The organism is Microbulbifer maximicatervae (SeqCode), assembly GCF_052467815.1.
Window position 1 is genome coordinate 584,214 of sequence record NZ_CP174326.1, and the last position, 57,671, is coordinate 641,884.

At 51.3% G+C, this 57,671-nt stretch carries 47 protein-coding genes (2 of these 47 cut by a window edge); 19 read left to right on the plus strand and 28 right to left on the minus strand.

Annotated features, from left to right (window positions below):
- A protein-coding gene (locus ACJJIW_RS02435; protein WP_282934179.1) for a TonB-dependent receptor plug domain-containing protein crosses the window boundary here: on the plus strand, nucleotides 1-2,331 show its 3' portion. Its footprint begins 378 nt before the window's first position; 2,331 of the gene's 2,709 nt are visible here — the last part of the coding sequence; its start codon lies beyond the left edge, outside the window; its stop codon occupies nucleotides 2,329-2,331.
- 64 nt (nucleotides 2,332-2,395) lie between these two features.
- Here ACJJIW_RS02435 and ACJJIW_RS02440 read toward each other — a convergent pair whose 3' ends face one another.
- Nucleotides 2,396-3,532, minus strand: a complete 1,137-nt coding sequence (locus ACJJIW_RS02440; protein WP_282934180.1) for a tetratricopeptide repeat protein — start codon at nucleotides 3,530-3,532, stop codon at nucleotides 2,396-2,398.
- A 372-nt stretch (nucleotides 3,533-3,904) separates the two neighbouring features.
- On the opposite strand from ACJJIW_RS02440, the gene ACJJIW_RS02445 reads away from it, so the two are divergent.
- A complete protein-coding gene (locus tag ACJJIW_RS02445; protein ID WP_282934181.1) occupies nucleotides 3,905-5,437 on the plus strand; it encodes a peptide MFS transporter in 1,533 nt (510 codons plus the stop codon).
- A gap of 62 nt (nucleotides 5,438-5,499) precedes the next feature.
- Here the strand turns inward: ACJJIW_RS02445 and ACJJIW_RS02450 are convergent, their stop codons facing one another.
- The 8 genes from ACJJIW_RS02450 to fabV form a co-directional block, all read right to left on the minus strand.
- Nucleotides 5,500-6,330, minus strand: a complete 831-nt coding sequence (locus ACJJIW_RS02450; RefSeq protein WP_282934182.1) for a sulfite exporter TauE/SafE family protein — start codon at nucleotides 6,328-6,330, stop codon at nucleotides 5,500-5,502.
- A 74-nt stretch (nucleotides 6,331-6,404) separates the two neighbouring features.
- On the minus strand, nucleotides 6,405-7,178 hold the full coding sequence (locus ACJJIW_RS02455) for an MBL fold metallo-hydrolase (RefSeq protein ID WP_282934183.1): 774 nt from the start codon (nucleotides 7,176-7,178) through the stop codon (nucleotides 6,405-6,407).
- The gene (locus ACJJIW_RS02460) at nucleotides 7,178-8,374 is read right to left on the minus strand and encodes an NlpB/DapX family lipoprotein (RefSeq protein ID WP_444936620.1); all 1,197 of its coding nucleotides are present in this window, start codon (nucleotides 8,372-8,374) and stop codon (nucleotides 7,178-7,180) included. The genes ACJJIW_RS02455 and ACJJIW_RS02460 overlap by 1 nt, the downstream gene beginning before the upstream one ends.
- Nucleotides 8,375-8,408: 34 nt before the next feature.
- The gene (dapA, locus tag ACJJIW_RS02465; RefSeq protein WP_282934185.1) at nucleotides 8,409-9,284 is read right to left on the minus strand and encodes a 4-hydroxy-tetrahydrodipicolinate synthase; all 876 of its coding nucleotides are present in this window, start codon (nucleotides 9,282-9,284) and stop codon (nucleotides 8,409-8,411) included.
- Nucleotides 9,285-9,376: 92 nt separating this feature from the next.
- Nucleotides 9,377-10,342, minus strand: a complete 966-nt coding sequence (gene lpxL, locus ACJJIW_RS02470; RefSeq protein ID WP_444936621.1) for an LpxL/LpxP family Kdo(2)-lipid IV(A) lauroyl/palmitoleoyl acyltransferase — start codon at nucleotides 10,340-10,342, stop codon at nucleotides 9,377-9,379.
- Nucleotides 10,343-10,448: 106 nt separating this feature from the next.
- On the minus strand, nucleotides 10,449-10,682 hold the full coding sequence (locus tag ACJJIW_RS02475) for a DUF2789 family protein (protein WP_282934187.1): 234 nt from the start codon (nucleotides 10,680-10,682) through the stop codon (nucleotides 10,449-10,451).
- Between the two features lie 149 nt (nucleotides 10,683-10,831).
- Nucleotides 10,832-11,875: an NADP(H)-dependent aldo-keto reductase gene (locus ACJJIW_RS02480; RefSeq protein WP_444936622.1), complete on the minus strand. Its 1,044-nt coding sequence runs from the start codon at nucleotides 11,873-11,875 to the stop codon at nucleotides 10,832-10,834.
- Between the two features lie 111 nt (nucleotides 11,876-11,986).
- Nucleotides 11,987-13,165 (minus strand): enoyl-ACP reductase FabV, encoded by a 1,179-nt coding sequence (gene fabV, locus ACJJIW_RS02485; RefSeq protein WP_282934188.1) that lies wholly within the window; start codon nucleotides 13,163-13,165, stop codon nucleotides 11,987-11,989.
- 480 nt (nucleotides 13,166-13,645) lie between these two features.
- On the opposite strand from fabV, the gene ACJJIW_RS02490 reads away from it, so the two are divergent.
- From ACJJIW_RS02490 to ACJJIW_RS02500, 3 genes are all read left to right on the plus strand, one after another.
- The gene (locus ACJJIW_RS02490; RefSeq protein WP_108731868.1) at nucleotides 13,646-14,074 is read left to right on the plus strand and encodes an acyl-CoA thioesterase; all 429 of its coding nucleotides are present in this window, start codon (nucleotides 13,646-13,648) and stop codon (nucleotides 14,072-14,074) included.
- Between the two features lie 79 nt (nucleotides 14,075-14,153).
- Nucleotides 14,154-14,726 carry a tRNA-(ms[2]io[6]A)-hydroxylase gene (locus tag ACJJIW_RS02495; protein WP_444936623.1) on the plus strand — a complete coding sequence of 191 codons (573 nt, stop codon included), beginning with the start codon at nucleotides 14,154-14,156 and terminating at the stop codon, nucleotides 14,724-14,726.
- A gap of 86 nt (nucleotides 14,727-14,812) precedes the next feature.
- Nucleotides 14,813-15,523, plus strand: coding sequence for a DUF2238 domain-containing protein (locus tag ACJJIW_RS02500; protein WP_444936624.1), 711 nt, complete (start codon nucleotides 14,813-14,815; stop codon nucleotides 15,521-15,523).
- 9 nt (nucleotides 15,524-15,532) lie between these two features.
- Here the strand turns inward: ACJJIW_RS02500 and ACJJIW_RS02505 are convergent, their stop codons facing one another.
- Complete coding sequence (locus tag ACJJIW_RS02505; protein ID WP_444914710.1) at nucleotides 15,533-16,009, minus strand: Lrp/AsnC family transcriptional regulator; 477 nt, start codon at nucleotides 16,007-16,009, stop codon at nucleotides 15,533-15,535.
- A gap of 177 nt (nucleotides 16,010-16,186) precedes the next feature.
- Here ACJJIW_RS02505 and ACJJIW_RS02510 point away from each other — a divergent pair, with 177 nt between their 5' ends.
- Nucleotides 16,187-17,860, plus strand: a complete 1,674-nt coding sequence (locus ACJJIW_RS02510) for an aminotransferase class V-fold PLP-dependent enzyme (RefSeq protein WP_444936625.1) — start codon at nucleotides 16,187-16,189, stop codon at nucleotides 17,858-17,860.
- Nucleotides 17,861-17,879: 19 nt separating this feature from the next.
- On the opposite strand, the gene ACJJIW_RS02515 is transcribed toward ACJJIW_RS02510, so the two are convergent.
- Nucleotides 17,880-18,782, minus strand: coding sequence for a universal stress protein (locus ACJJIW_RS02515; protein WP_413664448.1), 903 nt, complete (start codon nucleotides 18,780-18,782; stop codon nucleotides 17,880-17,882).
- Entirely contained in the window at nucleotides 18,782-20,284 is a 1,503-nt protein-coding gene (locus tag ACJJIW_RS02520; RefSeq protein WP_444936626.1) for a SulP family inorganic anion transporter, read from the minus strand. Before ACJJIW_RS02520 ends, ACJJIW_RS02515 begins: the two co-directional genes overlap by 1 nt.
- A gap of 372 nt (nucleotides 20,285-20,656) precedes the next feature.
- On the opposite strand from ACJJIW_RS02520, the gene ACJJIW_RS02525 reads away from it, so the two are divergent.
- From ACJJIW_RS02525 to ACJJIW_RS02565, 9 genes are all read left to right on the plus strand, one after another.
- Nucleotides 20,657-21,937, plus strand: a complete 1,281-nt coding sequence (locus ACJJIW_RS02525) for an efflux RND transporter periplasmic adaptor subunit (RefSeq protein ID WP_282934194.1) — start codon at nucleotides 20,657-20,659, stop codon at nucleotides 21,935-21,937.
- Between the two features lie 82 nt (nucleotides 21,938-22,019).
- Nucleotides 22,020-22,721 (plus strand): ABC transporter ATP-binding protein, encoded by a 702-nt coding sequence (locus tag ACJJIW_RS02530; RefSeq protein WP_108731860.1) that lies wholly within the window; start codon nucleotides 22,020-22,022, stop codon nucleotides 22,719-22,721.
- 12 nt (nucleotides 22,722-22,733) lie between these two features.
- Nucleotides 22,734-24,047: an ABC transporter permease gene (locus ACJJIW_RS02535; protein ID WP_282934195.1), complete on the plus strand. Its 1,314-nt coding sequence runs from the start codon at nucleotides 22,734-22,736 to the stop codon at nucleotides 24,045-24,047.
- A 9-nt stretch (nucleotides 24,048-24,056) separates the two neighbouring features.
- Nucleotides 24,057-25,262 (plus strand): ABC transporter permease, encoded by a 1,206-nt coding sequence (locus ACJJIW_RS02540; RefSeq protein ID WP_282934196.1) that lies wholly within the window; start codon nucleotides 24,057-24,059, stop codon nucleotides 25,260-25,262.
- A 61-nt stretch (nucleotides 25,263-25,323) separates the two neighbouring features.
- Nucleotides 25,324-25,848: a nuclear transport factor 2 family protein gene (locus ACJJIW_RS02545; protein ID WP_282934197.1), complete on the plus strand. Its 525-nt coding sequence runs from the start codon at nucleotides 25,324-25,326 to the stop codon at nucleotides 25,846-25,848.
- A 117-nt stretch (nucleotides 25,849-25,965) separates the two neighbouring features.
- A complete protein-coding gene (locus ACJJIW_RS02550; RefSeq protein ID WP_444936627.1) occupies nucleotides 25,966-27,318 on the plus strand; it encodes a sigma-54-dependent transcriptional regulator in 1,353 nt (450 codons plus the stop codon).
- A 254-nt stretch (nucleotides 27,319-27,572) separates the two neighbouring features.
- A complete protein-coding gene (locus tag ACJJIW_RS02555) occupies nucleotides 27,573-28,643 on the plus strand; it encodes a sensor histidine kinase (RefSeq protein ID WP_444892832.1) in 1,071 nt (356 codons plus the stop codon).
- A 284-nt stretch (nucleotides 28,644-28,927) separates the two neighbouring features.
- Entirely contained in the window at nucleotides 28,928-31,240 is a 2,313-nt protein-coding gene (locus tag ACJJIW_RS02560; protein ID WP_282934200.1) for an immune inhibitor A domain-containing protein, read from the plus strand.
- Between the two features lie 156 nt (nucleotides 31,241-31,396).
- Nucleotides 31,397-31,681: a hypothetical protein gene (locus tag ACJJIW_RS02565; RefSeq protein ID WP_413664439.1), complete on the plus strand. Its 285-nt coding sequence runs from the start codon at nucleotides 31,397-31,399 to the stop codon at nucleotides 31,679-31,681.
- Here ACJJIW_RS02565 and ACJJIW_RS02570 read toward each other — a convergent pair.
- A complete protein-coding gene (locus ACJJIW_RS02570) occupies nucleotides 31,678-32,640 on the minus strand; it encodes an AraC family transcriptional regulator (protein WP_282934202.1) in 963 nt (320 codons plus the stop codon). The two genes, ACJJIW_RS02565 and ACJJIW_RS02570, sit on opposite strands and share 4 nt — an antisense overlap.
- Nucleotides 32,641-33,020: 380 nt before the next feature.
- Here ACJJIW_RS02570 and ACJJIW_RS02575 point away from each other — a divergent pair, with 380 nt between their 5' ends.
- Nucleotides 33,021-34,163 carry an efflux RND transporter periplasmic adaptor subunit gene (locus ACJJIW_RS02575; protein ID WP_282934203.1) on the plus strand — a complete coding sequence of 381 codons (1,143 nt, stop codon included), beginning with the start codon at nucleotides 33,021-33,023 and terminating at the stop codon, nucleotides 34,161-34,163.
- Nucleotides 34,164-34,262: 99 nt separating this feature from the next.
- Complete coding sequence (locus ACJJIW_RS02580; protein ID WP_444936628.1) at nucleotides 34,263-37,454, plus strand: efflux RND transporter permease subunit; 3,192 nt, start codon at nucleotides 34,263-34,265, stop codon at nucleotides 37,452-37,454.
- Nucleotides 37,455-37,500: 46 nt separating this feature from the next.
- On the opposite strand, the gene ACJJIW_RS02585 is transcribed toward ACJJIW_RS02580, so the two are convergent.
- From ACJJIW_RS02585 to ACJJIW_RS02635, 11 genes are all read right to left on the minus strand, one after another.
- Nucleotides 37,501-37,860, minus strand: coding sequence for a hypothetical protein (locus ACJJIW_RS02585; protein ID WP_444892827.1), 360 nt, complete (start codon nucleotides 37,858-37,860; stop codon nucleotides 37,501-37,503).
- Between the two features lie 180 nt (nucleotides 37,861-38,040).
- Nucleotides 38,041-38,334 carry a hypothetical protein gene (locus ACJJIW_RS02590; RefSeq protein WP_413664437.1) on the minus strand — a complete coding sequence of 98 codons (294 nt, stop codon included), beginning with the start codon at nucleotides 38,332-38,334 and terminating at the stop codon, nucleotides 38,041-38,043.
- Nucleotides 38,324-38,626 (minus strand): hypothetical protein, encoded by a 303-nt coding sequence (locus tag ACJJIW_RS02595; RefSeq protein WP_282934207.1) that lies wholly within the window; start codon nucleotides 38,624-38,626, stop codon nucleotides 38,324-38,326. The genes ACJJIW_RS02590 and ACJJIW_RS02595 overlap by 11 nt, the downstream gene beginning before the upstream one ends.
- A 95-nt stretch (nucleotides 38,627-38,721) precedes the next feature.
- Nucleotides 38,722-39,096, minus strand: a complete 375-nt coding sequence (locus ACJJIW_RS02600; RefSeq protein ID WP_444936629.1) for a hypothetical protein — start codon at nucleotides 39,094-39,096, stop codon at nucleotides 38,722-38,724.
- 162 nt (nucleotides 39,097-39,258) lie between these two features.
- Nucleotides 39,259-40,902 (minus strand): dihydrolipoyllysine-residue acetyltransferase, encoded by a 1,644-nt coding sequence (gene aceF / locus ACJJIW_RS02605; RefSeq protein WP_444936630.1) that lies wholly within the window; start codon nucleotides 40,900-40,902, stop codon nucleotides 39,259-39,261.
- Between the two features lie 17 nt (nucleotides 40,903-40,919).
- Complete coding sequence (gene aceE, locus ACJJIW_RS02610; protein WP_444934907.1) at nucleotides 40,920-43,589, minus strand: pyruvate dehydrogenase (acetyl-transferring), homodimeric type; 2,670 nt, start codon at nucleotides 43,587-43,589, stop codon at nucleotides 40,920-40,922.
- A 448-nt stretch (nucleotides 43,590-44,037) separates the two neighbouring features.
- Nucleotides 44,038-44,616, minus strand: a complete 579-nt coding sequence (locus tag ACJJIW_RS02615; RefSeq protein WP_444936631.1) for a class GN sortase — start codon at nucleotides 44,614-44,616, stop codon at nucleotides 44,038-44,040.
- Nucleotides 44,617-44,618: 2 nt separating this feature from the next.
- Nucleotides 44,619-46,979, minus strand: a complete 2,361-nt coding sequence (locus ACJJIW_RS02620) for a marine proteobacterial sortase target protein (RefSeq protein WP_444936632.1) — start codon at nucleotides 46,977-46,979, stop codon at nucleotides 44,619-44,621.
- Between the two features lie 161 nt (nucleotides 46,980-47,140).
- Nucleotides 47,141-48,244 carry a phosphoribosylaminoimidazolesuccinocarboxamide synthase gene (locus ACJJIW_RS02625; protein WP_444936633.1) on the minus strand — a complete coding sequence of 368 codons (1,104 nt, stop codon included), beginning with the start codon at nucleotides 48,242-48,244 and terminating at the stop codon, nucleotides 47,141-47,143.
- Nucleotides 48,245-48,335: 91 nt separating this feature from the next.
- Nucleotides 48,336-49,421 (minus strand): AI-2E family transporter, encoded by a 1,086-nt coding sequence (locus ACJJIW_RS02630; RefSeq protein ID WP_282934585.1) that lies wholly within the window; start codon nucleotides 49,419-49,421, stop codon nucleotides 48,336-48,338.
- A gap of 23 nt (nucleotides 49,422-49,444) precedes the next feature.
- Nucleotides 49,445-49,738: a sulfurtransferase TusA family protein gene (locus tag ACJJIW_RS02635; protein WP_444936634.1), complete on the minus strand. Its 294-nt coding sequence runs from the start codon at nucleotides 49,736-49,738 to the stop codon at nucleotides 49,445-49,447.
- A gap of 192 nt (nucleotides 49,739-49,930) precedes the next feature.
- Between ACJJIW_RS02635 and ACJJIW_RS02640 the strand changes: the two genes are divergently transcribed.
- Nucleotides 49,931-51,439, plus strand: a complete 1,509-nt coding sequence (locus ACJJIW_RS02640; protein WP_444895158.1) for a M48 family metalloprotease — start codon at nucleotides 49,931-49,933, stop codon at nucleotides 51,437-51,439.
- Nucleotides 51,440-51,506: 67 nt separating this feature from the next.
- On the opposite strand, the gene nadA is transcribed toward ACJJIW_RS02640, so the two are convergent.
- On the minus strand, nucleotides 51,507-52,559 hold the full coding sequence (nadA, locus tag ACJJIW_RS02645; protein WP_444936635.1) for a quinolinate synthase NadA: 1,053 nt from the start codon (nucleotides 52,557-52,559) through the stop codon (nucleotides 51,507-51,509).
- Nucleotides 52,560-52,721: 162 nt separating this feature from the next.
- Here nadA and ACJJIW_RS02650 point away from each other — a divergent pair, with 162 nt between their 5' ends.
- Nucleotides 52,722-53,819 carry an NAD(P)/FAD-dependent oxidoreductase gene (locus ACJJIW_RS02650; RefSeq protein ID WP_444936636.1) on the plus strand — a complete coding sequence of 366 codons (1,098 nt, stop codon included), beginning with the start codon at nucleotides 52,722-52,724 and terminating at the stop codon, nucleotides 53,817-53,819.
- A 171-nt stretch (nucleotides 53,820-53,990) separates the two neighbouring features.
- On the opposite strand, the gene ACJJIW_RS02655 is transcribed toward ACJJIW_RS02650, so the two are convergent.
- The 3 genes from ACJJIW_RS02655 to ACJJIW_RS02665 all read right to left on the minus strand — a co-directional run.
- Nucleotides 53,991-55,547 (minus strand): hypothetical protein, encoded by a 1,557-nt coding sequence (locus tag ACJJIW_RS02655; protein WP_444936637.1) that lies wholly within the window; start codon nucleotides 55,545-55,547, stop codon nucleotides 53,991-53,993.
- Between the two features lie 160 nt (nucleotides 55,548-55,707).
- Nucleotides 55,708-56,547, minus strand: a complete 840-nt coding sequence (locus tag ACJJIW_RS02660; protein WP_444936638.1) for a hypothetical protein — start codon at nucleotides 56,545-56,547, stop codon at nucleotides 55,708-55,710.
- Between the two features lie 270 nt (nucleotides 56,548-56,817).
- On the minus strand, nucleotides 56,818-57,671 hold the 3' portion of the coding sequence (locus ACJJIW_RS02665) for a hypothetical protein (RefSeq protein WP_444906386.1). 340 nt of this gene lie beyond the right edge of the window; the window shows 854 of its 1,194 coding nt (coding positions 341-1,194); its start codon lies beyond the right edge, outside the window; it ends in the stop codon at nucleotides 56,818-56,820.

Genomic DNA, 57,671 nt, shown 5'->3' on the forward strand with positions numbered 1-57,671 from the left:
GCAGTGGATATGAATAACATCCCTGTGGATATGATTGATCGAATTGAAGTTCTTACCGATGGCGCTTCAGCGGTATACGGCTCTGATGCGGTTGCTGGCGTTATTAATATCGTAATGAAGGACTCCTTTGAGGGAGTTCGCATCAATGCACGCGCAGGGGCCACCGAAGCTGGTGGCGGTGAAAATGGTGAAATTTCAATCACCTTTGGCGGCGAAAGCGATCGCGGTAAATTCATCGCTAACATCAGCCATAGCAAACGTGATGAGATTACCTACAACGATCGCGACTGGGCAGAGCTCTATAGCTCCATGTCACCTACCGGTAATATTTTCACTGATTACGGCTCTTTTAGTGTTGCTGATGATGGTGAGACCCTTACTGACTACTCCTCATACGATATCGGTCAATATATGTGGCTCTCAGGTTCCATGGAACGTACCAGCCTGACCGCTAACGGTAGCTACTCAATTACCGATGCCGTCGAGCTCTACGGTGAAGGCTCGTATACCGTAAAAACCACCAACCAGCAGTTGGCAGCCCAACCCATGTACAGTGGGAACGGCTTAAATCTAACCTCTGATAATGTATCAGATGAAATTGCCGCTCAGCTGGAAGAGGCCTGGCAAGAAGCGGAAGATCAGTATCAGATTGAACTAGCTGCTTATGAAGCCGCTTATGACGAGTGGGAATCTCAGGGCAGCCCTGACGGTTTGGAGCCCTCCGCCCCAGAAGCAACTCACGGCGACAGCTGGGAAGATGGCATCTCTGATATTCGTCTGCGCCCCGTTTCTGGCGGCACCCGTGACTACGAACAAAAAACAGAAACCTTCCGCCTTTTGGGTGGTGCCCGCGGTGACCTGGAGAATGGCTGGGGCTGGGACACCTTCTTGAGCTATGGCCGTAATGAAGGTGAAAACACCATCGGCAATTCTTACAACAAAACTCTACTGCAAGAAGTTATCGACGGAGACAGTGGCCTCGCTGATGAGGATATTTCCTTCCTCGGCGGAATGAGCGATGAAGTTATCGACTACATCAGCTACACAGATCGCGAAGATAACGAATACGATCTGATTAACTTTGGTGCGAGTTTAACCGGTGATATTGATGCTGTTCAGCTTCCCGGCGGTCCTCTCGGATTTGCAGCCGGCATTGAATACCGTAAAGAATCCGGAGAGTTTAACCCCAGTGAAGAAACCCAGAACGGCGATACATTTGGTAACCAGCAAGACGCTACTGCTGGCGACTACTCAGTAACTGAGTTGTTCACCGAGTTCAACTTGCCGATTCTCGCCGGCGAAAAGTACGCTGACGAATTATCTATGGATATCGCCCTGCGCTACTCCGATTTTGATACTTTTGGTGGCCAGAGTACGGGGAAGCTGGGTATTGTCTACGCCCCAACTGAAAACTTCCGTTTCCGTACTAGCTATTCAACCTCTTTCCGTGCACCGGGCATTTACGAACTCTATAGCGGTACCTCCCAGAGCTACGAGTACCTACTGGACCCCTGTGATACCAGCAGTTCAAATACTGCCGGGCAAGGCGCCTACTGTAGTGAAGTTGGGTCAAGCTTTACCCAAGCAGGCTCTCAAATTGCTACCAATGTTGGGGGTAACGAGGACCTAGAGGCTGAAGAAGCACGTACTTTTACCGCTGGTATCGTCTGGACACCTTCTTTTGCTGAAGACCTCTCCATCACTGTGGACTACTACGACGTTGAAATCACCAACGCAATCGATAGTGCGGATCTTCAGCAAATTCTGGACGACTGCTACCGTGATGGTATTGCCGATGCTTGCGCCCTGATCGAACGCGGCGACAGTGGTCAGATCACATACCTGGAAGGTTCTCTGCTCAATATCGGTGAGATTAGAACCAAGGGTATTGACCTCGACGTAGTTCAAAACCTGTACTTTGACACCGGAAAACTCGCTCTGCGTGCCCAGGCTACCCGCCTCCTTGAGTACGAAATTTACAATACCGAAACTGAAGCCACTTCTGACTACCTGGATTATGTTGGCACTAGTAGCGGCGTCTACGTGAAATGGCGTGGCCTTGCCAGTGCAACTTGGTATGCCGATAACTGGGACTTTGGTATTGACGCACAGTACTTAAGTGATGGCCAGAGTCCATATGTTGATGTTCCTTCCCACACCTACCTAAACTTAAAGGCAGGCTGGGATGTGAACGACAACATGCGTCTCACTGCAGGAATCGACAACATCGCTGATCGCGAGCCGTCGTACACCTCCAGCTGGTATGACGTGAACAGCAGCTACGACTACCAAGGTCGTTACGCGTGGGCTGGTGTTAGCTACCAGTTCTAAAGCCAAGTATCGAGAACCGATGTAAAAAGGGTGCTTATGGCACCCTTTTTACTAATGACTAAAGCTAATGATCACTATTCAATAAGCGATCCAGTTTTTGCTGGTATACACTTTTTACATCCGAGCTACTCACCAGCGAAAATGCTTTCTCAAAACTATTTCTGGAAGCTAGTAAATCACCGAGGTTATATTGCGCTAGTCCAAGTAAAAAATGGAATCGGTGATCATCATCATTGGTCTTTATAGCTCGCGTTAGACGTTTTTCTGCATCCTGGTAATTTTTGTTTTCATAGGATTCGCGAGCCTGGTAATACAGGTAGTAAGGATTGCGTTCCCTGTGAAATTTCACTCTATCGGCATAGACTCTGGCCAACTCATCACGCCCAGTGCCGCGATACAACCACTCCAAGTTGCTGCTGGCAACCAGGTTGTCCCCCTGTAAAACTAGGGATTGCAGGTAGCTTTGCTCAGCCTCATACAGGTGGTCAAAGCGACTGTAGAAAGCCCCCATGTTAGACCAAAAATCACTTCTCTCAGGACGTAATTGCAATGCTTTACGCAAATATAGAAACGCCTGCTCCTTATCTCCCTCACGAAGGAATTCCACACCTCGATTACTGTAATAAAGAGCGAATGCAGTAATATCATCCAGAGTTCTCTGCTGATAAATAGGATCGTAAACTTCGAGATTGAGATCGATAATTCGTTGACCGCTAGGGTGTTTAGATACCATATTCACATGGCGATAAATAACAAACGTTTCCGCCTCTTCCTGACTCCAGACAGGGGGAACATCCACTTCATTAAAGAAGGCCTCAACCCCTAACTCCCTCGCCATAGCAACCATCATCAGTGTAAAAGTTAAGCAATTACCCCGCTGCTGATAAAAGGCTTCCCTAGCAGAGAGAGTACTGTTCGCATCATACTCAAAGAAAAGCTCCCTCTTACTCACCGCGCTCGTCAGTGCCTGAAGGCGGCTATCAGGTATCGCATCAGGAGAAAGAGTGTTTAGGTATGAGCGAATTTCCGTATCAAGTTCCAAAAGCTGCTCATCTGGCAGCTCATTTGTTCGAACAGATCGGTTAAAAACAGCCTGTCCACTCAAAACAGAGTCGGTATCTACTTGTTTAGTGTGAATATTTGGATACCGGGAACAACCACCAATGACCAGTATCAAAGCAACTACTAATAGCACCTTCACAGCGTTTCCCTCCCCAAATTTTCAACTGTAACAGGATTTATCACCAATTTAGGGCCAAATAAAGTGCCCTGGTACCATTTGCTTAAAACGCCCCACAACAGTTCGCCTGTTAAATAGACAGCTGGTAAACTTTCCGGGTTACGCACGAGGTATGCACCCCGAATATTTGGGCCTTTAATCTGGCTGGAAGCAGCCACCCAAAACTCGGCTCGGCAGCGACCTCTTTAAACAAGAGCAATACTGGAAGAAAATAGTACTCTGTCACACGGATGAATTACCTGGCTGATCACAGGGCGAGTTCCTTAGCCAGGCTGCCTTCCTGATATGCACCAGCATATTGCACTAGAGCTATAACAACTGGAATTTCAGCTTATGTCGTCAAATACACATCAAAATGACGCTGGCTTTTTTGGCCACCCCAAAGGGCTCTCTACACTTTTCTTCACCGAAATGTGGGAGCGGATGAGTTACTACGGTATGCGAGCCCTGCTTGTGCTGTTTATGACAGCCAGTCTTCAGGAAGAGGGCTTGGCCTTTACCGTTGCAGCAGCGGGAGCTATTTATGGGCTCTACACTGGCGCCGTGTACTTCCTAGGCCTGCCCGGTGGCTGGATTGCAGACCGCCTACTAGGAGGGCAACGCACCATTTGGTACGGCGGCATCATCATTATGTGTGGCCATATTGTGCTCGCTATCCCAACCAGTTGGAGCTTCTTTATAGGCTTGATTCTTGTTGCTACCGGCACCGGCCTCCTCAAGCCCAATATCAGTGCAGCAGTTGGACATCTTTACCAACCAGATGATGTTCGCCGCGACAGCGGATACGCACTGTACTATATGGGCATCAACATGGGCTCAATCATCGGTTATGCCGTCTGCGGGTACTTTGGTGAAAATGTCGGCTGGCATTGGGGCTTTGGTGCCGCTGCTGTAGGGATGGCTATTGGCCTGATCCAGTATCGCCGCACTATTCACAACCTGGGGGACGCAAGCCTCAATCCCGAGAACCCACTTTCGCCAGAAAAGGCAAAACTGGCTTGGCGCATAATTGGTGCTGTCGTAGTCGGTGTTGCAGTGATTACTGGCTTGGTGATGAATGGCACTATCACCATCAACCCGGTAGAAATAGCCAAGTACGTAGCTGTAGCCTTCACCCTGACTTTCCTTGCCTACTTTGGCTTTATCTACTTTGGCGGCCAGCTGAGCGGATCAGAGAAAAAGAAAATGTGGGCGCTATTCCTAGTCTGTGTAGCCTCTACCTTTTTCTGGTCGGGCTTCGAGCAAGCGGGCTCCTCACTGAACCTGTTCGGCCGCGACTACACAGATCGCCTGATTGGCAGCTTTGAAATGCCAACCTCCTGGCTACAAAGCTTTAACTCCATCTTTATCATTACCCTGTCCCCGTTCTTTGCCGCGCTGTGGATTAACCTGGGCAAACGCATGATCACCCCATCCTATGGGCTGAAATGTGCACTTGGCCTGATCATCATGGCCAGTGGCTTCCTGGTAATGTTCTTTGCCGCTCAATACGCAGCAGCGGGCCTGAAAGTTGCTCCTTACTGGCTGGTAGCCACTTACTTCCTGCACACTGTCGGTGAACTCTGCCTGAGCCCGGTGGCCCTGAGTGCAGTAAGTAAACTTTCTCCTCGCCGCTTTGCTGGCCAGATGATGGGTGTCTTTGTTCTGACTTACTCTATCGGCAACCTCTTTGCCGGTCTTCTGTCAGGTAACTTTGATCCGAACAATGTTGCTGAGATGCCAAACCTGTTCCTGCAAATCAGCTTGTTCACAATCGGAGTGGGTATCATCCTGGCCCTGATCAGTCTCAAGTCCAAGTACTGGGAGACTGACTCAGAAGCACCCCAGAATACTGCGACAGCTGAAAGCTCTACTAAAACGGCCTAATACTTAGCTGTATTTCAAAAAAAGGCCACTGCTATGCAGTGGCCTTTTTTATTTTCCCTCGCCTAAAGCAAGCCTTGTAACAGACCGACATTCAGCCAGATAAACCGCGCCCCAATAATAAACAGCAAAATGGCAAAGCAATGCTTAAGCATTTTGGGAGAAAGGCGATGGGCAAGATTGGCACCAAAGCGGGCAAAAAACGTGCTGGTGACAACAATTCCAAAAAACGCAGGCCAGTACACATAGCCACTACTCCATTCTGGTAGAAGCTGATTGCCCCAGCCCTGGAAACCAAAGCTCAGCGCACCCGCAACCGCAATGGGAAGACCACAAGCCGCCGACGTAGCAACCGCACGTTGCATCTTCACCCGGCAACGGGATAAAAATGGAACGGTTAGTGAGCCCCCACCGATACCAAAAATCGCAGATACCCAGCCTATAACCCCTCCTGCAGATAGCAATAAAGACGACCCTGGTAAATTGCCATCCCCTTCCGTTAATTGATCGTGCCGGGCACCACTAAGCCACATCCTCACCGCAATCACGATCGCAAAGACGCCGATCAACAGCTGCAGCCAAGCACCGGGGAGTAATTCAGCAGTGGCGCCACCGGCCCAAGAACCGATTAAAATGCCTGGAGCCATAACCCCAAAGATCTTCCAGTCCACCGCCTTTTTCTTGTTGTGGGCGCGCACTGAACTGATTGAAGTGATAATGATTGTTGCTAGGGAAGTACCCACAGCCATGTGGGTGAGGATTTCAGGGGATATCCCCATAGCGGTGAAAACAAAAACCAAGGCAGGGACAATAATCAGGCCACCACCTACGCCAAATAGTCCGGCAATAGTTCCAGCAGCGGCACCGACCAACAAATAAACCAGCAGTATTTCCATAGCCCACCCCCTTTAAATACGACAAATAATTTTGTCGCATTTAAACAGATATAAGCTGGGAATAGATAGAGACCTTAGCTTCGGCTCTCCACTGTAAGCCAGTCAAACCCTTCCTGCTGACAGGCAAAAATACAGCTCTCCACTGCTTCGGCAACCTCTGCCAGGGCCTCCTTTGCCAGGGCAAGGCTGTTATTTTTTTCACTGATATGAGCTACTACCAAGTGCTGTAGTTGCTCATAGCCAACGCGCTGTAGAAAGCCAGCAGCCTGTTGATTACTCAGATGCCCATAGGCACCCCCAACGCGTCGCTTCAACGAAGGTGGATAGGGTCCTTTAGCGAGCATCAGAGGGTCGTGATTTGCCTCTAGAACCAAGGCATCACAATCTCCAAAGTGCGCTTCAACATGAGGGGTGATAGTCCCCAGGTCCGTCAACAAGCCCAGACTGCTACCGCGACAGCGAAACACAAACTGTGCCGCCTCTCGGGCATCGTGGGGAACCGCGACCGGGGTTACTTCAATATCGGCGACAACAAAAGGCTGATGCCCCTCAATTAAGTGCAACTTTGGTAACTTACCAATATCACGCGCCTTAAAAGTACCGGGCGTCAGGTAGACAGGCAGGCCATATCTGCGCGCAAGTGGACCTACACCAGAGAGGTGATCGCTGTGTTCGTGGGTAACCACAATTGCAGAGATATCAGCGGGAGACATACCGAGCCGCGCCATACGGCGCTCGGTTTCCTTGATGGTAAAACCGCAGTCAACCAAAAGACAGTGGTCGCCACTGGCGACCACTGTTCCATTGCCTTTACTGCCGCTTCCCAAAGAGGCGAAGCGCAGGCCCATTAAATAAGGTTCTGCTGGATAGATTGAAGCAGCTGGGAGGCTTCATTCTTTGAAAGCGGCTGTCCCCGAGTATCGCGCACCCGGACTTCAATCTCATCATCATTACCACGGATAACAATCAGGTAACCGGGATAAGCTTCATCAGTAGTAGCCCCTACTCCCAGCCCTTTGATTTCCTTGAATAGAGCGGGCTCAGCCCCCTCCGTCAGATCAATTCCAGCCAAAATCTGCTGCAGGCTTACCTGATCGGCACTCTCCGCCAGCTCATCTTCGTCGCTCTTGCTGCTGCCCCAGGAGAACCAACCTCCATCGCTGTCCTCTTCATCAGAAGCATGAGCACGATCTTCATCGTAAGTGACATAAAAAAGACCGATATCGGAATCTTCACGGTGCAAGCGATAGGCACCTGAATTAACGGCATGAGCGACAGTGGCCCAGGCCCGCTCCATTTCCAATCCCATCGCGATATAGGGCTCGTGACCAACGGGCTCTCTCAATTGGACCTTAAGGTCACTGTTACCAATAGCCTGGGCTACCAGAGATGCAGTCGCAGCTGCAGTTTCAGATGCCAGGGCTGTAGACATTTCATCGATCATCCAGCCTTCACGCTCAGGGCTGGAGGAACGCTCTGGCCAATTGACACTACCACCAACCGGGGCAGATGAAGGGACGGAAAGGTGGCGCACATGGACTTCTGTAGTATCCGGTTGAACACCAGTTTCCACCTGCAATCGATACTTGTCTTTAGTATCCGGGCTCTCCTTAAAGGCCATCCACGCAGTTTCCATAACCCCCGCGTTGGCATCTGACATTTCTATACGCAAGCCTGAGCTCCGAAGGAATTGGTGCAACTGGGGCCACACTTCTTCGGGAGGCTGGGATACCAGCACCCAGCGATTCGCGCCGAGTTTTTGAATTTTCACTCTTTCCAGACCCGCATTTACGGAAATCGCCAGTGGGCGCGGAACTTCAAAACTACCTTGGGCCAGCTGCTCCCCTGCAATCTGGGGAATCTCATAAAGCTCCTCCTGGTGCTTGGTATTAACACCTTCAGGTATCCTTAGAGGAGTCAGGCTATCGGCATGCTGGTAATCATTACTGCGATCGCGGAAATAGCCATCGTTGCCGAACACACCGCACCCTGCCAGCGTAATACTGGAGATAAAGAGCCCGGCTCCAACGGTCAATTTTTTCATTAAAGCTATCCTGGTTAATTCTCAGTTCGCGGATTTAGAGTACACCGGCACTACGCAGAGCTTCGCGCACTGTCCCGTGGTGCTCAGGGGATAGACTCGTCAACGGCAGGCGTATTCCACCGTCGACACGGCCCATCTCCCGCAGAGCCCATTTCACCGGTATCGGGTTGGACTCCAAAAACAGCACTTTGTGCAATATTTGTATTCGCTGGTCAATTGTCCGCGCAGTCACCGCATCACCGGCCAGCGCCGCTTCACACATTTGGGCCACTGCTGCGGGGGCCACATTAGCGGTTACACTAATATTTCCATGACCGCCCAGTAACATTAGTTCAACCGCAGTACTGTCGTCGCCAGAGTAAACGGCAAACCCTTCGGGCAGAGTATCTATTAAAACCTTAGCCCGCTCCAAGTCACCGGTGGCCTCCTTGATGCCTACGATATTGCCGACCAACGCCAGGCGCTGTACCGTTTCCGGCAGCATATCTACTGCTGTGCGGCCGGGAACATTGTAGAGAATTTGGGGAATGGAGACAGCCTTGGCCACCGCACGATAGTGCTGGTAGAGGCCTTCTTGGGTGGGCTTATTGTAATAAGGTGTAACCAGCAGGCAGGCATCTGCACCACATCGGGCGGCATTCTCTGTAAGGTCAATCGCTTCAGAAGTAGAGTTTGCGCCAGTTCCTGCAATCACTGGCACTCGGCCTGCCACTTGGTCCACAACACGTCGAATAACCTCAATGTGCTCATTGAAGTCCAAGGTTGCAGATTCACCGGTAGTCCCCACAGCAACCAGTGCTCGGGTCCCCTGCTCGATATGCCACTCAACGAGGTTGTGCAGACTGTCCCAATCCGGGCTTCCGTCTGCGTACATTGGGGTGGCCAGGGCCACCATACTACCGGTTAACATCCTCACTCCTTATTTTTTGCACTCCACCCGGAATACCACCGCCAGAGTCAGTTCAGTATGTTACTTAGGCCAGGGTATCTGCGCCAGTGCGACTAGCTCGCCACTCTTTTGCGTTTCTTTTTCTTTTTGCGTACCCCGTGATACACGTTTTCTGCCCCTTCAGGACGGGTCTTAAAACGGCGATGCACCCACATGTATTGTTCTGGGGCCTCGCGAATACGCGCTTCGATAAACTGGTTCACCAAAATGGCATCTTGCAGCTCATCTCCCGAAGGGATCTGATCAATAGGATCGTAAATCTTCAAACGGTAACCTGAGCCATCATCCAGTCGTGTCACCACATAGGGCACCACTTTGGCCTTGCCGACCCTGGCGAACCGTGAGGTTCCCGTAACAGTCGCCGCCGGAACATCGAAGAAAGGAGCAAAGATCCCCTGCTTAATCCCGTAATCCTGGTCCGGAGCATACCAGACCGCACGCCCGCGCTGCAGGGCTCGCAATACCCCGCGCACATCTTTACGCTGATAAACACTGCCATTCTCCGTATGGCGCTCTCGCCCTTTGCGCTGCATGTAGTCATAAACCGGATTTTTGTGCGGCCGATACATGCCATCGAGAGTAATACTCATCCCCATCATGGCGGCGCCGATTTCCAGGGTAGTGAAATGCATGGCCATCAGGAGAACGCCCTGGCCTTGGGCCTGGATGGCCTGCAGGGCTTCCAGCCCTTCAAAGGTAAAGCGTTTCCGTAGCCACGCTGCAGAGCGAAACCAGGCCATGCCGGTTTCCACCAAGGCGATACCGCTGGACTCAAAATTACGCCTAAGAAGCTCAGCTCGCTCATCTTCCCCCAGCTCGGGGAAGCACAGCGCGAGATTGCGTTCAGCAATCGTGCGCCGGCTGGTAGCTAGTCTGAGCATTAAGCGGCCAAACGCACGGCCCATGGCCAACTGCCAGCCGTAGGGCAATTGCGCAATCAAAAACCATAGCGCAAAAAGCAGCCAGGTCAGCCAGTAGCGAGGGTGCAGCAGCGCCGCGCGAAATCGGGGTTTTTCCATCAGATCTATATCAGGGTGTGGCGCCGCAGCGCAACCTAAGTCGGTTGAAAACGACGTAGTATACCCTATGCGAAGAGAGCGGGGACCGCGTAACTGCCACAGGAGGTCAGTGCCTTAACAGGGTGTCCAACTCATCCACTGCGACACACCAATCCGAATCATCCAAGATGGCATTCTCCAGGAACTCTCGCTGCCCATCACTCCAGAAGGAAGCGGCGGAAAGCTTCTCATGGCGGTGCAAATAGTGCGTGACCAGAAATTCATGGATCTGTGCATCTTCAGACGCCAGCCCCAACTGGGAAAACAGGTCCTTCAGTGTGTGATGTCCAGTAGTTTCCATAACGATTACCGCTATCTATTCTGGCAGCCATATTTTCATGGCGACTACCCCAATTATAGTTGGGCAGCCCCTGATTCATTCCGCATTATTCCTTCAGGATTTTCAGAGGCATCGCAGGCTTTCATCAATAGAATTCAGCCTTTGCCCATTTAGGGCGCCGGGTTGGGATTCCCCTGGTGTATAGCTTCGATAGCCGCTAATTGCTCACCATCCAGGGTAATTTCAACGCTGGAAATATTAGAACGCAATTGCTCGATAGTTGTGGCGCCAATGATATTTGAAGTGACAAATGGCTGCTGATTCACGAATGCCAGTGCCATCTGCGCCGGGTCCAGGCCAAACTCCCGGGCCAAATCCACATAGGCCTGGGTCGCAGCAAGGGTTCGCTCTCCACCGTAGCGCTGAAAGCGATCATAGCGGGTAAGTCGTGCACCCTCCGGCTTCCTTCCCCCCAGATACTTGCCCGAAAGAACCCCAAATGCGAGGGGGGAGTACGCCAATAGGCCACATCTCTCGCGAATAGCAATTTCAGCGCAACCAACTTCAAAAGCCCTGTTTAAAAGACTGTAGGGGTTTTGAATCGATACAACCCTTGGCTTTCCGTAGGCAATCGACTGCTGCAGGTAGTCAAACATACCCCAGGGGGTCTCATTGGAAACACCGATATGACGAACCTTACCTTGCTCAACCAACTCCTCAAGCGCGCCCAATGTTTCAGCTATAGACACACCATCGTCGCTGCCGTGAACATAGTCCAGGCGCCCGAAGAAATTAGTTTGCCTTTCAGGCCAGTGGACCTGGTAGAGGTCGATATAGTCAGTGCGCAAGCGTTTTAAGGAATCGTCACAGGCCTGCAAAATCTGCTCTCGACTCAGGCGGGGACCCGAGCGAATATGGCCAACACCTGAATTGGCGGCACTGCGGCCCGCCACTTTAGTTGCGACAACAACCTGGTGCCTGCCTCCTCGCGCAGCCAGCCAGTTGCCGATATATTCCTCGGTTCGGCCCTGTGTTTCTGGCCGTGGCGGTACGGGATACATTTCCGCACAATCAATAAAGTTAACCCCTTGAGATATTGCATAGTCGAGCTGCTCAGCGGATTCAGCTTCACTATTTTGTTCACCATAAGTCATGGTGCCCAGGCAGATCTGGCTGACCTTAAGGTTGGTGGTGCCGAGTTGGCGATACTCCATTGAAAAGCCCCCATAAGCCGAAAAACCGGATTATGCAGCTTTGCTAGGAAGAGTTGTAGGAGTGCGTTACGGAAGGGGAAACGGGACTCCCAAATGGAGTCCCGCATAAAATCAGCCGAATTTGGTATCTACCATGGGTGAGGTGTCTGCATCGTAATCAATGCCATCAACACCAAATCCAAACAGCTTGAGGAAATCCGCCTGATAGCCCTTGAAGTCAGTCAAGTCAAACAGGTTCTCAGCAGTTACCTCTGGCCACAACTTTTCGATCTTCGCCTGGGTCTCAGGGCGCAGCTCTTTCTCGTCCATACGTAAACGGTTCACATCATCGAGACGTGGAGTATCGGTATAGAGCCCCTCAGTGTAGAGGCGGTATAGCTGTTCGATACAGCCCTCATGAGTCCCCTCTTCTTTCATGATTTTGTACGCAAGAGAGATATAGAGTGGCATTACCGGAATAGCAGAGCTGGATTGGGTAACCAGCGCCTTCAAAACAGCAACGTTAGCCGCAGCCTTACCGTTATCGGTGATCGCTTTTGCCGCGCGATCAAGATCTTCTTTAGCTTTACCGATAGTCGCGTGACCATAAATCGGCCAGGTCAACTTTTCACCGATATAGGTATAAGCCACAGTTTTGCAGTTATCAGCCAATACCCCGGCATCACCGAGGGCCTGCATCCACAGTTCCCAGTCTTCACCACCCATAACCTTGACGGTATTTGCGATCTCTTCGTCGCTGGCCGGCTCCAAAGTAATATCGGAGATCTCCAGCTTGTCAGTGTTCAGATTCTTGGCAGTGTAAGATTTGTTAATAGGCTTGAGTACAGAGCTATACAGCTCACCGCTTTTCGGATCTGTGCGACGCGGGGATGCCAAGCTGTAAACCACGAGATCAACCTGACCTAGGTCTTCTTTGATCATCTCTACAGTCTGGGCTTTCACCTCATCAGAAAAAGCATCGCCATTGATACTCTTTGCGTAAAGCCCCGCTTTGTGGGCCTCCTGCTCAAAAGCTGCGGAATTGTAATAACCCGCAGAAGCCGTGCGCTTTTCAGTAGGCGGCTTCTCGAAGAAAACACCCAGGGTACTTGCGCCGCAACCAAAAGCAGCTGTAATTCGTGACGCCAGGCCGTAGCCTGTGGAGGCACCTATCACCAGTACCTTTTTGGGCCCTTTTTCAACCGCTGGCTGGGACTGAATATACTCAATCTGCTCGCGTACGTTAGCAGCGCAGCCCTGCGGGTGGGCATTGGTACAAATAAAACCGCGTACTTTCGGCTGGATGATCATCCTTACAGTCTCTCCCTTCGTCTTTTGGGAATCGTTGTTACCTGATTACAGATACGCTGGTGGCGCTCCGGAGAACTATCAACCCAAGGTCGAGAGTGCGACGCCTGGGTCAGGTTCGTGGGCCATTCTAATCTCTGTCGCCGAGGAGTCCCATAGCGGTATTTCCCACAATCGATAGATGACGTCCAAAATATCTACTATCCCGGCCAAAGCGCCACATCCTGCTCAAAACCCAAACAGGAAATCGATATTTCCTGACTTTCCTGCACATAAAAGGGGCTACAGTGATTAATGTCGCGCCAAGCCGGTGCCACAAAAGGGCTAATTGACATATTTCCACAGGAAAATTCATCAACCGCGATTTTTCTGGCTTGGCACGCTGTATGCAGTCTCACCAGTGGGGGCAGCTTTTCGCTGTCATAAAGCAAGCCAGGGATGGCTCGTGCGTTGTTAAACCTGAAGTAAGTTAGGAAGGTCAGAGTGAAATACTATTCACGACACTGTGTGAAACCCGGAGACCTCAATCCCGCCCAGCGCCTGTTTGGCGGACAGCTACTGTCCTGGATTGATGAGGAAGCGGCAATCTTTGCCGGCTGCCAGATGGGTACTCCAATGCTGGTCACCAAACTGATGTCGGAAATTGACTTCGTCAGCTCCGCTTGCTGCGGTGATGTGGTGGAGTTTGGATTCGAGGTGGTTGGTATCGGCCAAACCTCGCTCACAGTCCACTGCGAGGTTCGCAACAAACAGTCACAACAGCTGATTGTGCAAGTGGACCAAATTGTTTTTGTCGCGCTGGACGCAAATGGCAAGCCCACCCCTCACGCAAAGGCCGGCATGTCCCTGGAACAGGCCCGAATTGTTACTCAACAAGAGCGGGAGGTTCGCGAACGCAGAATTGCCAGCTGACTCTACCCCGGAGCAATAACGCTCTAGAGCAGTGAAACGGTGGCGGTATACTGACGCTTTGCACTAACCGCCATCGACTATGTTTGAACTGCGATTTCACACCCCCAAACCCTGGGCTCAAGTGGTGCTCGCCGACTTTGATCGATTCCTGCAGGACCATGCTGCCGCAGAGAAAAAGGCCTCCGGCATGGCGGTATCCATGTTCTCCCACTATCCCGACAAGCCCGTTTTAATGGAAGCCATGATCAACCTGGCACTGGAAGAAATGAACCACTTCCGCCAGGTTATCAAGATTATGCATGATCGAGGGATCTACCAGGCACCGGATGCGAAAGATCCGTATATCAACACCCTGCGCCAACTGATTCGCCAGGGGCCAGATGAATACTTGATGGACCGCCTGCTCACCGCAGCGATCATCGAAGCGCGGGGGTGCGAGCGCTTTGGACTGGTGGCTGAGGCACTGCCATCTGGCCCCCTGAAGACCTTCTACCAGGTCATCACCGATAGTGAAGCTCGCCACCACGAACTATTTGTCGAACTCGCCCTGGAGTACTTTCCCCGTGAAAAAGTGGAAGCGAGGCTATCTGAATTACTCGATGAGGAAGCCGCGATTACTGCCGCACTCCCACACCGCGCGGTATTGCATTAGCGGACCGTAATTCAACGCAATTCCTATTCCCCTCCAATGGTGTATCCTGGCGCCAATCTCTAGCCCGACGTAGAGGCGCCAAACATATGCAGACTTTCCTTCGCCAACACTGGTTCCACCTGTTCTTATTGACCACATTTGCCATTACCTGGGCCTGGTCTGCCTGGAACCCCTTGCACCCAGATGACTGGTTGCTTGAGAACTATCTGGTATTTGCCGCTCTACCGATCATTTTGATCAGTGCACGGAGTTTTCCCTTATCAAATATCTCCTATACATTGATCACCATCTTCATGTGCCTTCATGTGATCGGCTCTCACTACACCTATGCCGAAACGCCTTTTGGCTACACCTTGCAGGAATGGCTGGGCTCCGATCGCAATATGTACGACCGCCTGGTGCATTTCAGCTTTGGCCTTCTCCTGGCCTATCCGGTGCGAGAGATTCTTGTGCGCCTGGCTCAGCTGCGTGGATTCTGGGCCTATTTCTTCCCGGTAGACGTGACTTTTGCGCTCTCATCAATCTACGAAATCATTGAGTGGCAAGCGGCAAAAGCTGTCTCTCCAGAATTGGGCGCAGCCTTCCTCGGCTCTCAAGGAGATATTTGGGATGCGCAGAAAGACATGCTGCTGGCGGGGCTCGGCTCTATCACCACCATGGTGGTGGTACTCGCCCTGAACCTGTGGTTGAACTCCAACGCCTGGAGTGAGATTCGCAACAGCCTTAAGGCCCCCCCGGGTGACAGCGCCCTGGGAGAAACCCGCTTGCGCCACTGGTGGAGTAATCGACGCGGCTAGAGTCCAGCCCTATTTGGACAATGCATGATTTAGCGGTAAACGGGTTGTCTGCTTCATCGTCTCCATTACAAAACTGGAGCTGACATCAAACAGGTCGGCCTTGATCAGTTCCTTATAGAGACGATCGTAGCCAGGCATATCGGTGACTACCGCTTTTATCAGATAGTCCAAATCTCCACTCATACGATGGACCTCAAGAATTTCAGCCACCCCCTGTATCAATTCGCTAAAACGGGCGGCCCACTGATCATTGTGCTGGTTGGTACGAATTGAAATATAGACCGTCAGCGGCAAGTTCAGTTTTTGCTGATCAAGGAGGGTAACCCTGTCGCAAATCACCCCCTCATTCTCAAGACGGTGAATGCGGCGCCAGCACGCCGACTTGGACATCCCAACCCGCTCGGCAATGTCCCCCACTGACAGGGTCGCATCAGCCTGCAACAGCTCTAGTATTGCCCTATCCAATTTGCTTAATCCTTCAGTCATCACTCAGTCCCCGCCTCGCCCAATCACACAAAATGATGCCTTATGGCACAGTTTTACGATTTAAATCTTATTATCGGCACATTCATTCATAAATTACACAATAAAAGATACAAGTAGAGACATTGTTTCAAGCATTCGGGACTAAAGTGAGCCCCACAAAACAGGGGAAAGGAAATCATGACAGACCTGATAAAGCACATCCGCGACTCGGTAATCGGCGATATGCAAGCAATCGTAACGCCGTTTGGAAAACGTCCTCTGGTGTACGCCGACTACACAGCTTCCGGTCGTGCGCTGGCATTTATCGAAGAGACTATCCGCCAGCAGGTACTGCCCTTCTATGCCAATACCCACAGCGAGAGTTCCTATACCGGAGCCCATACCACCGCGCTACGGGAGCAGGCCCGTGAAGAAATTCGTCAGGCAGTCAACGCCAGCGATAACCATAAAGTGATTTTTTGTGGTTCTGGTGCAACAGCGGCGATCAACAAATTGATCGATATTCTCAACTTGCGCCTGCCCGCAGACCTGGATAGGCAACACCAGCTCTTAAGTAGAATTCCCGAACATGATCGCCCGGTTATTTTTATCGGCCCATACGAGCACCATTCCAATGAACTCCCCTGGCGAGAGAGCATTGCCGATTTGATCGCTATTCCACTAGATCAAAGTGGCAAACTTGACCTTGAAGCACTGGAATCAGAACTGCGCGCCCATGCCCATAGACCACACAAAATCGGCAGTTTTTCTGCGGCCTCTAACGTAACCGGAATCAAAACAGATGTAGAGGCAGTGACTGCACTCCTTAAAAAACACGGAGCTTTATCTTTTTGGGACTACGCCGCCGCAGCACCCTATGTGCAAATTAATATGCAAGGGCCAGCAACGCCGGATAGCCATTACCAAAAGGATGCCGTGTTTGTCTCCCCGCACAAATTCATCGGAGGACCCGGCACTCCAGGTATTCTGGTTGTACACGAAGACCTGCTGAAAAACTCGGTACCTGCTACACCAGGAGGCGGTACCGTCCTTTATGTCACACCGGAAGATCACCGCTATCTGGAAGACGCCGAGCGCAGTGAAGAGGGCGGCACTCCAGCCATTATCGAGTCGATCAGGGCCGGTATGGTTTTCAAACTTCAACAGACGGTGGGCGCAAAAGAGATTGGTCGACGCGAAACCCAATTTTTACAGCGGGCACTGCAACGCTGGTCGGAGGAGGAGGCCATTGAGATACTCGGCAATACTGACTCCGCACGACTATCCATCATCTCCCTGCGAATTAAATGGAACAATAAGGACCTTCACTACGGTTTTGTAGTGGCATTGCTCAATGACCTTTTTGGTATTCAGGTTCGCGGAGGCTGCTCCTGTGCCGGTCCCTATGGGCACGCTTTATTGGGCATCGATATGGCCCACAGTAAATCCCTGGAAGAACAAATCCTGCAAGGTCACAAGGTACTGAGACCCGGTTGGATAAGACTCAATTTTAACTATTTTATCAGCGAGGAGGTCTTGGAATACTTATTGGAGGCAGTGGCCCTGGTCGCCAACTACGGCTGGAGATTGTTGCCGTTTTACCGTTTTGACCCACTCACCGGCGTATGGCGATATCAGGATAAGAAAATGAAGACATCGCTTGATATTTCTCAGCTGACATTTACCGAGAAAGACACGCAACAAGAGCAGGAAAACCGTTGCAACTTAAATCTTAAGAGCTATTTAATGATGGGAGAAAAAGAGCTTCGCAAAGTTGGTCGCGAAGCCCTTTTCTACGATTTAAGACTGCCCGATGAGGCAGAACCCCTACGCTGGTTTGCCAGCCCCCGGGAAGCGGCACTGGCACTCTAAGTGGGAAGCGAAGAGGCTTCTACCGCAACAGCAACAGAGGCTGACGGGCTTTCAACAACATTTTTACGGTGATGCTTCCCATCAGAAGGTCGTGCAGGCGGTTGTGACTGAAAGCTCCCATTACGGTTAGATCAATCTGGTGCTCGGTTTGGTAGGCCACCAAAGCTTCAACGGTATTGCCGGTGAGATTACTGGCAGTGCAAGTGAGTCCTGCAGAATCCAGTTTGGCCGAGGCTTCAGCCAACAAATTCTCCGCAGTTTCAGCGGGCCCTACATAGACAAGGTGACAGGAGAGTTCGCGAAATAATGGGCTCTCTGCAACCATCGCCAATGCCTTGCACGAGGCCTCACTGCCATCGTAGGCAAGCATCACCCTACTGGGCTCTGTGAAGTCCCGATTGACCACCAAAATCGGCTTGTGCAGTGAGCGCACTACTGTCTCCAGGTGAGCGCCAAGTCCACGCTCAGAATCCCCGTGCTCTTCACCGCGAATTCCCAACACCAGCGCGCGAATGGAGTCTTCCATTTCCACCACTGATTCTGTCAGACTGTCGTGACGCTGGCAGGCTTTGATATTTTGCACACCGGCATCTTCGGCACGGCTGCGGGCGGCCTGTAGCATCAGCTTGCCCTGCTGCACCATTAACTGCGCCCGCTGCTGCTCCAGCGCAGTTAACTCCTCCAGCAACTCCTCCTGACTTCCCAGGCCGATACTGCCGGTAAAATCGGTTACCGCAGGGACACTGCTTCTTTCGATGTTGTGCAACAGCTTTAGCGGTGCTTGCAGGCTCCTGGCCAGCCAGGCCGAGTAATCACACACCGCTCCAGTGTAATGAGAGCCATCGATACAAGAGAGTATCAATGGCGCCTTGCCGCCATTACCTGTGTTCTCATTGTTATTTTCGCTGTTGCTTACGGCCATCAATGTCCTCCAAGAACCCGCTCAATTTCCTCGGGCTTATCGTGTACGCCAAAACGGTCGACGATCGTTTCACTGGCTTCATTCAATCCTACCAGCTCAACTTGTGCTCCCTCACGGCGGAACTTAAGCACCACCTTATCCAGCGCATTAACCCCGGAAACATCCCAGAAGTGCGCGCGGTTGAGGTCGATCACCACCGTATCCACCACCTCTTTGAAATCAAATGAAGCGGTAAACTTATCGGCTGAATTGAAAAATACCTGCCCAATGACCTTGTAAGTGCGGCGACTCTGCTTTTCATCCAGGGAGCTGCTCACATACATAAAGTGACTGACTTTGTTGGCAAAGAAGAGCGATGCCAATAGCACACCGACAAATACACCATAGGCCAGGTTGTGAGTCCACACTACCACAACCACAGTGGCCAGCATTACCAAATTTGTAGAGAGTGGGTAGTGCTTCAGGTTGCGGATGGAGCCCCAGTCAAAGGTCCCGATAGAAACCATAATCATGACTGCCACCAGCGCCGCCATGGGGATCACAGCAACCCAGTCACTGATAAACACTACCAGGGTCAGCAGACCGATACCGGCCACCAGAGTGGAAAGACGGCCGCGGCCACCGGATTTCACATTAATAACAGACTGGCCGATCATGGCACAGCCAGCCATACCACCCAGGGAACCCGCAGCAATATTGGCAATACCCTGACCTTTACACTCGCGGTTCTTGTCACTGGTAGTATCCGTCAGATCGTCGACAATCGTCGCCGTCATCAGGGATTCCAGCAAGCCCACAACGGCCAGACCTGCGGAGTAGGGAAAGATAATCTGTAAGGTTTCAAAGTTAAGTGGAACTTCAGGCCAGAGGAACACAGGCAGAGTATCCGGCAGCTCACCCATATCGCCGACAGTGCGAATATCCAACCCCATCGTTACTGCAACTGCGGTGAGCAGCAGAATACACACCAGCGGTGATGGCACAGCCTTGCCAATCACGGGGATATAAGGGAACAGGTAAATAATCCCCAGACCCGCCGCAGTCATTGCATAGACTTCCCAGGTGCCGCCGATTAATTCCGGCATTTGCGCCAGGAATATCAGTATCGCCAGGGCATTGACGAACCCTGTCACCACAGCCCGGGAGACAAAACTCATTAAGCTCCCCAGCTTCAGGTAACCCGCAATAATCTGCAGTACCCCCGTCAATAAGGTTGCCGCAAGCAGATATTGCAACCCGTGTTCCTTCACCAGGGTCACCATCAGTAGAGCCATGGCCCCGGTGGCAGCGGAGATCATTCCCGGGCGACCGCCAACAAATGCAATCACAACAGCAATACAGAAAGAGGCGTAGAGCCCGACCCTGGGGTCAACGCCCGCGATAATCGAGAAAGCGATGGCTTCGGGTATCAAAGCCAAGGCCACTACCAGGCCGGCGAGAACATCCCGACGTATGTTGCCGAACCAGTCGGCTTTGGTCGATGAGAGCAGCGAAGGAAACATAGGAGACAGCTAATTAAATTGAGATTGATCAAAAAAAGGCCGCGCACTCTACCATAAACGGCAGCAACCCCGCATGGCACAGCCCCCCTATCCCCACTTTTCCTCTGACAAATATCAGAGCTGTCCACTGCCGTCCGACTGCGGACAAGGCGGACACCGGACACTTTTTGCGGACACCCTCAAGAAAACAAAAAAACACAAAAATCTAAAAAATTCCTTTTATTTCAACAGGTTAAACAAAACTTAACTGTTGGCATGCTTATTGCGATACCCCTCCTAACAAGCAGATTCTTAACTCTGAATCCAAATTTCCAAAAGCCTGCATCCAAATACCAACGACAGGCAAAACAGTAAGAGAAACGGAAAGCCGCAATGATTAGAGATACTTCCAGACAAGATACCAAGATAGAAGCCGTGCCGGTTTGGAAGAACAAAAAGGTCGTCAAAGTCTCGGTATTTGCCAGTTTGACAGTGGCATTCCTGATCTGGGGTATCAGCTCCTGGCACAGCAATAGCTCCGTCGACAGCACCCTTTCCCTGTCCCAAATCAATATCGCCCAGGTCCAGCGAGGAGACCTGGTGCGGGACCTGGTGGTTCAGGGCCAAGTGGTCGCTGCAAACAGCCCCACGCTTTTCAGCCCTGCCCAGGGCATTGTGAAGTTTGCGGTGAAAGCTGGGGATACCGTTGACGAAGGGCAATTGCTGGCCACAGTCGACAGTCCGGAACTATCCAATCAGCTGGCCCAGGAAAACGCCCAACTCAACCAGCTGACGGTGAACCTACAGCGCCAAAAAATCCAGGCCAAACGCCAGCATATGGAAAACCAGCAAAAGGCCGACCTGGCCAAAGTCAACCTCACCGCTGCCAAGCGAGAGTTGAGACGTGCAGAGCTGTCTATGGAAAAGCAAATTATCTCGCGGCTGGATTTTGAAAAAACCAAGGACGATATGGCCCGCGCCCAGCTGGAGTACGAACAAGCCGTACAAAATGCGGGACTGGAAAAAGAATCACTGACCTTTGAAACCCAGAACCTGGAACTCCAGGTCTCACAACAACGTCTTCAGGTAGAAGAAACTGAGCGCCGTGTACGCGAGCTGAACATTATCTCACCGGTCAACGGCACCGTCGGTAGCTTGGCTGTGGCGCAGCGCAGCGCCGTAGGTGCCAATGCGCCACTTATTACAGTCGTCGATCTCACCAGTTTTGAACTCGAGGCCAAGGTGCCGGAAAACTATGCCGACGATCTGGGCATCAGCATGGCCGTGGCAATCAATCTCGGTGGAAAAGAATTATCCGGGGAAATTACCGCAATCTCCCCCGAAGTCATCAACGGTCAGGTGGTTGCACGGGTTCGCTTTACCGAGGGCCAGCCGAAAAAGCTGCGACAAAATCTCCGCCTTACCGCCCGCATACTGCTGGAAAACCGCAATAACGTACTACTGGTCAAACGCGGTGGCTTTCTCGATCAAAGCGGTGGCAATCATGCCTTTCGCTTGAACAGCGAACAACAGGCGGAGCGAGTTTCCATCCAGATAGGCGCCTTTGGCTTAAAACAGGTGGAAATTGTCTCAGGCCTGCAAGAGGGAGACAGAATCATTATCTCCTCTTCCGAGGAGCTCGAAAATGCCCAGCTGGTTGCGCTGACAGATTAACCCGGAATTCAAATTGGAGCTCGGTATAGCTCCTTAGTAAATCAATCAATAGTTTAAAGTTTAAGAAAAAGGGAATATCGCAATGTTGAAAATGAACAATATCCGTAAAAGTTTCCGTACCGATACTATAGAAACTCATGCGCTGCGCGATTTCAGCCTAGAGGTTAAAGAGGGCGAGTTTGTTTCGGTGACCGGCCCCAGTGGCTCCGGTAAAACCACCTTTCTCAACATCGCCGGTCTGCTGGAAACTCCCACCAGTGGAGAATACCTGCTCGACGGTGAGAATGTCAGTAATCTCAATGACCGCCAGCGTTCACATCTGCGCAACGAAAAGATAGGCTTTATTTTCCAGGGATTTAACCTGATTCCCGACCTGACCTTATTCGACAATATCGACGTTCCCCTGCGCTATCGTGGTTTCAATGCAAAAGAACGCCGCAAACGTATTGAAAAAGTACTCGAGCAGGTAGGTCTTTCTGCACGCGCCAAGCACCTGCCAGCACAGCTCTCCGGTGGACAGCAGCAACGTATCGCTATCGCTCGCGCTTTAGCCGGCGAGCCCCGTTTTTTACTCGCGGACGAGCCCACCGGCAACCTCGACTCCTTAATGGCCCGCCAGGTAATGGAGCTACTGGAGTTTATTAACGAGTGGGGAACCACCATTGTGATGGTTACCCACGATCCGGAACTCGCTCGCCGTGCCCATCGCAACATCCAGATCGTGGATGGACAGGTTTGTGATTTACGTGCGGTCCCCGAGCAGCCTGCTGCCGTTACTGCTTAAGGAGTCTGCACCATGTTTGGATACTATATTTCCCTGGCTTTGCGCAGCCTGCGCGGTACGCCAATTTTAAGCGGCTTGATGATCTCTGCTATTGCGGTGGGCGTCGGAGCCTCCATGACTGTTCTCACCCTCAACTATATGATGTCGCAAAATGCACTCCAGCATAAAGATGACGTTCTTTTCGCTGTGCAGCTGGATGGTTGGAACCCTAAGGAAGCTGCAAATACGGCCAATGAGATACCCTGGCAATTGACTTACCAGGATACACAAGCGCTTCTACGCTCAGATATTCCAACTCGCCAAGTTGCCATGCACCGCTTCGGGTTTACGGTTCAACTTGAAAACTCATCGATGCGCCCTTTTACCGCATCTACCCGCGTCACTACGCGCGATTTTTTCTCCCTTTTTGATGTGCCTTTTATTTACGGCGGTACCTGGGAAAATGAAGCAGACTCTTCTCATGTCGCGGTTGTTGTTCTATCCAAGTCGATGAATGACAAATTATTTTCTGGCGAAGACAGTGTAGGCAAATCCATCATCCTAAATGGCGAGCCCTTTACTGTTGTTGGCGTTATTGATCACTGGGAGCCTGCTCCTAAAGTTTATGACCTTAACAACAGTGCCTTTGGCAGCGCCGAAAAACTGTTTGTGCCCTTCGGGCTACATAGGAAACTGGAGATATACAGCTGGGGAAACACCAATGGGTGGAAAAATGGTGAAGGCCATGGCTACGAGGGATTCCTACAAAGTGAGGATATTTGGATACAGTATTGGGTCGAGATAAATAGTAGCGACCAAAAAGCTCAATATGAAGATTTCCTGACTGCATATATTAATGGTGAAAAAATACAAGGGCGCTTTGAACGACCATTAAAATTTGCCCTGAGCAAGCCCTCTGAATGGCTGGTTCTTAACGAAGTCCTCAGAGATGATAACCGTGTATTGGGCTGGATATCTCTGGCTTTCTTATTAGTTTGTATCATCAATGCTGTAGCTTTATTGCTCGCTAAGTTTTTGCGTAAAGCACCCGAGGCTGGTGTCCGACGTGCCCTGGGAGCGAGCAGAGGCGCTATATTTACCCAACACTTAATTGAAAGTTCTGCCATTGGATTAATCGGTGGTATCGCCGGAATATTCATTGCAGTCATGGGTATTAGTGGAATTCGCTACCTAGCCATGGGGCAAATGGATACTGTTGCTACGATGGATTGGATAATGATGATTGCAGCCATCGCTCTCGCTTTGATTGCAAGCCTACTCGCAGGAATCTATCCGGCTTGGCGTATCAGCCGTACCAACCCCTCCATTTATCTGAAAACCCAGTAAGGCCGAATCATGTTGGAATTGAAACCTATGTTGTCTGCCCTCTGGCGCAACAAAATATCAGCAATGTTAATCGCTATGCAGCTAGCATTAACATTGGCGATCATCAGTAACATTGTGGTTATTGTACAGGATCGCATTGGCAAGATAACACGACCGACAGGTATTGCCGTGGAAGAAATTATTGCTATAAACGTTATGGCAATCCCCCAAGATTACGACATGATCAGTGCAGCTTCTTCTGATTTAAAATTGCTACGCGAACTGTCCCACGTCAAGGACGCATCTGTTACACAGCAAGTACCCTTATCACAATCAGGATCTGCTGGCGTATTTTACACGCAGCCAAATCAGGAAATCGGTGGGGTCGTCTCCAACCGTTACAATACAGATCCACACTTCATTAATACTCTAGGTCTTAATTTAATTGCGGGCCGAAATTTTACAGATGTGGAAATGCAGTATTTTGACCCTAATGAAATCAGGGAAATGTCAGTTGCCATTATCACTAAGCAGTTCGCTGAAAAACTGTACCCTAACCAGGACCCTATAGGTAAACCTTTATATGATGGCAACAACCATCCAATAGAAATCATTGGTGTTGTCGAGAGACATCTGGGAGCCTGGGTAGGATGGTCAAACGCAGGTAATGTAGCCTTTTTTCCCGTCGTTAGAAACACGCAAGATATAAATTATTTAGTTCGGACTGAATCAGGAAAGCGCAATGACGTACTGAAGGTACTAGAGGAAAAATTATCTGAACGCGACCCTCAAAGAGTAATAAAAACAAAAGTACTTACAGAGTATGTCGCCCGAAGTTATGCCCGCGATAATTTAATGGTTAAAGTCCTATCTATTGTTGCTGCCATGTTGAGTTTTATTGTAGCTCTTGGCATTGTAGGCCTAACCATATTCTGGATTAATCAAAGGGCCAAACAAATTGGGGTTAGACGTGCATTAGGAGCCACCCGCACCAATATCAGTCGCTATTTTCTTATAGAAAACGGAATGATAGCGAGCCTGGGTATCGCAGTTGGCAGTGCAGCAGCACTAATTGCCAATCAATATATGGTTCGCGATTACTCACAGCCCACTTTGACAATTGCACCCCTAGTTGTTTGTGCATTACTGGTACTTTTAGTCAGTCTTGTAGCTGCACTTGCCCCAGCGTTACGAGCAGCGAATATATCGCCGGCAACAGCCACCCGAAGTATCTAAATAACAACCTTGAGGGGGTGGCCTACTTGCTCGCCCCCAGCAAACAATAAGGACATTGATTTTGTTAAAAAAAATATTTTCTTTATTTTTTATGGGGCTGCCCCTCCTAAGCTCAGCTTCTCAAGCTGAAAAACATCCAGTTATTGCTGGACCAATAGCAAATGAAGAATTAGTACAACAAATTACAAAAGCTGACCAACGCTTATTTGATGCGTTATTCAACAATTGTGATCTAAGAGAAGCACAAAACCTGGTGACCGATGATTTTGAAATGTACCATGACAAGTGGGGTCAAACAGCGAAGTCTGGAGAAGAGTTTGTCAAGGCCATTACCAATATGTGTAAACAGCGTGAAAATGGAAATGATATTCGTGCACGTCGTGAATTGGTAATCGAGAGTTCTAAAGTCTACCCCGTCAACCATTATGGTGCTATTCAGTCCGGTACCCATCGATTTTATGGCATCAATGACGACAATTCTGAAGTCTTACGGGAAAGTTCTCAGTTCACTCATCTCTGGAAACAGGTTGATGATAAGTGGCAGCTCGCGAGGGTACTTAGCTTCGACCATAAACCCGCTGAGTAACATATCGGCCACCAACTCTCCCGAACCTATTTGTGGCAGGGAAAACCTGCCACAAACATTCCCCCTCGCCACCAACACATTGCATAATAGGCGCCTTAATAGCGTGTCTTAGAAACTATGGACAAAGTACTTATTATTGATGACAACAGCAGTATCGTTTCCGCCCTGGAGATCCTGTTGTCCCTGCATGACTTGCAGCCACTTTGTGCGATTACTCCTCAAGCCGGATTACAACTGCTGCGAGAGAACAGCGATGTAAGCCTGGTTATCCAGGATATGAATTTCACCGCTGATACAACCTCTGGGGAAGAAGGCAAAGAGCTGTTCTTCGCAATTCGGGAAATAAATCCGGACCTTCCAATTATCCTTTTGACCGCTTGGACCCAACTGGAAATGGCAGTCGAGTTAGTCAGAGCTGGGGCTGCTGATTACCTGGGCAAACCCTGGGATGACAATAAACTAATATCCACAATTAACAATTTATTGGAGTTGGGAGAATTACAAAAGCGCCAGCAGGCATCCCAGCAACAGGCTTTGGATGCTCGACGCCAATTACAGGAAGATTTTCTACTACAAGGCATAATTTACCGCAGCGATAAAATGCAAAAGCTGCTGGAGATGGCCACTCAAGTAGCGAAATCTGAAGTTCCTATCCTGATCACAGGGCCAAATGGGGCCGGCAAAGAGAAGATTGCTGAGATTGTCCAAGCGAACTCTTCATCGAGAGAAGGGCCTTTTATTAAAGTTAACGTAGGTGCACTGCCAGAAGATCTGATGGAAGCAGAGCTGTTCGGAGCCGAACCCGGAGCCTATACCGGCGCCGGCAATCGGGCACGGGAGGGTAGGTTTGAGGCCGCCGATGGCGGCACCCTGTTTCTCGATGAAATTGGCGAGCTGTCATCCAGTGGCCAGGTGAAACTACTGCGCGTACTGCAAACCGGGGAATTCCAACGTTTAGGCAGCAGCCAAACCCGCAAAACCAAAGTTCGGGTAATCAGTGCTACCAATAGGGATCTCCACAAGGCTATCGAGGAAGGTAAGTTCCGCCAGGATTTATTTTATCGACTCAATGTTATAGAACTGCGCCTCCCGCCACTACATGAGCGCCCTGAAGACATCCCTCCCCTGGCGATGAGCTTCCTCGCAGAAAGTGGCAACTCAAAAAAACTATCTCCTCAAGCGTTAAACGCCCTTACTCGCTATCATTGGCCCGGCAATGTGCGAGAACTTCAAAATGTTATGCAGCGAGCGGCCGTCCTTAGTCAGGAGGATACTATCGATGAAGCCGTCCTGGCACTTCCTGAGCAAACGCCAACCGACAAAGTGGAAGTGAGTTTTGAGCCCAGTCGCGAGTTGCTACAGGAGACTCTCTCCAATTGTAATGGCATTATTGCCCAGGCTGCACGTGAACTCGGTATGAGCCGTCAAGCGCTGTATCGCCGCTTGGAAAAACACGGTATACCTTATTGATGTCAAAATATTTTTCGCTTGAAGGCCGCCTAATTGCAATAGCAGCTATTCCTTTATTAGCCGGCATTACTATCAGCTGGCTCGGCACCCGAGCGGGCTTTAGCCCATCACTCTCCTGGGCTGTGGGGCTTTTAGCTTCACTGCCCCTGTTAATTGGACTTATAAGGCACACAATTGGCCCCCTGAACAGCACCATAAAATCACTGCAAAATGGGCTGCTAAATTTTCGTGACGGCGACTTCTCAATCTCCCTTGTGCCCCCGAAGGACAATGAGCTCCGACAAATAACACTGCTTTATAATGAGATTGGCGAACACTTACGTAAAGAGCGTGCTCATATTTATCAACGAGAACTCCTTTTAGATACCGTTATCCAGACATCTCCCCAAGCTCTTTTACTGGTCGATCAAAGCGATCGCATCATTTACTCAAACAGTAGTGCCAAACAACTACTCAATAATGGGAAACCTATACAAGGATTACTATTACAAAAGCTCCTGCCCAAAAGCCCCAAAGAAATAGTTAGCGCCATAAACAGCTGGAAAAATGGACTATTTAATTACACTGATACTAATGGGCCACACTCCATGCATATCGGAAATAGTACTTTTGTATTAAATGCCCAGAAGCATCGCTTAATCGTCTTGCGAGAAATGACCCGCGAACTAACCCGTGCAGAGGTAGAAGTTTGGAAAAAAGTTATTCGCTTGATCAGTCATGAACTGAACAACTCTTTAGCCCCAATTTCATCTCTCGCCCACTCAGGAAAGGTGCTGGTAACAAAACCTGGAAAAGAGCAAGCACTGGAAAAAGTGTTCGATATTATTGCAGACCGCTGCAAGCACCTTACGGAGTTCACCCAAGGGTATGCCTCTTTTGCAAAACTCCCTCCTCCAAGTTGCGAGACCATAGCTTGGCAAGATCTAGTCGATCGTATAATGCCAATTCAAGCGTTCTCACTTAAAGGCTCCTTACCAGATGAACCCGGTTATTTTGATCTCATTCAACTAGAGCAAGCCCTGCTAAATTTGATTAAGAATTCACGAGAAGCAGGCAGTAATAGTGAGGATATTGAGCTTGAAATCGCCACCGATACCTTTGGACAAAAGTTAGTACTCTCCGATCGTGGCTGCGGCATGAGTGAGAAAGTACTTGAGCAGGCGCTGCTCCCCTTTTTCTCAACTAAAGAGCAAGGTGTCGGCCTGGGCTTAGCGCTTTGCCGGGAAATCATTGATGCACACGACGGGTACATACAGCTCTTGAACCGCCCCAGCGGGGGGTTGCAAATTTGCCTTTGGCTACCATGGAAAAATAAAAAAAACTAGACATGTAACAAGCTATGCTACAGAAGCTCTTCAGATGGGGAAATAATTTCCATTAACATCTTCAGGAAAATTTATCAGCGATCAAATAAATATCACACTTTAGTTTAAAATTGTGCCACCCCCCCATAAATTTATTGCGGCCTATTCATCTTAAAACGTCATCCCTCTGTAGCTAATAATAAAAAACCTGAGCTGCCATAACTCGAAATCTGACTATTTTAGTAAATTTTATTTATGTCTAATTTCGGAACTTAAAATCATCTCGGAACGCACAAGAAGGGATCATGCTAAAAATAAACAGTTTGCTCTCCGTCGGCACGCTGGCACTGAGCCTGATGACAGTCAATGCCCACGCCGTTAATTCATCTCAAAAGGGTGGTGATCAAGTCGACTTGGTCATTGCCAATGAAGCCAAATTGATTGATATGCTCAAGCGCTCTGGTCGCATCAGCCAAGATGCCTCTATTGCCGAAGCTGAGCGCACTTTACGGGTTTATTTAAAAGAGCGGGCCACCCATAGTATTAATGGGGCTCAAGATCTTACCAGCGATACCGTAACAATGATGCGCGATGCCCGAGGAGGGCACCACCCTCGGCTTAAAAGGGGCAAAGGTTCCCTTCACCGCAACCACGGCAGCCGCTACCCTAGAAACATTCAACTTGAGAGCTACGACGGTGAAGCCCAAACTGCACGGGTTCTCGCTATTTTGATGGAGTTCCCCGATTTTCCCCATAACAGCATCGAACCCGGGGAAAGTGATATGTACTACGCGGATTACGCCGCTGAACATTACGCTGACCTGCTTTTCTCCCAAAATGGCTTTGAAGGCCCCAATGGGGAAAACATGCTATCCATGCAACAGTTTTACTGGCAGCAATCCGGTAACAGCTACTCGGTTGAAGGCTCTGTTGCAGGTTGGTATATGGCCAGCCAACCAGCAGCTTATTACGGCAATAACACCGATGGAGATGCCCGCTCCCTAATTCGTGAGGCCCTGGAAGCTGCAGCTGCCGACCCCACAGTAGACCTGTCAGATTTTGATATTGAAGACCGTTACGACCTGGATGGTGATGGCGACTTTTGGGAAGCAGATGGTTTGGTAGATCACATCATGATCTTCCACTCCTCGGTTGGTGAAGAAGCAGGTGGCGGGCAACTGGGTGAAGACGCCATTTGGTCTCACCGTTGGAACCTTGGCGGAGTCTATTCACTTGAAGGGACTACTGCGGAGGTAGATTACTGGGGCGGCACTATGGCTGCTTACGATTACACCATTCAGCCGGCGGACGCCGCTGCAGGGGTTGTCAGCCATGAATATGGCCATGATTTGGGCCTGCCCGATGAATACGATACCGATGGAAGCGGCCGTGGAGAACCCGTCTCCTACTGGTCCATTATGTCCAGTGGTAGCTGGGCTGGTGTAACACCGGGTGCAGAACCCACGGGCTTTTCCGCATATGCCAAGGAATACCTGCAACACAACCATGGTGGGAACTGGCTTCACGGTGAAACTATTGCACTAGATGAAATTCCTCGCCGCGGTATCGAGTTGCTACTCGATGAAGCGGTTAATAAGGGGACCAATAACGATGCCGTCCGAATTGACCTACCTGCAAAACAAGAAATAGTTACCGAACCCAGCAGTGGGGAATACGCCTACTTCAGTGGTAGCGGCAACAACCTGCAAAACTCTATGACAATATCTGTTGATCTGAGCAATGCAGAAACAGCAAGCCTCTCTTTCAAAGCTTGGTACGACATTGAGCTGGATTGGGATTACGCCGCGATCATGGTAGATTCCGGTGATGGCTTTGTCTCCATTCCTGGTTCAGTAACTACAGATACCAACCCCAACGGCACCAACCCAGGTAATGGTATTACTGGTAGCTCCGAGGGCTGGATTGACGTTGCATTCGATCTAAGCGCTTACGCTGGGCAAGAAATTAGCCTTTCACTTGCCTATATTACTGATGGCGCCGTAGCGAATTCAGGTCTTTTTGCCGATGACATCAGCATCGAAATTGATGACACAACATTCCTTTTCGATGATGCTGAAACTGATGGCAACTTTAGCCTTGCAGGCTTTAGCCGAAACCCTGGCTATCTCGAGCACGATCACTACTACTTACTCGAATGGCGTACGCATCGCGGCGTTGATGCCGGATTGGCACATGTCAATGTAGCCGGCGAGATGCTCACTTTCACAGAAGGCCTCTTGGTTTGGTACGTAGATTCCAGCTACGATAATAACTGGGTTGGCGTACACCCAGGAAACGGCTTCCTCGGAGTTGTTGATGCCGACCAAAATGTATTGAGATGGAGTGATGATTCCGTTGCCAGTACCCGCTATCAGGTTCACGATGCCACATTTAACATCGAAAGAGCCGACGACATGGTTCTGGATTTACTCGAGGACTACGGCATACTCTTAAGTGACACTCACAACCGCCGCTACCCATTGTTTAATGACACCCGGAGCTATAGCAGCGAAGAAATACCAGATGCCGGCCGCGCTATCACACCTTACGGCTTAAAGGTTCGGGTCGTATCTCGCAGCGGAGATAAATCTGTAGCTAAAATACGCGTAACCAAGTAAAGAAGTAAAAACAGACGGCGCCTACATGGCGCCGCCTCCAATTTAACAAATAGAATAAGATTACCGCTTAAAACAAAGCCTTTAATTTGAGCAAAACTCCCTTCTCCAGCTAACCTGAATGCCAGAAACTTATTTTCATCATTCAGGCGTTCATTTATGGAAAAGCCTCTAGACAACTCCCGTCGCCACTTTCTTAAGCTTTCAGGAACATCGCTACTTTTAATTCCTGCCACATTTATTGCAACACCCTCAGCTCAGGCCCAAATCAAAGCGCAAAAAGACAAGGTAAATTACCAGGATACTCCCAAGGATGGGAAAAAGTGCGTGGACTGTCAGCTGTTTGAGCCCCCCAATGCCTGCCTGGTTGTGGAGGGCGATATCAGTCCCGAAGGGTGGTGTAGCTTATTTGTTTTGAAGCAGGGCAACCCTGTTTCAAATTAAGCTGGGACCCGTTGTTCACCGCGCAATTTAATCACGTCCGCGCGGGGCGGAAGACCAAACATTCGGCTGTATTCACGACTGAAATGAGAGGGGCTCTCATAGCCAACCCGATAGCTGGCGGAAGCCGCTTCCAGCCCCTCGGTCAACATTAGGCGTCGCGCCTCATGTAAGCGCAGCTTTTTCTGGAACTGCAACGGGGACATGCGGGTGATCTGCTTAAAGCTGTGATATAGGGATGACTCACTCATATTGGCCTGATCGGCCAAGTCACTGATACGCAGCGGTTCTGAGAAGCGGTCTTTTAGCACCTCAATCACCCGGGATACCCGGTTCGCCTGGCTATCTACCATGGCAAACTTGCGCATCCGCGCGCCAATCTCCCCCATCAGGGCGCGATAGATAATCTCACGCCGGGCTAATGGCGCCAGTATCGGGACATCTTTAGGGCTATCCAGCAAGGAGACCAGCCGGTTTAGCGCATCAAGCATACCGTAATCCATTTTGGTCAGGCACAGGCCGCAGCTGACTTCGGGACAGTCGTAGCCAGCCTCCACACCCGGCGCCTTATCACCCAGCTCCATAACCAGGTCTGCCACCTCTTGCGGGTCGATCGTTATCTTTACCCCGAGGAACGGTGTATCCAGGGAAGCATCTTCAACACGCCCCAGGATCGGTAAGTGCACTGAGGTTGCCACATAGCTCAGCGGCATATAGGAAATTTCCCGGTCTCCCAGTTCTAAGGTCTTGCGGCCTTGAATAATAAAATTCAGGGACGGTGTATACACCGATGCCGCACAGGCTCCCGGCTCATTGCAGCGAATCAGGGAGAGACCACCCAGTACCGTTTCATTTAATCCCTGTTCCGGTGCCTGACGCATCAGGGAGGCAATCAGCTTCTGCCGTATCGACTCCATATCCATGGCGACAGAGTTAAATTCCGCTCTTTTTTCAATGCTCATATGCTCCCCTTGTGCCCGCTAACAATTCCACGACTCAACACGAAGTGGCACAGAGTATACGGAGTTTTAGGCAATTTCCGTGTAGTTTTGCAGGATTGGGCAATCACTGTGCAGTAATAGGTAACTATAACCGATTAATAGCCCTACAGTCGCTGTAATATCTTAATCACTTTTTGCGATAACTAGTTATATATCCAGTTCTTTACACATCCAATAGAATGTGATCCTTCCAACCCAAAAGCACGTCTTAAGTAGAAATAGGCAATCAATTAACAGTTCCCGGATACCGCAACCAACTTGGCCAGCGCTAGAGTTACGCCCTTACTGGGAGAAGCACCCAATAGCCCTTCCCCCTCCGTAGCAAAGGGAGTACACGCGTAATGGTAAGAAAATTAACGACGGTTTTATTCGGCGTATCTGCACTGGTACTCGCCGGCTGCAACAGTGACGCACCCAGCGGTCAACAACCGCCTCCCCCAGCCGTGGAGGTCGCCCAGGTATCTGCAGGAAATACGACATTGTGGCGCAGCTTTACCGGCCGTGTGGCAGCCCCAGAAACCGTTGAACTGCGCCCGCGGGTTAGCGGTTATATCGACAAGGTTTCATTTGCCGAGGGAACTCTGGTCAAACAGGGCGATGTCCTGTTCACCATTGACCCCCGCCCTTATCAGGCCCGCGAACGCGCCGCCCGCGCAGACCTGGCTCGGGTTCGCAGCGACCTCTCCTATAGCGAGAAGCAAGCCGGCCGGGCAAAACAGCTACTCAACAGCAAAGCCATCTCCCGCGAGGAATACGACCGGCGTATCGCTTCGCGAGATTCGGCCCGAGCGGCTCTCAGCGCCGCCGAAGCAGCACTGGAAAATGCCCAGTTGGACCTTCAATACACTGAAGTTAAAGCACCAATAAGTGGCCGAGTAAGCCGCGCCCTGGTTACTCAAGGCAATCTCGCCAATGCCGACAGCACCCTGCTGACAACGCTGGTCTCTGTCGACCCAATGTACGTGTATTTCGAAAGTGACGAACAGACTTTTGCTAAGGGCCGCGACTTACTTAATAGCGGGCAAAAACCTGCTGTGCGCGTAGGTCTCGCCGGTGAGCAGGGCTATCCACACAGTGGAGAGTTGGACTTTATTGATAACCGCTTGAACAGCCATACCGGCACTATTCAGTTCCGCGCTGTGGTTAACAACAGGGACGGCTTTTTCAGACCGGGGCAATTTGCCCGGGTGGAAATGCCAATTGAAGAGGTTTCACAGGCAGTTTTAATCAATAGCAAAGCGGTTCTTACCGATCAGGACCGCCGCTATGTCTACATCGTCAACGACAGTAATGTCACCGAAAAGCGCCCCGTAGTCGCTGGCCAACGCCAAGGTGACCTTGTGGTTATCCGCAGCGGCCTGGAGCCCGGCGAGAAAATTGTGGTGAATGGCCTGCAAAAGATTTTCTTCCCGGGCATGCCCGTCGCACCGGAAATGGTGGCCATGCAGGAGCAGGTAAAGGCGACCCAAGTCGCTGGCCACTAAACAAAGAGCAAGGGGCTTGCCGAAGTGAGCCCATACATTCAGCTAATCCTATCAATGGAATCCGAGCGGCTGACTGAGTCGCTCTCGGAGTAGCAGTATATGAATTTTTCCCGTTTCTTTGTCGACAGACCGATATTTGCATCCGTGTTGTCGATCATTATTTTCGTCGTCGGCCTGATCAGTATTCCCTCACTGCCGGTCAGCGAATATCCCGAAGTTGTACCCCCCAGCGTGCAAGTGAGTGCTCGCTATCCTGGCGCTAACCCTAAGACGATCTCAGAAACTGTAGCCACGCCGCTGGAAGAAGCGATTAACGGCGTGGAAAATATGATCTACATGAAGTCAGTGGCTGGCAGTGATGGCACCCTGACTTTGAACGTGACCTTTGAGTTGGGCACCGACCCGGACCAAGCCCAGGTACAGGTGCAAAACCGGGTGTCCCAGGCCCTGCCGCGCCTGCCTGAAGATGTCCGCCTGCAAGGTGTTACTACCCAGAAGCAGTCGCCAAACCTGATGATGGCGGTGCACCTGATTTCACCGGACGATAGCCTCGACGCTACCTATATTCGCAACTACGCCGTACTGCATATTCGCGATGAGCTATCGCGCATTCCCGGCGTGGGTCTTGCCGCCGTATTCGGTTCCGGTGACTACGCCATGCGCTTGTGGGTGGACCCGCAGAAAGCCGCCGCCGTAGGCATTACTGCTGCCGATATTGTCAGTGCCGTGCGTGAGCAGAACGTACAGGTTTCCGCCGGCCAGATCGGCGCCTCCCCCATGCCGAACGGCTCCGACTTCCTGATTTCCATTAACGCCAAAGGCCGCCTGGAAAGTGAAGAGGAGTTTGGCGATGTTGTACTCAAGACCGGCAATAATGGTGAGATCACCCGCCTGAGAGATGTGGCCCGTGTAGAGCTGGCCTCTTCCCAGGACTCCCTGCGCGCCCTGCTCAACGGCCGCCAGGCTGTCGCCATCCCTATTTTCCAATCCCCCGGCTCCAACTCACTGGAGGTTTCTGCGGCGGTACGGGAGAAAATGGCTGAACTGGATGATCAGTTCCCGGAAGGCCTCAAGTGGGAAGTCGCTTACGACCCCACGGTTTTTGTTAGCACCTCCATCAGCTCAGTGATCAAGACCCTACTGGAAGCCGTGCTGCTTGTGGTTCTGGTGGTTATCCTGTTCCTGCAAACCTGGCGCGCCTCACTGATCCCGCTGTTGGCCGTGCCGGTATCTATTGTCGGCACCTTTGCGGTGCTGTTAATGCTGGGCTTCTCAATCAACACCCTAACCCTGTTCGCCATGGTGCTGGCCATCGGTATTGTGGTGGATGACGCCATTGTGGTGGTGGAAAACGTCGAGCGGAATATCGAGGAGGGACTGACGCCTTTAGCCGCTGCCCACCAGGCCATGCGCGAGGTGAGCGGTCCGATTGTCGCGATCAGCCTGGTGCTCTGCGCGGTGTTTGTGCCCATGGCATTCCTGGACGGCATCACCGGCCAGTTCTACCGCCAGTTTGCCACCACCATTGCCATCGCCACCATTATCTCCGCGATCAACTCTCTGACTCTGTCTCCGGCTCTGGCGGCAACTCTGTTGAAGCCTCACGGCGCCAAACCGGATATGCCCGCGCGTATTATTGAGCGTTTGTTCGGCTGGATATTCCGCCCGTTCAACCGCTTCTTCCAGCGCAATTCCGAGCGCTACCAGCGAATCGTGGGTGGCAGCCTCAAGCGTCGCGGTATCGTATTTGGTGTTTACCTGATATTGCTCGGCGGTACTTTTGCCCTGTTCCAACAGGTGCCCGGCGGCTTTATTCCGGTTCAGGATAAGACTTACCTGGTGGGCAGTATCCGCCTGCCGGAAGGTGCCTCTCTGGACCGCACCGAGGAAGTTGCTCGCCGCGTGAGTGAATTGGCCCTGGAAACCGAAGGTGTTGCCAACGCCGCGGCCTTTGTCGGCTTCAATGCCCTGCAAGGTACCAACACTCCCAACGTGGGCACGGTATTTATCCTGTTCGACGATTTCGATGAACGTGAGCGCAGTGCCCAGGAAATCGCTGCGGAGCTAAATGGCAAGATCTCACAGATCAAGGAAGGCTTTGCCATGACCTTTATGCCGCCGCCCATCTTCGGTCTGGGTGCCGGCTCCGGCTACTCCCTCTATGTTCAGGACCGTCGCGGTGCCGGCTACGGTGAGTTGCAAAGCGCCACCAATATGTTGGCTGGTGCCCTGAGCCAAGCCAGCGGCCTCAGCTACCCCTTCAGCTCCTACCAGGCCAATGTGCCGCAGATGGACGCGGAAGTGGATCGACTACAGGCCAAGGCTCAAGGTGTGCGCATGGATGACTTGTTCGGCACCCTGCAGCTCTACTTCGGCTCTATGTATATCAACGACTTCAACCTTTTCGGCCGCACCTACCAGGTCGTTGCCCAGGCTGATGCACCCTTCCGCGATGAAGTGCAGGATCTCGATAATCTCTACACTCGCAATATGAATGGGGAGATGGTGCCCATCAGCACCATGGTGACCCTGCGCCAGAGTTACGGACCCGATCCGGTGATCCGCTACAACGGATATCCCGCAGCCGATCTGATGGGGCAGTCCGATCCCAGCATGTTGTCTTCTTCCGAGGCACTGGCAGCGGTTGAGCAGGTTGCCAGCCAAGCCCTGCCACCGGGCATGCAAATCCAGTGGACCGACCTCAGCTTCCAGCAGGTCAACCAGGGCAATGCCGCTATGGTGGTTTTCCCTCTCGCAGTACTACTGGTATTCCTGGTGCTGGCCGCCCTCTATGAAAGCTGGGTAATGCCACTGGCGGTGATCCTGATCGTGCCCATGTGTCTGCTGGCTGCACTATTTGGTGTCTGGGCTACTGGCGGCGACAACAATGTATTTGTTCAAGTCGGGCTGGTTGTACTGATGGGGCTGGCTTGTAAGAACGCTATTTTAATCGTGGAATTTGCTCGCGAACTGGAAATGGAAGGCAAAGGCACTGTCGAGGCTGCACTGGAAGCCTGCCGCCTGCGTCTGCGCCCGATCATTATGACTTCAGTCGCCTTTATTGCCGGTGTTGTTCCACTGGTATTGGCCGGCGGCGCTGGCGCTGAGGTGCGTAATGCCATGGGCATTACCGTATTTACCGGCATGATCGGTGTAACCCTGTTTGGCCTGTTCCTCACTCCGGTATTTTATGTTGCCCTGCGCAAGATTGCCGGCGGCAAACTATCAGCTGCCCGCACTACAGATAGCCAGGAGAGTAACTTACCTCTGGAGCAAGTAGCTGACACTTAACCCCGCTTAGCCCGAGCGCATAAATGCTATGCGCCCGGGCTTTTTTCTATTTGCGCGTTTCCTTTTTCCAGCGGGCTCTCGGAAATAAAATTACATAAACCCGAATCAATAACCCCATGGGTACACAAAAAATAATAACGATCACCCCCAGAAGGGCTCGCATATAGTCACTGCCCTCTTCGTGTTTCTCAGCGCGATCCCACAGATAAGACTGGTAACAGTGATCCGGCCCATCTATTGGCATCAAGGTGTAATTAATCACCCTCTCCAAAAATCTCCAATAGTGGCGAAAACGGGTTTCCGTCACTCTGGAAAAATACCCACAGCGTGCCGATATTGTTGCATCGGGATTACCACCGGCAATAGCATTTCCCAGCTGATCCACTGCGACAATTACATTTCGCATCCAGCTTCTATTGGCACCCCTCATTATTAAACCTGTTTAAATCGGCATCCCAAAATAAAACGATCCAGTCTTAATTTTTACTCCACTCAGGAAAAAACAATGGAGTCAAAATAAACTGCGTGCCCCCATACCACCATTTCGCACCGGCTCAAAAAGCGGCACTAGCGGAAAATTACTTGGTCAGTAGAAACTGTAACTCAACTCAAATGGTGAATAAGGTCCTTCACACCAATCACCGGTGTCCAGTTGATAGCAGTGCACACCCTCGGCAATACAGTTGTCGAGACTTCCCATATAGGGATCACCGGCCAGACAAAAACGCGGGAATGCTGTAAGTTCATCCGGTGGCACCGGAGTGGTTTTGTAGGTGTAGTAAGTTGCCGTGCCGGTTAAGTCATAACCGAAACCGTCAGCCACGCAGCCCGCCAGGGACTGCGCTACAAGAATAAGAAAAAAAACAACGCTAATTTTCATAGGAAATACAACGCCTTCCACCGGAAATATCAAAACAACGGGCACTGGGTGGACAAATAGAACCCGGCGCCAGCTCCTCAGAATCCCCCGGGCAGCTTGTTGGAGACGCAGGTGCATCTGGCACATGGGAGGAATGAGAAGAGTGAGAAGAGGGATAACCCCGGTATTCCGCATGGCGGGGAATTGGCGGGCTTACGGGATAAACCACTTGATTGCGCGTATCGGGGGTTCCACAACCCTCAAGGAATACACCCATCGACAAGGCAGAAATAAATATCGCAAACTTTTGCATGGTAGCGCTCCGTATCAGCACCGCGCGGACAGAATCCACGCACTTTTAGATCCGGCTATTTCGCAACAGCTCCACACTAGGCTCAGCTACTGTCGTTAGTAAACCCGCAATATAGGGAAAAACCAGGCCATGGAGTCCTGCAAGCTATCTACGCAATCCGCCGTCTCGCATTCGCTTTTGGCGGTAAGGGGTTGTGGGTATTTTGTGTGGTTACTGCCGACTTCCACAAAGCTGGCGCTTTGTCCGGCAGCCTCTGCCTCATAAAAGAAAGGGTCTTCACCCTCCACTTCATCCGCAGGCAAAAACAAGCAGCCCTGCATCGCAAATACCGCCACAAGCGGCAACGCGAATTTCCTTGTAGGTCCCATAATCCGACACCTCACATTTTCAGTGCTGCGATGATAGTAGCCTCTCTGTGAGTCTAGCTGCCGAGGCATTAGCAGCCAGCAACCCAGAATCGATTTGCGCATAAATCATCTTATTGATGTTTTTCGCGGCGAATATTTCATTTCCACTTAAAGGCTAACTTACTTATATGGAATGTACGGAGTTATTCAGAGGCTCCCTAGTCCTGACTATAAAAAAAGCGGCCGATTGGCCGCTTTTTTTTACTGGCTTTAACTCGCTGGCAATTACAGCAACAGTCTGCGCACATCCGCCAGCACGCTGACCAAGTAAGTCATAAAGCGTCCGGCATCTCCGCCATTTACCGCGCGGTGATCGTAGGAGAGCGCCAAGGGCAACATCTGCCGAGGCTCAAAGTCCTTACCGTTCCACACCGGCTTCATCGCCAGCTTGGAAACACCGAGGATACCAACTTCCGGAGAATTGACGATCGGGGTAAATCCGGTGCCGCCGATAGCCCCCAAACTGGAAATGGTAAAGCAGGCGCCCTGCATCTCGTTGGGCTTCAGCTTGCCATCGCGGGCTTTCAGGGCCATTTCAGTGGCCTCTGCCGCCAGCTCGTACAGGCCTTTCTTATCCACATCGCGGATAACCGGCACCATTAAGCCTTTGGGTGTATCTACTGCCATACCCACATGCACATAGTCCTTGCGCACAATGTGCTCGCCATCGTTGTGCAGGGACACATTAAAGCTCGGCTCTGCACGCAGGGCTGCGGCTACCGCTTTCAGTAGGAAAGGCACTGGGGTGAGCTTCACTCCGCGCTTCTCCGCCTCGGCCTTCATGGACTTGCGGAAGGTTTCCAGCTCTGTGATATCCGCATCGTCAAACTGGGTGACGTGAGGCACGTTGAGCCAGTTGCGCGACATGTTGGCTGCGGTGATCTTGTGGATCTTGCTCATCGGCTCCACGTTCACCGGGCCAAACTGGCTGAAGTCGATATCCGGCATCTTGGCGATACCGATTCCACCGCCGACACCAACCGCGCCGCTCTCAGCTTTCTTCACCTGCTCGCGGATGTAATTGTGCAGATCGTCCTTGGAGACCCGGTTGCGCGGGCCGGTAGGCTTCACCTTATTCAAGGTAACACCCAACTCGCGGGCCAGTTTGCGCACGGCGGGGCCGGCGTAAACCTGGGCTGCTGCGGTGAGGTTGCGCTCCAGCTGATAGTCTTTCTGCGGCACTGCCGGGGGCTCAACAGACGCAGCTGCCTGCTGTGGCGCGCTCTCGGCAGGCGCTGTCGCTGCAGGGGCTGCAGCTGTAGCCGCAGGCTCGGCGGCGCCTGCAGTAACTACTTTCAACACGCCCAAGGTGTCACCTGTGGAAACCTTGTCGCCTTCTTTAACCGCGATAGAAACCACGGTACCGGCGCTGGGGGAAGGCACATCCATAGAGGCTTTATCGCCTTCCACCACAATCAGGGAGTCCCCCTCTTCAACCACATCACCGGGCTGTACACTGATCTCGATCACATCAACCGCATCGGCACCGCCCAGATCCGGGATCTGGATCGTTTCCTCTTTCGGCTCGCCGCTCGCCGCTGCCGCAGGGGCTTCAGCCACAGGCTCTGCAACGGGTGCAGCTTCTTGCTTGGCGGGGGCCGTAGCGGGCTCCTCTGCCGGCGCTTCCGCCACATCGGTTTCGATTTCCCCAATCACGTCGCCTTCAGAGACCTTATCGCCCTCTTTCACGCTGATGCTGAGGATTTTGCCAGCCACTGGGGCTGGCACATCCATGGAGGCTTTATCGCCCTCCACCACAATCAGTGAATCCTCTTGCGCGACGGTATCGCCGACAGCAACAGAAATTTCAATCACATCCACCTGATCGGCACCACCGAGATCAGGCACTTTAATGACTTGTTTTGCCATAGGAGTTCTGCCTTCTCTTAGCTGATGCGTGGATTAACTTTTTCGGCGTCGATATTGAGCTTCACGATTGCTTCCGCAACCTCTTTCGCATCAATAACGCCCTGCTTGGCCAAGCCGTTCAGTGCGGCGATCACCACGTAGTTGCGATCCACTTCGAAGAACCGACGCAGCTGCTCGCGGCTGTCACTGCGGCCGAAACCATCGGTACCCAGGGTGGTCAGTTCACCGTCGATAAATTCGCGCAGTGGCTCCACATAGGAACGGATGTAGTCGGTGGAGGCGATAACCGGAGAGGTATTGCCTTCGAACTGCTCGGTGATCCAGGCTTTGCGCGGCTCGGCTTCCGGGTGCAGCATATTCCAGCGCGCCACATCCTGGCCTTCACGGGCCGATTCCACAGCGGAGGTGAGGCTCCAGACATCGGAGGTCACACCGAACTGGTCGGCGAGGATATTCGCCGCTGCCAGTACTTCGCGCAAAATAGTACCGCCACCAATCAGCTGTACATGTTTCTTCGCCGCTTTGCCCTTGGCCCCTTTCTTGACGTTGGACTGCAGCTTGTAGATACCGCGAATAATGCCCTCTTCCACGCCCTGAGGCATTTCCGGCTGCAGGTAGTTTTCGTTCTCGATAGTGATGTAGTAGAAGAGGTTCTTCTGCTCTTCGTACATCTCTTTCAAGCCGCGCTGCATAACCACCGCCAGCTCATAACCGTAAGCCGGGTCGTAACTGCGGCAGTTGGGGATAGTGGAGGACAGTACGTGGCTGTGGCCATCCTGGTGCTGCAGACCCTCACCGTTCAAAGTGGTACGGCCAGCAGTAGCACCGATCAGGAAGCCGCGCGCCTGCATATCGCCAGCGGCCCAGGCCAGGTCGCCGATACGCTGGAAACCGAACATGGAGTAGTAGATATAGAAAGGCACCATCGGCACGCCGTGGTTGCTGTAAGCCGTGGCCAACGCCATCCAGGTGGACATAGCACCGGCTTCGTTGATGCCCTCTTCCAGCACCTGGCCTTTCTTATCTTCCTTGTAATACATGATCTGGCCGTGATCCACCGGGGTGTAGCGCTGCCCCTGGGAGGAATAGATACCCAGCTGGCGGAACAGGCCTTCCATACCAAAGGTACGGGCTTCATCAGGAACGATCGGCGCGATGTTTTTGCCGATATTCTTGTCTTTCACCAGGGCGGCAATAGCGCGGACAAATGCCATAGTGGTGGAGATCTCACGCTCACCGGAGCCTTTGGTCAGTGCGCTGAACGCATCGAGACCGGGAACTTCCAGTTTCGGGCACTCAACCGGGCGACGGGGAACCGGGCCACCCAGGGCCTTGCGGCGCTCCGCCATATATTTCATTTCCGGGCTGTCCGGAGATGGGCGGTAGTAAGGGACCTCTTCCAGCTCTTTATCGGTGAGCGGAATAGCAAAGCGATCGCGGAAACGCTTGAGAGAATCCAGATCCAGCTTCTTCACAGAATGGGTATCCATCGCCGCTTCACCGGCGGAGCCCAAGCCGTAACCTTTAACGGTCTGCGCCAGGATCACGGTGGGCTGGCCTTTATGGGCCATCGCCGCCGCGTAAGCTGCGTATACCTTGTAAGGATCGTGGCCGCCGCGATTGAGCTTCATAATCTCATCGTCGGACATATCCTTAACCAGCTCCAGCAACTCCGGGTATTTGCCGAAGAAGTGCTCGCGGGTATAAGCGCCGCCGTTGGCCTTGAAGTTCTGCATCTCGCCATCGACAACTTCGTCCATGACTTTCTGCAACAGGCCTTTGTCATCTTTCTCCAGCAGCGGATCCCATAGGCGACCCCAGAGTACTTTGACAACATTCCAACCGGCACCGCGGAATACGCCTTCCAGCTCCTGCACGATCTTACCGTTGCCGCGTACCGGGCCGTCCAGACGCTGCAGGTTACAGTTAACCACGAACACTAGATTTTCCAGTTGCTCGCGGCCGGCCAGGGAAATTGCGCCCAGGGTTTCCGGCTCGTCACACTCACCGTCACCAAGGAAAGCCCACACCTTGCGATCGCCGCGCGGGGACAGGCCGCGGGCAGACAGGTAGCGCATAATGTGCGCTTGGTAAATCGCCTGGATCGGCCCCAATCCCATGGAGACCGTGGGGAACTGCCAGTACTCCGGCATCAGCCAGGGGTGCGGGTAAGAGGAAAGGCCATTGCCGTTCACTTCGCGGCGGAAGTTGTCCAGCTGCTCTTCATCGAAACGCCCTTCCAGGTAGGAGCGGGCATAAATACCCGGTGCACTGTGACCTTGGAAGAAAATCAGGTCGCCGCGCTCTTCACCTTCATTGCCACGGAAGAAGTAGTTGAAGCCCACATCGTAGAGTGTGGCCGCAGAGGAGAAACTGGAGATATGGCCGCCGAGGCCATCGTCATTCTGGTTGGCACGTACCACCATCGCCAGGGCATTCCAGCGAATCAGGGAGCGAATGCGGCGCTCCATAAATAAGTCGCCAGGCATACGCTTTTCCGCATTGGGCGGAATGGAGTTGCGATAGGGAGTGGTGATTGCCGCAGGCAATTGTACGCCTACATCGGTAGCGCGGTCAGACAGCTGCTTCAGGAGGAAGGCTGCGCGTTCTTTGCCGCTATAGCGGATAACCGCTTGCAGCGCGTCCAGCCACTCCTGCGTTTCGAGGTTATCGGTATCTTCGTGCATCAAGTGCTCCTCGGCGAATTAGGCGACGTCGAGTCGGTCTATTTCTCAAAAATCGGTACGCGGGCAAACTACAGCGCGAGCAAAAAAAAGCTTCCTTTTTTTCTTGGTTCCGCCAATTCACCAACTTTGTTGGCGTAAATGCAAAGTTTGTGAATCTTTACTCGAATATGACGGTGAGGAAAGCGGCGCAATTAATTGCCGCAAGTGCCTAGTTTGACTGTGATTATTTGTTCCGGGGCCCGCGCAGACTGGCGGACAAAACCCCATCCCCGGTTGTTAGCGGAGGGAATTGTAGTATTACTACAAAAAATTTTCCAGATAGGACGGTTAGTAACAAATAAAACAAAAGAGCAAAACAATTATTTGCCGTTTGGCCGTTTCACCGGAACATTTAATGGAATTTTTGAGAAAATGAACTACAAAATCGAGTCTCAAACAAAGACATCAGTCACAGCTGAACCAGCTCCCCACCGAGTTGATATTCAGCGTAGACCAAGTAACGCAGCGGGCCACCAGCCGCCAGGGCATTAAAGGGGTAACAAGTCACCAGCAATAAACCCCGCTCGGCAAAGATCGGCAAACGCTCTCTCTCACTGTCCACAATTCGCATTTCCGTAACCCGATAAGTATGCCAGCGTCCGCGTTTATCCTGCAGGTAAATGGAGGTACCCCGCCTGACACGCTCTAATCCCGCAAAGTGAGTATCCCGGTGTGCGGCAATAACCGTGGTGCGAGGCTCACCAGGGTTGCCGGACCCAGCTAAGAGACCAGGGCCGAAAGCCAACGCCTGGCCACTACCGCCGCTGAGAACAATTAATGGCGACTGCCCTTCCAACTTTAACTTGGCCACTGGCCAGGTGTCCGCCCAGGGCCAGGGCTTTTGCAGAGCCCCGCCCTGTAGCTGTTCTTCCCAAGCACTATTAATCAACACTTGGGCCAATTCTGCCTTGGCCAGAAGCCAGCTGGCGGAGCCCAACTGCCACAACCCCGTTCCCAAACAAAGCATAAAGAGCAGTGAGCGAGCCACGCTTACACACCTCCCCGTTGCAGAGGATTAGCGCCGCTGGGTTGACGGGGGTCCGGTAAAACCCTGCGCAGGAAGGAGCGCAGGGCTCGGGTCAAGTTGCTACGCAAGGCCCGACCGCGCTGGAAGATCGCCGCAAACATCAACAATACCGCCGCTGCCAATAACTGCCCGTAGAGACCTGTAGCAGTTTGCGGGTAGGCCTGGCGCTGTAGCACTTGCCCTTTAGCCACCATATTGGTGACCGAGCTGCGAGATAACTTCTCTTCAGCGCTGCGTACAACTTCCTCTTCGACTGCAACAAAACTGGTGTAGGGGCTGGCAAGTTGATGCCTCAGGGCAATCTGTAAAATCTGTTCGCGCAGAGCCAGGCCCGCATCCGACTGCTCTCCAGACTGAAGCTGCCGGTCCCGCAGAGAATCTATCTTACTGCGCGCCCAGACACTGCCGATGCCTGAAGTTTCGCTACCACTCTCTACTTTCAGAGCAAGTTTGCGCACAAACTGCTTACCTGCCATTCGGCCCCGCAACTGAATATCTCCCCGCAATAGATCGCCCTGCACCTTTGCCACCAACTGCATAGGCTCACCGTTATAGAGATCCGGGATACGCTTGGGGTAGGCATCCGCTACGACGCCTTGGGGCCAACTGAGCTGCAGGTCTGTAGCCATAGGATTTTCCAACTTGGCGAACAGGGCCTGCATACGCTCGCGAACTTCGGAAATATCACCGATGGTGACGAAAGTACCGCGCCCAAACTGAGCAGCTTTGCGCATGAAGTGGCTATTGGGAGCCGAACCAATGCCCACAGTAAACAGCCGGGCGTTATGCAGGGATTGGCTAATTAACTCGAACAGGGCCCGTTCATTGCCCACCGCACCATCGGTAATAAACACGACTTGCTGAACGGTGCTGGTGTCATCCTGCATTTGCTGACCGAATGCCATTCGCAAGGCCGGCGCCATTTCTGTACCCCCCTCGGCATTCAGGTTTTCGATTTCCTGGCGCGCACGGCGGATATTCTCCGCGCTCGCCGCTATAGGTCGCGGGAAAAATGCGCGGGTTGTACTGTTAAATTCAATAACATTAAAGCGATCATTGCTGTGCAGGCGAGACAGTGCCAGGGTAAGGCTCTCCTTCGCCTGACGAATAGAATTGCCAGACATGGAGCCGGAAGTATCGATCACATAAATCACTTCTCTCGGTAAACGCTGCGCGGAAGTACCGTCGCTGGGTGGCAGCAGCATGACCTGCAGATAAGCACCAGCCTGCTCTTCTACCCCCTCTTGCGCTGTGATTTTCTCGCTAAACAATGCCGCCCGCGGCATAGCAGAAGCGCGCGGCTGCCAATTCAATAAGAAATCCCGATCCATTGCAGCTGTTTCATCGCGCAACTGAATCCGATAGCGACCGTCACCTCGGTTATCAATATCAATCTGGTGATAGGGGCTATCGATTTTTGCTAGCGGCAGTCCGCCATGCAGATCCACCTCGATAGAAATATTATGACTACCCAATGCCTGTAGCTCCTGCGCTGGCTGCATAAACGGAGTTATCGCCGCAGCATCCGGCACCTGATTAGTGGGCAGGGCCCAGCCATTACTCTCTGCCACCAACTCCTGTTCATCGCCGTTCAATGCCTGGGAGGGTATTGGCTTGCCAGGGATATAGCGCGGGGTCAATGTCGTGGGCATGCGCAGTGAAAAAACGCCGCTGTCATAATTGACCGGCTGCATGAAGCGGATATTAATTTGCACCATCTCATCGGGGGCAATATTGGCCACTTTATTAGTAAACAGATTTGGGCGCTGCTGCTCTAGAAGAGCTGCACGCTTACCCGCCGCACGAGCAGCCTTATAAATCTTGGAGGCCTCTTCCCGCTCGCGCACCTTACCGACAATGCGGCGCTCACCCACCTGAATTTCAAGCCCCGCTACCGCAGCTTGCTCAGGCAGTGGTAATGCATAAACCGCTTCCTGCCAGCCGTCAGTGGTATTCTTGAACTGCTGCTGAAGCTCTACTTCCGCTACCAGACCCCGCACGGAAATACTGACCTGACTTTTCAGGTGTACCGCTGGAATATACTTTCCCGACTCATTGCCAGTAAAAAGTAAGTCCCCGCCCTTTACATCGTCCAGGGTAACTGTCTCGGTGAACTCCTGCTGGATCGCATCACTCACAGCGGGAAGTTCCTGGGCATTGACCTCTGCCCCGATTGCCGCAATGACAACTGCCAATACCACCACAACAAATAACAACCAGCGCCCTACACCACCAGTTTTCTGGCGGCGACGATAGTATTCCTCTGTCGGCAACATCAGATCGTCTTTATGGAACCGCTGCCCGAATAACATCACCCTGTTCACTCACTTCCCTCCACTTTTAAATTGGATGTTGAAGTCATTAAACAGAGGGAAGCGGGCAAAAGGCGGCAGGAATGCGAGCACAAAACAGGAGAAATTGTGGCGAATTATGGCAGGCATAAAAAAACCGGCGAAAACGCCGGTTTTTTACAGTTCGATCCAGATTAGTCGACCAGACCGTAATCCTTGCGGAGAACTTCAAGCAATTCCTCTTTGGGATTATCAGATATCTCAAGTTTCGTAACAATAATCTTCTCAGCAATACCAATATAAGTATTAGAGAGATCCATCAGCATAGATTCTGGCAGTTCGTTATCACGAGCTAAAGCCGAGCGCTCATCCATGCGATCTTTGTTCAGCAGGATATCGGCATCCGGGAAGTATTTGAGCAGGGCCTGGCGGAAACCTTCTTTGGATTTCTCTACAACCTTACCCGCGCGATACTCTTCGCCGTCCCAGATACGGGAGGAGTCCGGGGTACCCACTTCGTCCATATAAATCAGCTTCTCTTCACCATTGGCATCGGTGACATAGCCGAATTCAAACTTGGTATCGACAAAGACCTGGTCGAGCTTTTCCAACTCTGCGGAAATCAAATCGAAACCTTCTTTCAGCAACTTCTCGTACAGGTCGATATCGCCTGCATTGCGGAAGCCGAAGGCTTCGAAATTGTCTTCGATATTCTTGCGGGTGACATTGACATCGTCCGCTTCCGGTACACCGGGGATACCCTTGAGAATACCTTTACTGGAGGGGGTAATGAGTAATTCAGGCAGCTTCTGGTCTTTTTGCAAGCCATCAGCAATCTCGATACCGCAGAACTCCCGCTCACCCTTCTCATAGGAACGCCACATGGAGCCGGTGATGTACTGACGAGCGATCGCCTCGATCATAACCGGGCGCGCCTTCTGTACGATCCACACCAGCGGGTGCGGGATATCCAGAATGTGGCTATCGGCGAGGCCTTGCTCTTTAAACAGCTTGAACCAGTGGTTGGAAATAGCATTTAGTGCTGCGCCCTTGCCTGGTACGCCGCGCATACCGCCTTCGCCAGTCCAGATACAGTCGAACGCGGAGATACGGTCGGAAATCACCATTACCGCAAGTGGGGTGTCAGGAGAAACCGGGTAGCCCTTCTCCTCAATCAGGCGGCGGCTGTCTTCTTCGCTCAGCCAGTATACGGAACGGACCTTGCCACTGTGGATAGGCTTGTCGGTGCGGATCGGCAGGTCATTATTGACCGCTAGAACTTTGTCAGCCAGGCTCATGGGCTCTCACCTATTTGAAGGGACCAAATAAAAGAAAGCGCGGCATTCTAGCAAATGCCGCAGCCTACAGACAAAGAAAGATATCGGGCAATTACTCCGAGCTTCGCCGGGCCTCCCATTCCACCTGGTGCTCATGGGTGGGCCAGGCACTCATAATGGCCTTGAGCAAGGTCGCCAGGGGAATTGCAAAGAAGACGCCCCAGAAACCCCAGATGCCGCCAAAGAACAGCACTGCGAGGATAATGGCAACCGGGTGCAGGTTAACCGCCTCGGAGAACAGCAGTGGTACCAGTACGTTGCCATCAAGCAGTTGAATAATGCCGTAAGTCATCATCAGATAGAGAAACTCATTACTCCACCCCCACTGGAAAAGCCCAATAGCCGCAACGGGGATAGTGACAACCGCTGCGCCGATATATGGAATCAACACACTGAAGCCCACGGCTACCGCCAGCAACAGGGCGTAGTTCACCCCCAGTAGCAAAAAGGCGGCATAACTGACAGCAGCCACAATGCCAATTTCTATCACCTTACCGCGCACATAATTGGCCACCTGATCATTCATCTCATGCCAAATCTGGTGGAGCATGGGTCGTTCTTTGGGCAGGAAAGAGGTGCACCAGCGGATCAGCTGTTCCGCATCCTTAAGGAAGAAGAACACCAGGATCGGCACCACTACAACGTAAATCAGCAACCCGGCAAAAATGGGTAGGTTGGTAAGCGAGAAGGCCAGCAGTGTCTGCCCCAGGCCGCCCAGTTCGCTACCGAGGGTATTGAAGATTTCATCGATCTGCCCGGCCGAAATTAAGCGCGGGTAGCGCTCAGGAAGTAACAATAACAGCTCCTGCCCGCGCTGCACCATATTGGGCAACTCTGCTCCAAGCCGCACCAGCTGACGCCAGATAATGGGCAGCACCACAAATAACAGGGCCACAATAGTGCCCACCAACACCAAGCAGGAAAGGGTAACCGCCAACCAGTGGGGAACACGCCAAGACTTCAGCTTTTGCACCATACCCTGCATCAGGAAGGCGATCACCAGCGCGGTGAATACCGGGGCTAGCACAGCGCCCAGAGTCGCCAGAACTACCAGGGCCAGGGTCAATATTAAAACCAGAAGCACCACTTCTTCCTGACTGAAGTAGCGGTTCACCCAGCCTTTTACAATCGATAACATAGACTCTCGGGATTTATCTTTATTCATTTGCCAGCGTACAGCCAATATTGAAAGGTATTATTACGTCGCTCAGCGCGGAGCAGGGGCCGGCCACTTAAAGATGCAAAACTGTGGAAGTCTCGCCAGGACCCTTCATCAGAGGCCAGCACACAAAGCAGCGTTCCCTCTGCGTATTCCCGCAATGCCCGGCGCATGGCCAGTAACGGTTGTGGGCAGGGCAGATTTCTTGCATCCACAATAGTGGCCGCGTCCCAGTTCGGTGTCTGGGTATCGGGCTGATTGGTAGAAGAAGTTACTGACATTGCCTTTTTAGTCACAAACCAGAATTGCCGGGGATTATAGCGCGAACCAGACGCCATAACCCGCGCAGGCTTTACGCTTTTTAACTTTCCGCCTGGCGCAAGTGTGAACCTTTTATGGTCCACTAAGTCCAATCCTCGACAGTCCAACGGGGTAGCGTATAGAGTTGGACTATAGATCCTTCATGGACAGACCGAGCAGTAATCAAGATGACTGATTCCAAAAACAGCCTGCTTCACCGAACGCGCCCCCCAGCTATCCTCCATCGACTTCGCGCAGGACTGCGAAGCCTGGGTATGGGGTTGTTACTCGGCGCAGTCCCTTTTGCTGCCATAGCGGACAGTGATGAAATCCGCCTCCCCGAACTGGGCGATAGGACCAGCGGGGTCGTCTCCCACACCCAGGAAAAAGAACTGGGGCAGATGTGGCTGCGTATTTTTCGCAGTCAGGTTCGCACCTCCAGTGATGCCCTGATCCAGCAATTTGTCGAGGGCATGGTCAAGGAATTGGCCGAGTACAGCCCACTGGAAGACAAAGAAATTGACGTTGTTGTAGTAAACAACAAAACCATGAACGCCTTTGCAGTCCCCGGTGGAGTCATGGGGGTCCATACCGGCCTGTTTCTGTTTGCAGAGCGTGAAGACCAGTTTGCATCGGTAGTTGCCCACGAATTGGGCCACCTCAGCCAGCGGCACTACGCCCGCTCCCTGGAAGCACAGCGCAACAGTACAATTCCCACCCTGGCCGGTATGCTCGGTGCCCTGGTTCTGGCGGCTACCGCCGGTGGTGAAGCGGGAATAGCAGCAATGAGCGTGACCCAGGCTGCAGCCCTGGACAACCAGCTGCGATTCAGCCGCAAGAATGAGCAAGAGGCAGATAGGGTCGGTATCGATACCCTGGCCAAATCCGGTCGCGATCCAGAGGCCGCCGGTGAAATGTTCGAGCAAATGCTCAAGGCCACACGTTACTACCAGCGTCCGCCAGAATTTCTCCTGACCCACCCCGTTACAGAAAAGCGTATTGCCGATGCCAAGTTGCGCGCTCAGCGTATGGAAAAAGTGGCTCCCAGCGAGGATCTGGATTATCACCTGATGCGCGCCCGAGTGCGGCTCGCCACAGAACCAACGCCGCAGCAAGCAGTAAAACGCTTTAGCGCGGAGCTGAATGGTATTAATGACAATGAGGATGCCGCCCGTTACGGTCTCGCCCTGGCCCAAGTAGCCGCAGGTAGACCCGATTCAGCGCTGGACACCTTGCAGCCCCTGTTAGACAAAACTCCCTCAAAAGCAGCCTATGTGCTGGCCCGAGCGGATATCGATCTGTTGCGAGAAGACTACAGCAGTGCCACCAAGCGCCTGCAGTGGGCCCTCGATCGCAACCCGGGAGACCACGCCTTAATCATGGGCCTCGCCAATGCCCACTTTAAAGCCGGCAACTACCTGGCTGCAGAGCGCCTGCTGGCGAAATATAGCCGTACGCGGAAGAAAGACCCGGCAGTCTGGTACCTATTGGCGGAGACCCACGGATTGGCCGGAGATATTGTTGGCGTGCACGAGGCCCGGGCTGAGTATTACATTCTCAACGGCATATTCGACAAGGCTATTCAACACCTGCGCCATGGAATTCGCATGTCAAAAGACGATTACCAGGTCAATGCCATCTTGGAACAGCGCCTCAAAGATGTGTTGAAAATGCAGGAAAGAATCGAGGAGCTGTAACTCCCCCCAACAAAAAGAGCGGCCATTGGCCGCTCTTTTTGTTTGCTCACCGCCGCTCCCTCAAGAGCTAACCTTTGCGGAAATCCAACATCCGCTGCAGCGGGATCATCGCCTTGCGCCCCAGTTCCGGGTCCACAAAGATCTCATTATCCCCGCGTTCCAGTACACCGCAGAGGTTCTCCAGAGAGTTCATCGCCATCCAGGGGCAATTAGCACAGCTGCGGCAAGTGGCTCCAGCGCCGGCGGTTGGCGCCACCATTAGCTCTTTGTCTGGGCACTCCTGCTGCATCTTGTAGAAAATGCCCTGGTCGGTAGCCACAATAAAGCGCTTCTCTGGGCGGGTCTTGGCAGCATTAATAATCTGCGAGGTAGAACCCACAACGTCGGCCAGGGCTACCACAGAGGCGGGAGATTCAGGATGCACTAGAACCACAGCATCCGGATAGAGGGCCTTTAAGTCCTCAACCCCCTTGGCCTTAAACTCTTCATGCACAATACAGGAACCGTCCCATAACAGTACGTCTGCGCCGGTTTCCCGCTGGACATAGCCGCCGAGGTGCTTGTCAGGTGCCCAAAGGATTTTTTCGCCATTGGCATCCAGGTGATCCACTACATCCAGCGCAATACTCGAGGTCACCACCCAGTCCGCCCTGGCTTTTACCGCAGCAGAAGTATTGGCGTAAACCACCACGGTGCGGTCCGGGTGCTGATCGCAAAAGTCAGAGAATTCTTGCGGGGGGCAGCCGAGATCCAGGGAGCAGGTTGCCTCAAGGGTCGGCATCAGTACTTTCTTGTTTGGGGTAAGAATCTTGGCGGTCTCACCCATAAACTTTACCCCGGCCACTACCAGGGTGTCCGCCGAGTGCTGAGCGCCAAAACGGGCCATTTCCAATGAGTCAGAAACGCAGCCGCCGGTCTCCTCCGCGAGGGCCTGAATCAAAGGGTCGGTATAGTAGTGTGCTACCAATACTGCATTCTGTTCTTTCAACAAGCGATTGATGCGCTCGCGCCATTCTTGCAGCTCTTCTTCGCTATATTGAGACATTACCGGCTCCGCCAGGTGCGCTTGCACCAAAGAGCGAGAATCTACCTTGTCTGCGGCAATGGACTTATGAGTCATGACTAACTTCCAGTCGCGGAAAAGCGCGCATTATAGCGCAATGAAACGACACCACCACGCACCCTTTCGACAGCAATTTTAATCTGACGTTACAGGCAAAATAGGCCGAAGGGATTCAACCTGGTCACTTCAGAAAGCACACATTTCGGCAACAGGACCGCTATGGAGATATTGGATACCGTGATAGTCGGGGCAGGGGTATTAGGACTTGCCTGCGCCTACCAGCTGAGCCGTGCTGGCCACAAAGTGATGGTACTGGAACAACACAGTGCCATTGGAACTGAAACCAGCGCGCGCAGTAGCGAGGTTATTCATGCAGGCCTCTACTATCCAACAGACAGCTTGAAAGCCCGCGCCTGTGTTCAGGGTAAATCCATGCTGTACCAATTTTGCCAAGAATACGCGGTGCCCCATAAGCAAATCGGCAAACTGGTAGTCGCTACCAATAAAGCACAGCTTGCGCAATTGAGAGACCTCAAAAATCAGGGGGATACTAATAACGCTGGCGGACTTCGATTACTAAGCGCCTCTGAAGCCCGATCTATGGAGCCGGAATTACAATGTGCCGGTGCCATTTACTCTCCGACGACCGGCATTATCGATAGCCACAGCCTGATGCTAGCCCTTGAGGGTGCCATGGAAGCCAGGGGAGGAGAAGTTATACTTGCGAGCAAAGTTGCGCGAATTGAAATATCCAGCGGCACTTGCCAACTCGTGATGGAGGATGGCTACAAACTGAAAACCTGCAATCTAATTGTGGCCGCAGGCCTCCACACAAGCTCGCTAGTGGGGACGATAAATAGCGAAGTTATAAAACGAGAAATTCCCACCACGTATTTTGCTAAGGGCAGTTACTTTACCCAGTCAAGTAAGGTGCCTTTTTCACACTTAATTTACCCTCTACCTGAAAGTGCCGGTCTGGGTATTCACCTCACTCTGGATTTGGCCGGAGGGGCGCGCTTCGGTCCAGATGTGGAATGGGTCGAGTCCATTAACTACCAAGTGGATCCGAGTAAACTAAATACATTTTATGACAACATCCGTCGCTACTGGCCTGGAATATCAAAGAATACTTTACGGCCTGGCTATGCGGGCATTCGCTCCAAAATTGTACGCAGGGGCCACCCCGCTGGTGATTTCCAGATTTATCACAAAAGCCTAGCGGATAAATCTCAGTTAGTGGCATTTTTTGGAATTGAATCCCCCGGACTGACCTCTTCACTATACATCGGAGAAGTAATCGTAAAAATGATTTGCTAATTATTTATCCACTTGAAGAGAAATTCTGTTTAACTCAAACAATCACAACGAAAGCAGAAAGAATACGCTATTGAAGTGATAAAATAGAAATAGTATTTATCTACCAATTACCTACATCAGGTTCAATATAAACCCCAGGGTATTCTTTCCCCTTAGCTTTTACGGTCCGAATTACTGAATAATCATACCCATATTCCCCGTACCCAGCTGTGTTGCCAGTGCGGTTTGGAAATCATTCACTTGAGTGGTGGTATGAGTATTTAAAGTACCTGTCTGAGAGGTAGTACTGGCGCTACTGGAAACCCCAGCTTGGCTGACATCAACCGTATTCATATTTCCATCTTGGGTAATGGTGATATTGGATGATGTGACATCCGTTTGTAACACCATCAGAAAATTTGATGTACCAGTTTGCAAAGTAGTCACACTACTCAGATCAACCAATGTATCTTGCTCAACATCAGCGGTATTATCCGTTCCCGATTGGGTGATATCAATCACACTATTACTAATAAATTCGTCCTGTTCAGCATCCACCATATTGGTGGAACCACTCTGAAATACCGTCAATGTTGAAGAGTCTACAAAATTACTTTGACTAATATCTACTTCATTCATACTACCGTTTTGTATAACAGTCGCGGCTGTTGAGGAAACGTCTCCCTCTTGACTTACCCCGGCTTCATTATTATCGCCAGTCTGGTTAATAGTGATAAAACTCTGGGAAACCAGGTCTTCCTGATCTACAAACATTCCATTGTCATTACCGTTTTGGGTAACAATGATAGAGCTATTTGAAATCTCATCACCCTGATCTACGTCCGCCTGATTACTTGCACCAGATTGAAAAATGCTCGCGGTAGACGAATCAACAACTGAAGCCTGAACTATATCACCATCATTTGAAGAGCCCAGCTGTATAATAGTCGCGGTGGATGAAGTGATATTGCTAAACTGATCGACATCTAAAACATTATCATCGCCAACTTGATTAACAATAATAGTACTAGCCGAAATTACAGTCGACTGTTGTGCATCTGCATCGTTCATATCACCATTTTGAACACCACTAATCGTACTGGTATCAATTAAGTCTTCCTGCTCCAATTCGGCTCTGTTTGTTGAGCCCACCTGAGATGAGATTACACTACTGAAACTAACTTGGTTATCCTGCCTGGATTCAAATTCATTATCAGTTCCCGACTGGGTTGCGACCACAGAACTATTACTCACGATATCTCCTTGCGGGACCACTGCGTCGTTCATATCCCCTGTTTGAGTAATCGACACCAGGCTCTGGGTAACTCCCTCCTCCTGATCAAGGTCCGCATCGTTGGAATTGCCAAATTGGTTGACCGTTAAACTGGATGATTCAACTGTATTCTCCTGAAAGGACTCAGCCTGATTCATATCCCCCTGTTGATTAATTGTGTTATTAGCTGCATTAACATTTATATCCTGAATCGAACTTGCCTCATTGTTATCTCCAATTTGTATGTGTGTAATCACACTATTGGTTGTATTATTCACCTGTTCCGCATCAGAGACATTTCCAGTTCCATCTTGAATAACCACAATCTGATTATCTGTAACCGAAGGATCAGACTGGTCAATTGTGGCTGTATTCATAGAGCCCTGCTGGGAGACACTGCTGACATTACTGTCTGCTAAAGCCCCACAGTGAATCACGGCCAACACTGCCGCAGCCAATGGCTTCATAAACTTCATAGCAAATTCCTTTTCCAACAAATTACCGACCAAACTACTGAGCAGGGGACTTCCTCACAAGGACAACGAGGAATTCATAACTATTTAGCACTATCAATCACAATTAAAAATTATGAATTAACAATAATAAATACAGGCATAATTTTATGGCCTTGAAATTCTACTGCATAATACTTCCCGTATTACCCCCCCCCACTTGGCTAGCAATAGCCACCTGCCCATCATTTGTTTGTGTCGTGACATGAATATTGGAAGAACCTATCTGGGAGACAGTGGCCAATCCAGTACTTAGTCCCAACTGAGAGACTTCTACATAATTCATATCACCACTCTGGAAGGTGGTAATAGAGGAGAAAAGAGCAAAGCCCTGCCCTACCAATGCCTCGTTGAGAGTTCCATCTTGCTCGACGCTGATAAAGCTTGACTCAGTTAGGTCCCCCTGAAATAACTCGGCACTATTTTCACTCCCAAGTTGATTAATTAGCCCAGTGCTATTAAGCGCAAAATCCTCATGGATTGCTTGTGCAAAGTTCATTGTCCCAGTCTGAGTAACAGCAACAGTTCCCTGTATCCCCCCAACATCCACCTGGGCAGCAATACCCTCATTATTTGAACCGGACTGGATAACAGAGGCACTACCTGCAACAACAAAGTCATCCTGAACCACCCAACCCAAGTTGCCATCGCCAGATTGACTAATTAGAGCCGTACTTTCTGAGACTTCTGCAATTTGCTCCAGAATCGCCTCATTCATCAAACCCGATTGCTCCACCGTGCCCATATTTAAATCTGTAAGTGCTCCCTGTAAAACAGACACTTGATGTGAGTCTCCGGTTTGGGTTATTGAAACGGTATTGTTGGTGCTGGTGGGATTAGACTGATCTACTGTTGCCAGATGTCCGTTGCCGTCCTGGTCAATATCAGTCGTATTATTGCCGCCCATAGAGTGACCACTAAAAGTGAGCGCAGCTATTGCAGTAACTGAAGTCCAAATTCTCATTTAACTAATCCCTTGTACATAAATTCCACCCCTTCTGTTTAAAGTCCAGGCGTAGCAAAGCATCCCAGAAAATAATCTAAGCCAATTTAAATTAGAGTTAAAAGCCAAACCAGACAGGAGAGAGTCAATAGGAAGAGAACATGCAACTCCCTAAAAAATCGCTCATATCTCAAATATAGGACTGAATAAAACACAAAAGAAACACTGGGACTTTGCAGATACACGACAACTGCCGGTATTCATACTGATATCGCAAAGCCCCAATGAAATCTATTGAAAAATAAATCCAATATTGGAAGTACCATTTTGCGTTGCGATTGCAGTTTGTGAATCTAGCATTTGCGATGTTGTATGTTGATTCAAATCACCGATTTGAGTAGTTGTCGCCACACTGAGCATATTTCCCTGTTGGAGAACACCGGCAATATTACTGGTGCCATTTTGAAATATGGAGCCCGTAACTGAGGTGGCAGTGATTTGCCCCAACGTCGCATCATTCATTGACCCTAACTGAGTAACAGTTGCAGAGGCAAAAGAAGTTCCCCCAGCTTGCTGGGTAACGCCCATATTCGCAGTACCAGATTGGCTCACTATACCAACACTGGCATCTATACCAGTATCCTGAACGCCGCCACCAAAGTTTCCATCCCCTACTTGAGTCACACTTACAGTACTATTGGCAACACCATTCTGCTGTAGTGCCCCACCAAAGTTGCTGGTACCGGTTTGGGCAATAAGGACCGTACTTGAAGTAACTCCATTTTCCTGATCGGACTCGATGTCATTCATATCGCCTGACTGAATAGCAGTAACGGTAGAGTTAAAAACCCCCATTAATTGCTCACTATCAAAGTTATTCTGGTTGCCAAGCTGATCTGCTGACACAGAGCTAAATTCAACAACACTCTGCTGGGAAATCTGGGCCATATTGTCATCGCCAATTTGATTTAGGATGACATCACTTCCCAAAATATCGAAGACCTGCCCCATTATGATCGCATCATTCATATCCCCAGTTTGATTCACCGCGATACTGGATGCTTCAGTATCAGTCTGGGTGATGGTCATAAAGTTCATTTCCCCAGCTTGATTTAGTTCCTGAGTAGAACCAAGTGACTCAAGTT

Bases quoted from the DNA above. Each gene is read 5' to 3' on its own strand.
- ACJJIW_RS02445 (WP_282934181.1), top strand. From the start codon at position 3,905: ATGTCGTCAAATACACATCAAAATGACGCTGGCTTTTTTGGCCACCCC.
- ACJJIW_RS02450 (WP_282934182.1), bottom strand. From the start codon at position 6,330: ATGGAAATACTGCTGGTTTATTTGTTGGTCGGTGCCGCTGCTGGAACT.
- ACJJIW_RS02455 (WP_282934183.1), bottom strand. From the start codon at position 7,178: ATGGGCCTGCGCTTCGCCTCTTTGGGAAGCGGCAGTAAAGGCAATGGA.
- ACJJIW_RS02460 (WP_444936620.1), bottom strand. From the start codon at position 8,374: ATGAAAAAATTGACCGTTGGAGCCGGGCTCTTTATCTCCAGTATTACG.
- dapA (WP_282934185.1), bottom strand. From the start codon at position 9,284: ATGTTAACCGGTAGTATGGTGGCCCTGGCCACCCCAATGTACGCAGAC.
- lpxL (WP_444936621.1), bottom strand. From the start codon at position 10,342: ATGGAAAAACCCCGATTTCGCGCGGCGCTGCTGCACCCTCGCTACTGG.
- ACJJIW_RS02475 (WP_282934187.1), bottom strand. From the start codon at position 10,682: ATGGAAACTACTGGACATCACACACTGAAGGACCTGTTTTCCCAGTTG.
- ACJJIW_RS02480 (WP_444936622.1), bottom strand. From the start codon at position 11,875: ATGGAGTATCGCCAACTCGGCACCACCAACCTTAAGGTCAGCCAGATC.
- fabV (WP_282934188.1), bottom strand. From the start codon at position 13,165: ATGATCATCCAGCCGAAAGTACGCGGTTTTATTTGTACCAATGCCCAC.
- ACJJIW_RS02495 (WP_444936623.1), top strand. From the start codon at position 14,154: ATGTTTGAACTGCGATTTCACACCCCCAAACCCTGGGCTCAAGTGGTG.
- ACJJIW_RS02500 (WP_444936624.1), top strand. From the start codon at position 14,813: ATGCAGACTTTCCTTCGCCAACACTGGTTCCACCTGTTCTTATTGACC.
- ACJJIW_RS02505 (WP_444914710.1), bottom strand. From the start codon at position 16,009: ATGACTGAAGGATTAAGCAAATTGGATAGGGCAATACTAGAGCTGTTG.
- ACJJIW_RS02510 (WP_444936625.1), top strand. From the start codon at position 16,187: ATGACAGACCTGATAAAGCACATCCGCGACTCGGTAATCGGCGATATG.
- ACJJIW_RS02515 (WP_413664448.1), bottom strand. From the start codon at position 18,782: ATGGCCGTAAGCAACAGCGAAAATAACAATGAGAACACAGGTAATGGC.
- ACJJIW_RS02520 (WP_444936626.1), bottom strand. From the start codon at position 20,284: ATGTTTCCTTCGCTGCTCTCATCGACCAAAGCCGACTGGTTCGGCAAC.
- ACJJIW_RS02525 (WP_282934194.1), top strand. From the start codon at position 20,657: ATGATTAGAGATACTTCCAGACAAGATACCAAGATAGAAGCCGTGCCG.
- ACJJIW_RS02530 (WP_108731860.1), top strand. From the start codon at position 22,020: ATGTTGAAAATGAACAATATCCGTAAAAGTTTCCGTACCGATACTATA.
- ACJJIW_RS02535 (WP_282934195.1), top strand. From the start codon at position 22,734: ATGTTTGGATACTATATTTCCCTGGCTTTGCGCAGCCTGCGCGGTACG.
- ACJJIW_RS02540 (WP_282934196.1), top strand. From the start codon at position 24,057: ATGTTGGAATTGAAACCTATGTTGTCTGCCCTCTGGCGCAACAAAATA.
- ACJJIW_RS02550 (WP_444936627.1), top strand. From the start codon at position 25,966: ATGGACAAAGTACTTATTATTGATGACAACAGCAGTATCGTTTCCGCC.
- ACJJIW_RS02560 (WP_282934200.1), top strand. From the start codon at position 28,928: ATGCTAAAAATAAACAGTTTGCTCTCCGTCGGCACGCTGGCACTGAGC.
- ACJJIW_RS02565 (WP_413664439.1), top strand. From the start codon at position 31,397: ATGGAAAAGCCTCTAGACAACTCCCGTCGCCACTTTCTTAAGCTTTCA.
- ACJJIW_RS02570 (WP_282934202.1), bottom strand. From the start codon at position 32,640: ATGAGCATTGAAAAAAGAGCGGAATTTAACTCTGTCGCCATGGATATG.
- ACJJIW_RS02575 (WP_282934203.1), top strand. From the start codon at position 33,021: ATGGTAAGAAAATTAACGACGGTTTTATTCGGCGTATCTGCACTGGTA.
- ACJJIW_RS02580 (WP_444936628.1), top strand. From the start codon at position 34,263: ATGAATTTTTCCCGTTTCTTTGTCGACAGACCGATATTTGCATCCGTG.
- ACJJIW_RS02585 (WP_444892827.1), bottom strand. From the start codon at position 37,860: ATGCGAAATGTAATTGTCGCAGTGGATCAGCTGGGAAATGCTATTGCC.
- ACJJIW_RS02590 (WP_413664437.1), bottom strand. From the start codon at position 38,334: ATGAAAATTAGCGTTGTTTTTTTTCTTATTCTTGTAGCGCAGTCCCTG.
- ACJJIW_RS02595 (WP_282934207.1), bottom strand. From the start codon at position 38,626: ATGCAAAAGTTTGCGATATTTATTTCTGCCTTGTCGATGGGTGTATTC.
- ACJJIW_RS02600 (WP_444936629.1), bottom strand. From the start codon at position 39,096: ATGCGCAAATCGATTCTGGGTTGCTGGCTGCTAATGCCTCGGCAGCTA.
- aceF (WP_444936630.1), bottom strand. From the start codon at position 40,902: ATGGCAAAACAAGTCATTAAAGTGCCTGATCTCGGTGGTGCCGATCAG.
- aceE (WP_444934907.1), bottom strand. From the start codon at position 43,589: ATGCACGAAGATACCGATAACCTCGAAACGCAGGAGTGGCTGGACGCG.
- ACJJIW_RS02625 (WP_444936633.1), bottom strand. From the start codon at position 48,244: ATGAGCCTGGCTGACAAAGTTCTAGCGGTCAATAATGACCTGCCGATC.
- ACJJIW_RS02630 (WP_282934585.1), bottom strand. From the start codon at position 49,421: ATGTTATCGATTGTAAAAGGCTGGGTGAACCGCTACTTCAGTCAGGAA.
- ACJJIW_RS02640 (WP_444895158.1), top strand. From the start codon at position 49,931: ATGACTGATTCCAAAAACAGCCTGCTTCACCGAACGCGCCCCCCAGCT.
- nadA (WP_444936635.1), bottom strand. From the start codon at position 52,559: ATGACTCATAAGTCCATTGCCGCAGACAAGGTAGATTCTCGCTCTTTG.
- ACJJIW_RS02650 (WP_444936636.1), top strand. From the start codon at position 52,722: ATGGAGATATTGGATACCGTGATAGTCGGGGCAGGGGTATTAGGACTT.
- ACJJIW_RS02655 (WP_444936637.1), bottom strand. From the start codon at position 55,547: ATGAAGTTTATGAAGCCATTGGCTGCGGCAGTGTTGGCCGTGATTCAC.
- ACJJIW_RS02660 (WP_444936638.1), bottom strand. From the start codon at position 56,547: ATGAGAATTTGGACTTCAGTTACTGCAATAGCTGCGCTCACTTTTAGT.